Origin of the sequence: Tardiphaga sp. (assembly GCF_028290785.1) — a bacterium.
Classification (GTDB): domain Bacteria; phylum Pseudomonadota; class Alphaproteobacteria; order Rhizobiales; family Xanthobacteraceae; genus Tardiphaga.
Genome location: NZ_JAQGJD010000333.1, coordinates 1 through 57,671, shown reverse-complemented (window position 1 = coordinate 57,671; position 57,671 = coordinate 1). Strand labels below are relative to the sequence as shown.

Annotated in this window: 50 protein-coding genes and 1 riboswitch (1 of these 51 running past the window's edge); of the genes, 23 read left to right on the top strand and 27 right to left on the bottom strand. The window is 64.0% G+C overall.

The window, feature by feature from the left end; genetic code table 11:
• From dxs to JWR89_RS21630, 6 genes are all read left to right on the top strand, one after another.
• Positions 1–1,492, top strand: the 3' portion of a protein-coding gene (gene dxs, locus JWR89_RS21655) for a 1-deoxy-D-xylulose-5-phosphate synthase (protein WP_299720036.1). Its footprint begins 434 nt before the window's first position; only the last 1,492 of its 1,926 coding nucleotides appear in the window; its start codon lies beyond the left edge, outside the window; its stop codon occupies positions 1,490–1,492.
• Positions 1,493–1,620: 128 nt separating this feature from the next.
• Positions 1,621–2,163: a nucleoside 2-deoxyribosyltransferase gene (locus JWR89_RS21650; RefSeq protein ID WP_299720034.1), complete on the top strand. Its 543-nt coding sequence runs from the start codon at positions 1,621–1,623 to the stop codon at positions 2,161–2,163.
• Positions 2,164–2,165: 2 nt separating this feature from the next.
• The gene (locus JWR89_RS21645) at positions 2,166–2,921 is read left to right on the top strand and encodes a TlyA family RNA methyltransferase (RefSeq protein ID WP_299720032.1); all 756 of its coding nucleotides are present in this window, start codon (positions 2,166–2,168) and stop codon (positions 2,919–2,921) included.
• On the top strand, positions 2,914–4,152 hold the full coding sequence (locus JWR89_RS21640; RefSeq protein WP_299720030.1) for a methyltransferase: 1,239 nt from the start codon (positions 2,914–2,916) through the stop codon (positions 4,150–4,152). The genes JWR89_RS21645 and JWR89_RS21640 overlap by 8 nt, the downstream gene beginning before the upstream one ends.
• Before the next feature lie 124 nt (positions 4,153–4,276).
• Complete coding sequence (locus tag JWR89_RS21635; RefSeq protein WP_299720053.1) at positions 4,277–5,422, top strand: alpha/beta hydrolase; 1,146 nt, start codon at positions 4,277–4,279, stop codon at positions 5,420–5,422.
• Between the two features lie 63 nt (positions 5,423–5,485).
• A complete protein-coding gene (locus tag JWR89_RS21630; RefSeq protein ID WP_299720028.1) occupies positions 5,486–6,952 on the top strand; it encodes an amidase in 1,467 nt (488 codons plus the stop codon).
• Between the two features lie 89 nt (positions 6,953–7,041).
• On the opposite strand, the gene JWR89_RS21625 is transcribed toward JWR89_RS21630, so the two are convergent.
• Complete coding sequence (locus JWR89_RS21625) at positions 7,042–8,811, bottom strand: acyl-CoA dehydrogenase family protein (RefSeq protein ID WP_299720026.1); 1,770 nt, start codon at positions 8,809–8,811, stop codon at positions 7,042–7,044.
• A gap of 91 nt (positions 8,812–8,902) precedes the next feature.
• Here JWR89_RS21625 and JWR89_RS21620 point away from each other — a divergent pair, with 91 nt between their 5' ends.
• Positions 8,903–9,604, top strand: a complete 702-nt coding sequence (locus tag JWR89_RS21620) for an SDR family NAD(P)-dependent oxidoreductase (RefSeq protein ID WP_299720024.1) — start codon at positions 8,903–8,905, stop codon at positions 9,602–9,604.
• A gap of 23 nt (positions 9,605–9,627) precedes the next feature.
• On the opposite strand, the gene JWR89_RS21615 is transcribed toward JWR89_RS21620, so the two are convergent.
• Both JWR89_RS21615 and JWR89_RS21610 read right to left on the bottom strand, forming a co-directional pair.
• A complete protein-coding gene (locus tag JWR89_RS21615) occupies positions 9,628–10,245 on the bottom strand; it encodes a GNAT family N-acetyltransferase (protein WP_299720022.1) in 618 nt (205 codons plus the stop codon).
• Positions 10,246–10,265: 20 nt separating this feature from the next.
• Entirely contained in the window at positions 10,266–10,469 is a 204-nt protein-coding gene (locus tag JWR89_RS21610; protein ID WP_299720020.1) for a DUF1127 domain-containing protein, read from the bottom strand.
• 119 nt (positions 10,470–10,588) lie between these two features.
• Between JWR89_RS21610 and JWR89_RS21605 the strand changes: the two genes are divergently transcribed.
• The 4 genes from JWR89_RS21605 (at position 10,589) to JWR89_RS21590 (ending at position 14,464) form a co-directional block, all read left to right on the top strand.
• The gene (locus JWR89_RS21605; protein WP_299720018.1) at positions 10,589–11,488 is read left to right on the top strand and encodes a transcriptional regulator GcvA; all 900 of its coding nucleotides are present in this window, start codon (positions 10,589–10,591) and stop codon (positions 11,486–11,488) included.
• A gap of 128 nt (positions 11,489–11,616) precedes the next feature.
• A complete protein-coding gene (locus JWR89_RS21600) occupies positions 11,617–12,930 on the top strand; it encodes an MFS transporter (protein WP_299720016.1) in 1,314 nt (437 codons plus the stop codon).
• A 116-nt stretch (positions 12,931–13,046) separates the two neighbouring features.
• On the top strand, positions 13,047–13,985 hold the full coding sequence (locus JWR89_RS21595) for an MBL fold metallo-hydrolase (RefSeq protein ID WP_299720014.1): 939 nt from the start codon (positions 13,047–13,049) through the stop codon (positions 13,983–13,985).
• A complete protein-coding gene (locus tag JWR89_RS21590; RefSeq protein ID WP_299720012.1) occupies positions 13,982–14,464 on the top strand; it encodes a CinA family protein in 483 nt (160 codons plus the stop codon). Before JWR89_RS21595 ends, JWR89_RS21590 begins: the two co-directional genes overlap by 4 nt.
• A 136-nt stretch (positions 14,465–14,600) precedes the next feature.
• Here the strand turns inward: JWR89_RS21590 and JWR89_RS21585 are convergent, their stop codons facing one another.
• The 7 genes from JWR89_RS21585 to JWR89_RS21555 all read right to left on the bottom strand — a co-directional run bounded on the left by JWR89_RS21585 (position 14,601) and on the right by JWR89_RS21555 (position 21,984).
• Positions 14,601–15,578: an ABC transporter ATP-binding protein gene (locus JWR89_RS21585; protein WP_299720010.1), complete on the bottom strand. Its 978-nt coding sequence runs from the start codon at positions 15,576–15,578 to the stop codon at positions 14,601–14,603.
• On the bottom strand, positions 15,575–16,990 hold the full coding sequence (locus JWR89_RS21580; RefSeq protein ID WP_299720008.1) for an amidase: 1,416 nt from the start codon (positions 16,988–16,990) through the stop codon (positions 15,575–15,577). The genes JWR89_RS21585 and JWR89_RS21580 overlap by 4 nt, the downstream gene beginning before the upstream one ends.
• Positions 16,987–17,184: a hypothetical protein gene (locus JWR89_RS21575; protein WP_299720006.1), complete on the bottom strand. Its 198-nt coding sequence runs from the start codon at positions 17,182–17,184 to the stop codon at positions 16,987–16,989. Before JWR89_RS21575 ends, JWR89_RS21580 begins: the two co-directional genes overlap by 4 nt.
• A complete protein-coding gene (locus JWR89_RS21570; protein ID WP_299720004.1) occupies positions 17,181–18,248 on the bottom strand; it encodes an oligopeptide/dipeptide ABC transporter ATP-binding protein in 1,068 nt (355 codons plus the stop codon). Before JWR89_RS21570 ends, JWR89_RS21575 begins: the two co-directional genes overlap by 4 nt.
• 4 nt (positions 18,249–18,252) lie before the next feature.
• Complete coding sequence (locus JWR89_RS21565) at positions 18,253–19,140, bottom strand: ABC transporter permease (protein ID WP_299720002.1); 888 nt, start codon at positions 19,138–19,140, stop codon at positions 18,253–18,255.
• Positions 19,141–19,159: 19 nt separating this feature from the next.
• Entirely contained in the window at positions 19,160–20,113 is a 954-nt protein-coding gene (locus tag JWR89_RS21560) for an ABC transporter permease (RefSeq protein ID WP_299720000.1), read from the bottom strand.
• 248 nt (positions 20,114–20,361) lie between these two features.
• The gene (locus tag JWR89_RS21555; RefSeq protein ID WP_299720051.1) at positions 20,362–21,984 is read right to left on the bottom strand and encodes an ABC transporter substrate-binding protein; all 1,623 of its coding nucleotides are present in this window, start codon (positions 21,982–21,984) and stop codon (positions 20,362–20,364) included.
• A gap of 252 nt (positions 21,985–22,236) precedes the next feature.
• Between JWR89_RS21555 and JWR89_RS21550 the strand changes: the two genes are divergently transcribed.
• On the top strand, positions 22,237–23,835 hold the full coding sequence (locus JWR89_RS21550) for an ABC transporter substrate-binding protein (RefSeq protein ID WP_299719998.1): 1,599 nt from the start codon (positions 22,237–22,239) through the stop codon (positions 23,833–23,835).
• A 312-nt stretch (positions 23,836–24,147) separates the two neighbouring features.
• Complete coding sequence (locus tag JWR89_RS21545) at positions 24,148–25,839, top strand: alpha-amylase family protein (protein WP_299719996.1); 1,692 nt, start codon at positions 24,148–24,150, stop codon at positions 25,837–25,839.
• Between the two features lie 103 nt (positions 25,840–25,942).
• Here JWR89_RS21545 and JWR89_RS21540 read toward each other — a convergent pair whose 3' ends face one another.
• The 4 genes from JWR89_RS21540 to rocF all read right to left on the bottom strand — a co-directional run bounded on the left by JWR89_RS21540 (position 25,943) and on the right by rocF (position 30,552).
• Complete coding sequence (locus JWR89_RS21540) at positions 25,943–27,532, bottom strand: alpha-amylase family glycosyl hydrolase (RefSeq protein ID WP_299719994.1); 1,590 nt, start codon at positions 27,530–27,532, stop codon at positions 25,943–25,945.
• Positions 27,533–27,620: 88 nt separating this feature from the next.
• Positions 27,621–27,884 carry a hypothetical protein gene (locus JWR89_RS21535; protein WP_299719992.1) on the bottom strand — a complete coding sequence of 88 codons (264 nt, stop codon included), beginning with the start codon at positions 27,882–27,884 and terminating at the stop codon, positions 27,621–27,623.
• A gap of 85 nt (positions 27,885–27,969) precedes the next feature.
• Positions 27,970–29,424, bottom strand: a complete 1,455-nt coding sequence (gene hydA / locus JWR89_RS21530; RefSeq protein ID WP_299719990.1) for a dihydropyrimidinase — start codon at positions 29,422–29,424, stop codon at positions 27,970–27,972.
• Positions 29,425–29,580: 156 nt separating this feature from the next.
• Entirely contained in the window at positions 29,581–30,552 is a 972-nt protein-coding gene (gene rocF / locus JWR89_RS21525; protein WP_299719988.1) for an arginase, read from the bottom strand.
• A gap of 130 nt (positions 30,553–30,682) precedes the next feature.
• Between rocF and glgX the strand changes: the two genes are divergently transcribed.
• On the top strand, positions 30,683–32,863 hold the full coding sequence (gene glgX / locus JWR89_RS21520; RefSeq protein WP_299719986.1) for a glycogen debranching protein GlgX: 2,181 nt from the start codon (positions 30,683–30,685) through the stop codon (positions 32,861–32,863).
• A gap of 173 nt (positions 32,864–33,036) precedes the next feature.
• Positions 33,037–33,882 carry a transglutaminase family protein gene (locus JWR89_RS21515; protein WP_299719985.1) on the top strand — a complete coding sequence of 282 codons (846 nt, stop codon included), beginning with the start codon at positions 33,037–33,039 and terminating at the stop codon, positions 33,880–33,882.
• A gap of 251 nt (positions 33,883–34,133) precedes the next feature.
• Here JWR89_RS21515 and JWR89_RS21510 read toward each other — a convergent pair whose 3' ends face one another.
• From JWR89_RS21510 to JWR89_RS21500, 3 genes are all read right to left on the bottom strand, one after another.
• The gene (locus JWR89_RS21510) at positions 34,134–34,970 is read right to left on the bottom strand and encodes a hypothetical protein (RefSeq protein WP_299719983.1); all 837 of its coding nucleotides are present in this window, start codon (positions 34,968–34,970) and stop codon (positions 34,134–34,136) included.
• 156 nt (positions 34,971–35,126) lie between these two features.
• Positions 35,127–36,650 (bottom strand): permease, encoded by a 1,524-nt coding sequence (locus tag JWR89_RS21505; protein WP_299719981.1) that lies wholly within the window; start codon positions 36,648–36,650, stop codon positions 35,127–35,129.
• Positions 36,647–37,402 carry an ABC transporter ATP-binding protein gene (locus JWR89_RS21500; RefSeq protein WP_299719979.1) on the bottom strand — a complete coding sequence of 252 codons (756 nt, stop codon included), beginning with the start codon at positions 37,400–37,402 and terminating at the stop codon, positions 36,647–36,649. Before JWR89_RS21500 ends, JWR89_RS21505 begins: the two co-directional genes overlap by 4 nt.
• Before the next feature lie 572 nt (positions 37,403–37,974).
• Here JWR89_RS21500 and JWR89_RS21495 point away from each other — a divergent pair.
• The 4 genes from JWR89_RS21495 (at position 37,975) to JWR89_RS21480 (ending at position 43,930) form a co-directional block, all read left to right on the top strand.
• Positions 37,975–38,655 carry a Crp/Fnr family transcriptional regulator gene (locus JWR89_RS21495; RefSeq protein WP_299719977.1) on the top strand — a complete coding sequence of 227 codons (681 nt, stop codon included), beginning with the start codon at positions 37,975–37,977 and terminating at the stop codon, positions 38,653–38,655.
• Positions 38,656–39,089: 434 nt separating this feature from the next.
• Positions 39,090–39,470, top strand: a complete 381-nt coding sequence (locus JWR89_RS21490) for a response regulator (protein ID WP_299719975.1) — start codon at positions 39,090–39,092, stop codon at positions 39,468–39,470.
• Positions 39,471–39,678: 208 nt separating this feature from the next.
• Positions 39,679–41,640, top strand: coding sequence for a methyl-accepting chemotaxis protein (locus tag JWR89_RS21485; RefSeq protein WP_299719973.1), 1,962 nt, complete (start codon positions 39,679–39,681; stop codon positions 41,638–41,640).
• A gap of 220 nt (positions 41,641–41,860) precedes the next feature.
• Positions 41,861–43,930, top strand: a complete 2,070-nt coding sequence (locus tag JWR89_RS21480) for an ATP-dependent helicase (RefSeq protein ID WP_299719970.1) — start codon at positions 41,861–41,863, stop codon at positions 43,928–43,930.
• Between the two features lie 161 nt (positions 43,931–44,091).
• Here the strand turns inward: JWR89_RS21480 and JWR89_RS21475 are convergent, their stop codons facing one another.
• Complete coding sequence (locus JWR89_RS21475) at positions 44,092–44,994, bottom strand: LysR family transcriptional regulator (RefSeq protein ID WP_299719969.1); 903 nt, start codon at positions 44,992–44,994, stop codon at positions 44,092–44,094.
• 118 nt (positions 44,995–45,112) lie between these two features.
• On the opposite strand from JWR89_RS21475, the gene JWR89_RS21470 reads away from it, so the two are divergent.
• Positions 45,113–46,048 (top strand): ring-cleaving dioxygenase, encoded by a 936-nt coding sequence (locus JWR89_RS21470; protein WP_299719968.1) that lies wholly within the window; start codon positions 45,113–45,115, stop codon positions 46,046–46,048.
• On the top strand, positions 46,048–46,686 hold the full coding sequence (locus JWR89_RS21465) for an alpha/beta hydrolase (RefSeq protein WP_299719967.1): 639 nt from the start codon (positions 46,048–46,050) through the stop codon (positions 46,684–46,686). The genes JWR89_RS21470 and JWR89_RS21465 overlap by 1 nt, the downstream gene beginning before the upstream one ends.
• A 213-nt stretch (positions 46,687–46,899) precedes the next feature.
• On the opposite strand, the gene JWR89_RS21460 is transcribed toward JWR89_RS21465, so the two are convergent.
• The 5 genes from JWR89_RS21460 to JWR89_RS21440 form a co-directional block, all read right to left on the bottom strand.
• The gene (locus tag JWR89_RS21460; protein WP_299719966.1) at positions 46,900–47,922 is read right to left on the bottom strand and encodes a trypsin-like peptidase domain-containing protein; all 1,023 of its coding nucleotides are present in this window, start codon (positions 47,920–47,922) and stop codon (positions 46,900–46,902) included.
• 218 nt (positions 47,923–48,140) lie between these two features.
• Entirely contained in the window at positions 48,141–49,829 is a 1,689-nt protein-coding gene (locus JWR89_RS21455) for a thiamine pyrophosphate-binding protein (protein WP_299719965.1), read from the bottom strand.
• A 278-nt stretch (positions 49,830–50,107) separates the two neighbouring features.
• Entirely contained in the window at positions 50,108–51,337 is a 1,230-nt protein-coding gene (locus JWR89_RS21450) for a D-amino acid dehydrogenase (protein ID WP_299719963.1), read from the bottom strand.
• 145 nt (positions 51,338–51,482) lie between these two features.
• Positions 51,483–51,583: riboswitch (glycine riboswitch) on the bottom strand.
• Between the two features lie 69 nt (positions 51,584–51,652).
• Positions 51,653–52,843: an MFS transporter gene (locus JWR89_RS21445; RefSeq protein ID WP_299719961.1), complete on the bottom strand. Its 1,191-nt coding sequence runs from the start codon at positions 52,841–52,843 to the stop codon at positions 51,653–51,655.
• A 151-nt stretch (positions 52,844–52,994) separates the two neighbouring features.
• On the bottom strand, positions 52,995–53,198 hold the full coding sequence (locus JWR89_RS21440) for a hypothetical protein (RefSeq protein WP_299719959.1): 204 nt from the start codon (positions 53,196–53,198) through the stop codon (positions 52,995–52,997).
• A 26-nt stretch (positions 53,199–53,224) separates the two neighbouring features.
• Between JWR89_RS21440 and JWR89_RS21435 the strand changes: the two genes are divergently transcribed.
• On the top strand, positions 53,225–53,389 hold the full coding sequence (locus tag JWR89_RS21435) for a TetR family transcriptional regulator C-terminal domain-containing protein (RefSeq protein WP_299719957.1): 165 nt from the start codon (positions 53,225–53,227) through the stop codon (positions 53,387–53,389).
• 113 nt (positions 53,390–53,502) lie between these two features.
• A complete protein-coding gene (locus JWR89_RS21430; protein ID WP_299719955.1) occupies positions 53,503–54,321 on the top strand; it encodes an alpha/beta hydrolase in 819 nt (272 codons plus the stop codon).
• Between the two features lie 488 nt (positions 54,322–54,809).
• Here the strand turns inward: JWR89_RS21430 and JWR89_RS21425 are convergent, their stop codons facing one another.
• The 4 genes from JWR89_RS21425 to JWR89_RS21410 form a co-directional block, all read right to left on the bottom strand.
• On the bottom strand, positions 54,810–55,136 hold the full coding sequence (locus JWR89_RS21425; protein ID WP_299719953.1) for a hypothetical protein: 327 nt from the start codon (positions 55,134–55,136) through the stop codon (positions 54,810–54,812).
• A gap of 85 nt (positions 55,137–55,221) precedes the next feature.
• Positions 55,222–56,139 carry a CbbX protein gene (cbbX, locus tag JWR89_RS21420; RefSeq protein ID WP_299719951.1) on the bottom strand — a complete coding sequence of 306 codons (918 nt, stop codon included), beginning with the start codon at positions 56,137–56,139 and terminating at the stop codon, positions 55,222–55,224.
• The gene (locus JWR89_RS21415; protein ID WP_299719949.1) at positions 56,136–56,561 is read right to left on the bottom strand and encodes a ribulose bisphosphate carboxylase small subunit; all 426 of its coding nucleotides are present in this window, start codon (positions 56,559–56,561) and stop codon (positions 56,136–56,138) included. The genes cbbX and JWR89_RS21415 overlap by 4 nt, the downstream gene beginning before the upstream one ends.
• An 11-nt stretch (positions 56,562–56,572) precedes the next feature.
• Positions 56,573–57,671: ribulose-bisphosphate carboxylase large subunit (locus JWR89_RS21410; RefSeq protein ID WP_299719946.1), on the bottom strand; the 1,099-nt coding region annotated here is incomplete at its 5' end.

Below are 57,671 nucleotides of genomic sequence, written 5' to 3'. Positions count from 1 at the left end.
TATCGCCGTGATTGGTGACGGCGCGATGTCAGCCGGCATGGCCTACGAGGCCATGAACAACGCCGGCGCGATGAATTCCCGCCTGATCGTCATCCTCAACGACAACGACATGTCGATCGCGCCGCCGGTCGGCGCCATGTCGGCCTATCTGTCGCGGATGTATTCGGGCAAGACCTACCGCTCGCTGCGCGACGCCGCCAAGCAGCTTGGCAAACATCTGCCGAAGGTGATCGCCGATCGCGCCGGTCGCGTCGAGGAATACTCCCGCGCCTTCATGGCCGGTGGCGGAACGCTGTTCGAGGAGCTCGGCTTCTATTACGTCGGCCCGATCGACGGTCACAATCTCGACCATCTGCTGCCGGTGTTGCAGAACGTCCGCGACATGGAGACCGGCCCCATCCTGGTCCATGTCGTGACCCAGAAGGGCAAGGGCTACGGCCCGGCGGAAGCCGCGGCCGACAAGTATCACGCGGTGGTCAAGTTCGACATCGCCACCGGCGCACAGTCCAAATCCAAGCCCAACGCGCCGTCCTACCAGAACGTGTTTGGCGCCTCGCTGGTCAAGGAAGCCGCCAAGGACGACAAGATCGTCGCCATCACCGCGGCAATGCCGTCGGGCACCGGCGTCGACATCTTCAACAAGGCCTATCCCGACCGCACCTTCGACGTCGGCATCGCCGAACAGCACGCAGTGACTTTCGCCGCGGGTCTGGCCACCGAGGGCTACAAGCCGTTCTGTGCGATCTATTCGACATTCCTGCAGCGCGGCTATGACCAGATCGTCCACGACGTCGCGATCCAAGGCCTGCCGGTGCGTTTTGCCATCGACCGTGCCGGCCTGGTCGGCGCCGACGGCGCTACCCATGCGGGCTCGTTCGACAACGCCTATCTCGGCTGCCTGCCGAACTTCGTCATCATGGCGGCGTCCGACGAGGCCGAACTGGTCCACATGGTCGCCACTCAGGTCGCCATCGACGACCGGCCGAGCGCGCTGCGTTATCCGCGCGGCGAAGGCCGTGGTGTCGAGATGCCGGAAGTCGGCATCCCCCTGGAAATCGGCAAGGGCCGGATTGTCCGCGAGGGCACCAAGATCGCGCTGTTGTCGTTCGGCACCCGTCTCGCCGAGTGCGAGAAGGCAGCCGACGAACTCGCCACGCTTGGCCTGTCCACCACCATCGCCGACGCGCGCTTCATGAAGCCGCTCGACGAGGACATGATCCTGAAGCTGGCGCGCGACCACGAGATCCTGCTGACCATCGAGGAAGGCTCGATCGGCGGTTTCGGCAGCCACGTCATGCAGTTCCTGTCCGACAACGGCATGCTCGACGGCGGGTTGCGGATGCGCTCGCTGGTGCTGCCCGACGTCTTTCAGGACCACGATTCGCCGGCCGCGATGTACGGCCGCGCCGGACTCGACGCCAAGGGCATCGTGAAAAAGGTGTTCGAGACCCTCGGCAAGGACTTTACCGCCGAGACAGTGAAGCTGGCTTAAGCCGGGCCTGACACGACAGCGCTGCGTTCGTCATTGCGAGCGCAGCGAAGCAATCCAGAGAGCCACAACGCACATTCTGGATTGCTTCGTCGCAAGTGCTCCTCGCAATGACGATGGATGCATCCGGCATGAAAATCTACCTCGCAGGCCCCGATGTCTTCCTGCCGGACGCCGTCGCCATCGGGCGACGCAAGGTCGATATCTGCGCCCGGCGCGGCCTGATCGGGCTTTACCCGCTCGACAACATCATCGATCTTGCGGCTGATAGCGCCTCGCTACAAATTTTTCGCGGCAACGAGACCATGATGAACGAGGCCGACGCGATCATCGCCAATCTGACGCCGTTTCGCGGCCCCGGCGCCGACGCCGGGACGGTGTATGAACTCGGTTACATGGCGGGGCGCGGGAAGCCCTGCTTCGGCTACAGCAACGACCCCACGCTGTACGTCGATCGGGTGCGCGAACGCTCGCAGGTTACCTCGCAGGATGGCCATCTGGTCGATGGCGACGGACTGACTGTGGAGAATTTCGGGCACACCGACAATCTGATGATGATCCACGGGCTTGAACTGCACGGCGCGCCGCTCGTCGTGCCGCACCGGGCGCCCGATGACCTCTGGCATGACCTGACCAGCTTCGAGGCCTGCGTCCGCCTCGCGGCAGCGCTCTGATCATGGCCAAGCGCCCCGTCAACGCGCCTACCGCACGCAAGCGCGCCGACCTGCTGCTGGTCGAGCGCGGATTGTTCGAAAGTCGCGCGAGGGCGCAGGCGGCGATCGAGGCCGGCCTGGTGATCGCCGACGACAAGCGGGTCGCCAAGGCGTCGGAAAGCATTCCGGAAGACGCCGTGATCCAGGCAGAGCCCGCGCATCCCTTCGTCTCGCGCGGCGGCGTCAAGCTGTCCGGCGCGCTGGAGCGCTACCCGATAGAGATCGAGGACCACGTCTGCCTCGACGTCGGCGCCTCGACCGGTGGCTTCACCGAAGTGCTGCTGGCCAATGGCGCCAGCATGGTGTTCGCCATCGATGTCGGCCGCGGCCAGTTGCACCCCTCGCTGCAGGGACATCCCAAAATCGTCTCGATGGAAGAGACCGACATCCGCGCTTACGAGAACAAGCGGCTGCCGGCGCGGCCCGATGTCGTCGTGATCGACGTCAGTTTCATCTCGCTGAAGGCCGTACTTCCGGTGGCTTTGTCGCTGGCGGCAGCGCCGATGCATCTGCTGGCGCTGATCAAGCCGCAATTCGAGGCGCCGCGCCAACATTCCAAGCGGGGCATCATCAAGGACGCTGCCGTCCACCAGGCGGTGTGCGATGACATCGCCGCATTCGCTGCGACACAAGGCTGTACTGACATTGACATCTTCCCCTCCCCCATCGCCGGCGGCGACGGCAATCTCGAATTCTTCCTCGGCGCGCGCCGTGGTTGAACGACTCACCATCGACCATGTCGGACAGCGCGGCGACGGCGTCGGCTATGCGGCGGGCGAAGCGCTGTTCGTGCCCTATACGCTGGCCGGCGAGATCATCGAGGCCGAGCCCGTCGCCGGCCACGCTGAGCGCCGGCATCTCATCCACGTCGAGACCCCCAGCACCGAACGCATCGATCCCTTTTGCACCTATTTCGGCCGCTGCGGTGGCTGCGCCATCCAGCACTGGCAACCCGATCCGTATCAGGCCTGGAAGCGGCAGACCGTGGTCGATACGCTTGCCCACGCCAGGATCGAATGCCCGGTCGATCCGATCATCGATGCCCATGGCGCCGGCCGTCGCCGCATCACCGTGCATGCGCGGCGCGGCGGCGACGGCAACCTGCGCGTCGGCTTTGCCGCCGCTGCCAGCCACGCCATCATCGCCATCGACGATTGCCCGATCCTCGATCCCGGCCTGAAAGGCGCACTCGATGCGGCGCGCGCGCTCGCGGAGCTGCTGAAACCCACCAACAAGCCGCTCGACATCCAGGTCACCGCGGCCAGCAACGGCCTCGACATCGACGTGCGCGGCACTGGCCCGCTGCCGGCGCCGCTGATCGCCGCGCTGTCGCGGCTTGCCGAAACCCACAAGCTCGCAAGGCTGACGCGCCATGGCGAACTGGTCCTGATGCGCAACCCGCCGATGATCCAGGTCGGCGCTGCGCAAGTGGTCCTGCCGCCAGGCTCGTTCCTGCAGGCCACGGCCGCCGGCGAGGAAGCCCTCGCCGCGCTCGTGGTAAAGTACTGCAAGGGCTCGAAGGTGGTCGCCGACCTGTTCTGCGGCGTCGGCCCGTTCGCGTTGCGGCTCGCCGCGAAATCGCGGATTGTGGCGTTCGACAGCGACGCCGGCGCCATCCTGTCGCTGCAACAGGCGGCAAAAGACACATCGGGTTTGAAGCCGATCCAGGCCGCGGTGCGAGACCTGTTTCACCGCCCGATGGTGGCGCAGGAGTTGCGCGACATCGACGCCGTGGTGTTCGATCCGCCGCGGCAGGGCGCGCAGGCGCAAGCCGAAAAGCTGGCGGCCAGCAAGATCCCGACCGTGGTCGCGGTGTCCTGCAACGTGCAGAGCTTCGTGCGCGATGCCAGGATCCTGATCGATGGCGGCTACAAGATCGACAGCGTCACGCCGGTGGACCAGTTCCGCCATACACCGCATGTCGAACTGGTGGCACGGTTTCGAAGATAGTATTTCGCGCCACGCGCGTGCTCCTTCGCCCCGCTCTTGCAGGAAGAAGTTAAGACAACGCCCGTGCTAGGATTGATTTAAAATCAAGAATCAAAATCCAGCGGGAGCGAACGCCTTGGACCCTATCTCCTCCGATATTCTGCCATCCGGAATTCGCTCGCGCTTCGTGGATGATATCAAGGGCCTGCGCATGCACGTGCTGGAAGCCGGCTTCGAGAGCCAGGGCCGGCCCTGCCTGCTGCTGCTGCACGGCTTTCCGGAGCTCGCCTTTAGCTGGCGCAAGGTGATGCCGGCGCTCGCCGCCGCCGGCTACCACGTCATCGCACCGGACCAGCGCGGCTATGGCCGCACCACCGGCTGGGATGCGGACTATGACGGCGACCTCGCACCGTTCCGGCTGCTCAACCTGGTGCGCGACGCGCTGGGGCTGGTTTCGGCGTTCGGTTGTCGTCATGTCGATGCCGTGGTGGGACACGATTCCGGCTCGTCGGTGGCGGCGTGGTGCGCGCTGGTGCGGCCGGATGTGTTTCGATCCCTCGCCTTGATGAGCGCGCCGTTTGCCGGGCCGCCGCCGCTGCCGTTCGACACCGCCAACAAGCTGGCTGCGCCAAAGCAAGAAGATCCGGTTCATCGCGACCTCGCCGCTCTGCCGCGACCGCGCGAGCACTACCAATGGTATTATTCCCGGCGTGACGCCAATGCCCACATGCAGCACGCGCCGCAGGGCGTGCATGATTTCCTGCGCGCCTACTATCACCACAAGAGCGCGGACTGGCCCGGCAACACGCCGTATCCGTTGCAAGGCTGGACGGCGAACGAACTGGCGAAACTGCCGACCTATTATGTGATGGACCTCGGCAAGACCATGGCCGAGACCGTCGCCGAAGAGATGCCTTCGCCTGTCCAGATCGCATCCAACACCTGGCTCCCGGATCGCGAACTCGCTTTCTACGCTGCCGAATATGCCCGCACCGGGTTTCAGGGCGGGCTGCAATGGTATCGCTGCGGCACCTCGGGCATCTTCACTGCCGAATATGAAACCTGGTCCGGCCGCACCATCGACGTGCCGTCCTGCTTCATCTCGGGAAAACAGGACTGGGGCATCTACCAGCGCCCCGGCGTCATCGAGGCGATGCAGAACACCGCCTGCACCGACCTGCGCGGGGTGTATCTGATTGACGGCGCCGGGCACTGGGTGCAGCAGGAACAACCGCACGAAGTGAGCCGGCTGCTGCTGCAGTTTTTGCGCGAGCCCCATGCGCCGCGCTAGGCTTGCACGCCCCGTCTGAACTGCGCACTCTGCTGTCCGATCATCCGTCAGCAGGAGCCTGTCTTGACCGCATCAGTTTCCGTTTTCGCGACCGCCACCGAAATGTCGGCCGCGCTGAAGGCCAGAAGTGTATCTGCCGTCGAACTGGCACAGGACGCCATCGCGCAGATCGAAAAGCACGACGGCGACGTCAACGCGGTCTGCGTCCGCGACTTCGAACGCGGCCTTGATGGTGCCCGGGCAGCCGACGCGGCGCTGGCCCGCGGCGAGACCAGGCCTTTGCTCGGCATTCCCATGACGGTGAAGGAATCCTTCAACCTCGCCGGCACGCCGACCACTTGGGGCTTTGTCGCGCAGAAGGATTTCATCGCTTCCGAAGACGCGCTGGCGATCACGCGGGTCAAGGACGCCGGCGGTGTGATCCTGGGCAAGACCAACGTGCCGCTCGGGCTTGGCGACTGGCAGAGCTACAACGACATCTACGGCACCACCAACAACCCGTTCGACCTCGGCCGCACTCCCGGCGGTTCGTCCGGCGGCTCCTCGGCGGCGCTGGCTGCCGGCTATGGCGCGCTGTCACTCGGCTCCGACATCGGCGGCTCACTGCGGGTGCCCGGCCACTATTGCGGCATCTATGCGCACAAGCCTACTTTCGGGCTAGCGGCGACCCGCGGCCACCTGCCACCGCCCTTTCCGCCGCTGCCATCCGGCCGCGAACTCTCGGTGATCGGGCCGATGGCCCGCTGTGCCGCCGATCTCGGCCTGCTGCTCGACGTCATCGCCGGCCCGGATCCTTGGCAGGAAGGCGTCGGCTACAAGCTCGCGCTGCCGTCCGCACGACATACGGCGCTGCAGGATTTTCGCGTGCTGATGCTCGATGTGCATCCGCTGATTCCAAGCGGCCGCAGCGTGCGCAGCGCGGTTGAAATGCTCGCCGCGAATTTGACCAGGGCCGGGGTTCACATTGTCAGAGAAAGCCCGCTGCTGCCCGACCTCGCAGCCAGTGCGCGGCTTTATATGCGGATGCTGGTGGGACTGCTCGCCGCGGGCGCACCACCGGACGCGTATGCCACGGGCGTCGCCGCCGCGACGAAACTCGATCCCAACGACAGCAGCCTCAAAGCCGAACGCCTGCGCGGCGCCGCGCTGAGCCACCGCGACTGGCTGATGGCCGATGGCAGCCGAACCCGCTTGCGCGCACAATGGCGCGAACTGTTCAAGAGTTTCGACGCCGTGATCTGTCCGGTGATGCCGACGCCCGCCTATCCGCATGATCATGAGCCGGATCAGGACAAGCGTCATATCGACATCGATGGCATCAATCATCCATATGTCGATCAGCTGATCTGGCCCGGCCTCGCGACTTTGCCCGGCCTGCCCGCCACCGCGATCCCGGTGGCGATATCGAATGAGGGATTGCCGATCGGCCTGCAGATTATCGGCCCCTGGCTGGAAGATCATACCACGCTGAAACTCGCGGAACTGATCGAGCGCGAGTTCGGCGGGTTTGTCGCGCCGGAGGGCTTTTGACGTAGCCCGGATGAGCGAAGCGACATCCGGGACCAGCCGTTGCGTTGAAGATCTGTCCCCGCATGTCGCTCCGCTCATGCGGGCTACAACTACGTCACTACCAGCGCGCCCGCCTCCGCCATCCCTACATCGCGCTCGCTCAACAGGTGCTCGACAATCGCCCGTTGCGTGTCGCTCTCGATCGCCGCGAAGGGGTCCGGCGCCATCAGGCGGTGATCGATCACCAGTCGCGACAGCAGCAGCCGGCGCGCATCACCCCGCATGGCGTGGATACGATGGCTCTCCCATGCCAGCGTCACCGCACTGGCCACATGATACAGCGAACTCGTCGCGCGCCGCGCGTCGGCTTCATTGTCGGCGTGAGCAGCAACTTCCCGTGCAAAGCCGATGGCGTGATCGACAAGGCCATGCAGCCGGTCGCGCCAGATCTGCGGCACACTGGCGGAATCGTCGAGCCGCGCATGCAGATCGGCGGCCAGCGCGGCCTCCGCGCCATGACGACCAACGGCGCGCTTCAGGGCATCCAGCGCCACGATGTTGCCCGTGCCTTCCCAGATCGAGCCAAGATGGGCATCGCGTAGCAGGCGCGCCGTGGCGAATTCCTCGATGTAGCCGATGCCGCCACGCATCTCCATGGCGTCGCCGCAGACTTTTCGCGCATCACGGGTGGCGCGAAATTTCAGCGTTGGCGTGAGAATGCGCAGCAGCGCCGCGGCGTCCTGGCTACCGGCTTCGGCGCGGTCCAGCGCATCAGCGGTGAGAAAACTCATCGACAGCGCCTGTTCGGTCGGCAGCATGATCTTCATCAACTGCCGACGCGCCAGCGGCATGTCGATGATCCGGCTTCCGAACACCACCCGGCCGCGCGCCACCGCCATCGCGTCGTGATAGGCGCGGCGCATCAGCGATGTTGACTTCACGCCGTTCGACAACCGACTCGAATTCACCATCTCGGCCATCTGCACGAAGCCGCGGTCGAGCTTGCCGACCGCGTAGGCCACCGCGCCTTCCAGCTTGATCTCGCCGGAAGCCATCGAGCGTGTGCCGAGCTTGTCCTTCAGCCGGACAATCCGGTAGTGGTTCGGCGAGCCGTCGTCGAGGCGCCGCGGCATCAGGAACAGACCGACCCCGCGGGTGCCATCCTCTGCGCCCGCGGGCCGCGCCAGCAGCATCACGATCTCGGCGTCGGCATTCGAGCAGAACCATTTTTCGCCGGTGAGGCGCCAGTGATCGCCTTCCTGCACCGCCGTGGTGGTCAGCTTGCCGACGTCGGAGCCGCCTTCCTTTTCGGTCATGAACTGGCCGCCTTGCGTCAGCCGGCTGATGTCGGTTTGCGTCAGCCCGTCGAGGTATTTCGCTTTCAGCGCAGCGTCGCCGAACTTCGACAGCAGCTTGGCGGCGCCGTCGGTGACGTTGATCGGGCAGCCCATGCCGAATTCGGCCTGGTTGAAAAGGAAGGTGAAGGCGTGCTTCGCCGCCACCGGATAGGTGCTCGGCCAACCCAGGATGCCCGCGCGATGCGACATCGCGTGAATGCCGAATTCGCCGAACGCCGCGTGCTCCAGTTCGCGATAGGCGGGATGATACTCGATGCGCTGCGCATCGCGGCCGAACCGGTCGCGCTGGTGCAACACCGGAACATGCTTGTCGGCCATCCTCCCGGCTTCATCGAGCGGCCCGCCGACCAGCGCACCGAGGCGGTCAAGATGCGGCTCGATGTGCGCGAACAGCGCCTGCGGCAGATGAATGCGCAGCAGATCCGCCAAGGCCGGATCGGCGCGATAGAAATTCATGCCCGACGTATCCGGCGCGATCATGTTGTCGATGTTTCCAGCAACGATTTTACCCTGGGCGTTCATGACGACCTCTTGTTTGTTCGAACGGCGTTTCCATCTCCATCATGCGCCTCGAGCGCGGCTGAATAAAGTGCCCCCCGGAGAATGATCGCCCATGGATATTCCGCATTATGAAACCGCTTTGATCGTCGGCGCCGGCGAAGGCATCAGCGCATCGCTGGCGCGTTTGCTGGCGAAGCAAGGGCTGCGGGTGGCGCTGGCCGCGCGCAACGCCGCGAAGCTGGATGCGCTGTGTCAGGAAACCGGCGCCAAAGCCTTCGCCTGCGATGCCACCAGTGCCGATGACGTCGCCAAACTGTTCGTCGAGGTGGAGCAGCAGATCGGCAAGCTCGATGTGGTCGTCTACAACGCCAGCCAGCGCGCCCGCGGGCCGTTCGTCGAACTCAAGCCTGAGGATGTCGCGCAATCGATCGCCGTCAGCGCGTTCGGCGGGTTTCTGGTGGCGCAACAGGCGCTGCAAAGGATGCTGCCGAACCGGCACGGCGCGATCCTGTTCACCGGCGCCTCCGCCAGCATCAAGGGCTTTGCGCAGTCGGCGCCGTTTGCGATGGGCAAGTTCGCACTGCGCGGCATGGCGCAGTCGCTGGCCCGCGAATTCGCGCCGCAGGGCATCCACATCGCTCACTTCGTCATCGATGGCGGCATCCGCAGCTCGGTCCGCGCCGAGCCCGCGGACCGGCCGGACTCGATGCTCGATCCCGACGCCATCGCCGTCAACTACTGGAACGTGCTGCAACAGCCGCGCAGCGCGTGGAGTTCAGAGCTGGAAGTCCGGCCGTGGGTGGAGAAGTTTTGAGCGAGGCGAGAGCTTACGAAAAATCAGTGAACCAAGGGCGCATAAGCACCTAGCTCGGCCCTCACTCGCCAGCTCGCGCACTGAATATCTTGCGGCACGATCGTGATGCGTTTCTCGAACCGCACCTGTTTCCAGTCTCCGGGCGTTGATACGAAGCTGAAGCCTGCCTTGCGCGCCAGCGCCTGCATCGCGTCGTTGGAGCGCAGCGTATCCCCGAACAGGGTTTCAGCGCCAAGCGCGGCGGCGCGGCATGCGAGGTTGGACAGCAACGCCAAGCCCAGGCCCTTGCGCTGCAGCCCATCGTCGATCGACAGCCCGAACTCGAAGCGCGCGGTATCTTCATCGAGGGCGTAGCGAGCTTCGCCAACGATGCGATCAACGCCATCGGCTTTCATGGTCGCCACCACCGAGAAGCTGCCGCCGTCCCCGACGTGGATGAATTTCTCCAGCTGCCCTACTGGCAACTCGCTGGCCGCGCCCATCAACCGGTTGTAACGCGAGCGCACCGACAGATTGCGGAAATAGGTCTGCAGCGCGGCGGCGTCCGTGACCTCAACGAAACGCAACGTTACGATCTCACCGCCGCGCGTCAGCAGTACATCAGAATACTGGCGGAGATCGCCTGGTTCGATGGTTTTCATGGCGCGCGCTCCTTTGGCGTTTACGCGCGCCAGAACGGCTTGCTGGCTTCGTACCTCACATCGCCCCACGACAGGCCGGCATCGCGGACGTCGCGTTCGCTCCACTCGATAAGTTCGCGGCGCTGGCGAATCCGTTCAATCCAGATGTGAAGCACGTGGCCGGCCTCGGCGAACACGCTCGGCGCATGATGATTTGTCATCGATTCATGAGTATACGTAGACATTTTTCTCTCCTCGGGCTAAATTTCTGCCTTAAATATCGTCGCATTTGGCGCGTCCGACAAACGACATTGTGCACCGCGTCACATGAGATAAACTCATGGACGGAGCGAAGGGAGACCATATGAGTGCCCGGCTGCCGTCGCTCAATGGGCTGCGCGCCTTTGAATCTGCGGCGCGCCATCTCAGCTTCACCAACGCCGCCGCCGAACTGAACGTCACGCAGACGGCGATCAGCCATCAGATCAAGCGGCTCGAGGAAGAGCTCGGCATCCCGCTGTTCATCCGGCAGAATCGTGCGCTAGCGCTGACGCCACAAGCGCGGGATTATCTGCCCGGCGTCCGCGCCGCCTTTAACGACCTGCGGCTGGCCACCGACCGGCTGCTGCGCAAGGACAACGACCATGTGCTCACCGTGAGCACGCTGGCCTCGCTCGCCGCCAAATGGCTGCTACCCAAACTGTCGGCGTTCCAGGCGGCGCATCCGAACATCGACGTCCGTATCACCACCTCCACCGGCATGGTGGATTTCAAGAGCGGCGATGTCGACGCCGCGATCCGCTACGGCCGCGGCCACTGGCCTGGGCTGCGCGCCGACTGGCTCACCGCCGACCAGCTGTTTCCGGTCTGCAGCCCGGCGCTGCTGCAGGGCGACTGGCCGCTACGGACGCCGCAGGATCTGGCGCACCACACGCTGCTGCATTCCAGCGGCGGCTATGACGACGACTGGCGGCTGTGGCTAACCGCCGCCGGTCTCCCGACGGATATCTCGAAGCAGCCGGGGCTGAGCTTCGACATGATCTTCATGACCCTGCAGGCGGCGATCGACGGCCTTGGGGTCGCGGTGGGCCGCACCACCTATGTGGAGGGCGACCTTGCGAATGGCCGGCTCGTGGTGCCGTTCCAGATCAGCCTGCCGGCGGATGCCGGCTTCTATCTGGTATCGCCCGAGACCGCGTCCCACGCGCCGAAGCTGGTGGCGTTCCGGGAATGGCTGCTGGCTGCCGTTCAACCCAAGGCGTGACGATCGCCACACGCTCCTGCATCGGCTTTTGGGGATTGGCCCGGCTCCGCCCCCGTGGCAGAATGCCGCATCAAGCAGTCGAGCTGCAACGGACGCGCGTTTGCGCGCCGTAATCTCCGGGGGAAACCATGACGTCGCCAACCACCCATTCGCCGCCTGCGGAAATCAAATCCCGGCTCGGCGCCATTTTGCGCTCAACCTCCGGCAATTTCCTCGAACAGTTCGATTTTTTCCTGTTCGGCTTCTACGCCACCGCGATCTCCAAGGCGTTTTTCCCTCCTGGCAATGACACCAACGCGCTGCTGCTGACCTTCACGACGTTTTGGCTCGGCGCCCTGATGCGCCCGGTCGGCGCGATTTTTCTGGGCGCCTATATCGACCGCATTGGCCGCCGCAAGGGCCTGATCGTCACGCTGGCGATCATGGCGATGGGCACGATCTTCATCGCAGTGTGCCCGACCTATGCTTCGATCGGCATCGCCGCGCCGATCATCGTGCTGATCGGCCGGCTGCTGCAGGGGTTTTCCGCCGGCGTCGAACTGGGCGGCGTCTCGGTCTACCTGTTCGAGATCGCCACCCCCGGCAAGAAAGGCTTCTACACCTCGTTCCAGTCGGCGAGTCAGCAGGTCGCAATTTTCGTCGCCGCCGTCATCGGCTTCGTGCTCAGCGAAATTTTGCCCGCCGACGCCATCACTGCCTGGGGCTGGCGGATTCCGTTCTTCATCGGCTGCATCATCGTGCCCTTCATCTTCGTGCTGCGCCGCACGCTGGAGGAAACCCCGGCCTTCCTGGCCATGAAGAAACATCCGTCCCCGTCCGAAACCTTCGCCGCGGCAGCGCTGAACTGGCGCATCATTTTCTGGGGCATGATGATGGTGGCAATGACCACCGTCACGTTCTACTTCGTCACCGTGTACACGCCGACCTTCGGCAAGAACGTGCTCAAGCTCAGCAATAGCGACGCCCTGATCGTCACCGTGTTCGTGGCCATCAGCAATTTCATCTGGTTGCCGATCGGCGGCGCGTTAAGCGACCGCATCGGCCGTAAACCGGTGTTGCTGGCCAGCGCGGGACTGTCGCTTCTGACCGCCTACCCGCTGTTATCGTGGCTGGTGAGTGCCCCCTCCTTCAGCAAGATGATGATCGTCGAACTGTTGCTGTCGTTCTTTTACGGCATCTACAACGGCGCGATGGTGGTCGCCCTCACCGAGATCGTGCCCGCGCACGTACGCACCACCTGCTTCTCGCTGGCCTATGCGCTGGCCGCGGCGCTGTTCGGCACCTTCACGCCGTTGGCTGCGACCTGGCTGATTGACCGCACCGGTGACAAGGCCTCGCCCGGCTTCTGGCTGATGTTCGCCGCGGCCAGCGGTCTGGTGGCCACGCTGACGATCTATCGCGGCGGCAAGGCGATGGCGACACGAGAGGCCGTTCCCGCATAGCGGGCGCTCTAAACCTCGAACTCGCGCAGCCGACCCGCTGCGCGCGTTCACGCGTTCGGCAACGGACGGGCGTGCGAACCATGCTACAAGGCGGCCTGTCTCGTACGGAGTTCGTCATGCATCGGAATATACTGGCCGCGTTCGTCACCCTGGCAACGCTTGCCGCTCCCGCCTTCGCCCAACAGCAACCACCCGCGCCGCCGGCTCCGGATTTTTCCAAGGTTGAAATCAAGACCACCGACCTCGGCGACGGCACCTATATGCTCGAAGGCCAAGGCGGCAACATGACGCTGGCCACCGCCAAGAACGGCGTCATTCTGGTCGATGGCGAATTCGCCCCGCTGCATGACAAGATCAAGGCGGCTATCGCGGCGGTGTCGCCGCAGCCGGTCAAGTATCTCGTCAACACGCATTTCCACGGCGACCACACCGGCGGCAATGCGCCGTTCGCCAAGGAAGGCACGACGGTCGTCGCCAACATCAAGGTCAAGACCCGGCTTGCGACAGGTACCCAGAATTTCCTGACCGGCGTCGACAATCCGCCAGCACCCAAGGAAGCGCTGCCTGCCACCACCTATACCCACCAGCTCAAGCTCAGTCTGAGGGGCCGCATCGCCGAACTCCGGCACATCGAACACGCCCACACCGACGGCGACACCTACGTCTACTTCAAGAGTGCCAACGTGCTGGCCACTGGTGACACCTTCACCAATCGCCGCTATCCCAACATCGACTTCCTCAACGGCGGCAACATCAAGGGCATGATCGCCGCCACCGACGCCTATCTCAAGCTGGCTAACGACAAGACCAAGATTGTGCCGGGTCACGGCCCGCTCGCCGACAAGACTGCGCTGATCGAGTACCGCGCCATGCTGGTCACCGCGCGCGACCGGATGGCGAAACTGGTGAAGGAGGGCAAGAGCGAGGACGACGTCCTGGCGGCGAAACCGTTCGCCGATCTCGACGCCACGTGGGCGTTGAGCGAACAGGCCGGCAAGAACTTCATTCGCGTCGTCTATCATTCGCTCGCCGACAAACCGGGCAAGAAATCATGAGAGAGCTTGTCGCGCTGGCGGAAAGGATTGCGGTCGAATTGATCGCGCGCAAGCAAAAGATCGCCGTGTCGGAATCCTCGACGGGCGGCCTGATTTCAGCGGCCCTGCTCGCGGTGCCCGGCGCATCGGCGTATTTTCTCGGTGGCGCCGTCATCTACACCCGCGACGCGCGCCGAATCCTGGCCGACATCGACAATGATGCGATGAAAGGCCTGCGCTCCGCGTCCGAGCCCTATGCCGAATTGCTTGCGAAGCGGATCCGGGAACGCTTTGCCTGCGACTGGGGACTGTCCGAGACCGGCGCCACCGGTCCGACCGGCAACAGCTACGGCGACGCGGCCGGCCACAGCTGCATCGCGGTGGCCGGACCGCATCACGATGTGATGACGCTGGAAACCGGCAGCAGCGATCGGCTGGGCAACATGCATGCGTTCGCGCATACGGCGTTGACGTTCTTGCTGAAGAATTTATCGGCGTGATTTCGGACCAACGAACGACCTCTCGTCGAGTGACCGTCCTCTCCACGTCATGCCCGGCGCTATGCCGGGCATCCACGTTCTCGCGGAACATCGTGAATGGCCGGGACAAGCCCGGCCATGACCACGTACAGACTAACTAGACCACCACCGCTGCCGGCTCCGCCAGAATGCATCGCGCCATGCGGTTGCCTTCCATGTGGACGTTCGGCGGCGGCGCCTCGACGCAGCGCGGCTGGGCGAAGCTGCAACGCGGCGCGAAGGAGCAGTTCACCGGCGCCTTGTCGAGCGAGGGCGGTGTGCCGGGGATGGTTTCCAGCCGGGCGCCGCGCTTGGCGCCATGCACGGTGGAAGCCAGCAATCCGCGTGGATAGGGATGCACTGCCGAGCGCACGATCTGGCTCAGCGTGCCCTGCTCGACGATCTGGCCGGCATACATCACCGCGACGCGGTCGCAAATTTCGATCGCGACGCCGATATCGTGTGTGACGAAAATAATCGACATGCCGAATTCGCGCTGCAGCTCGCGCAGCAACAACAAAATCTGGATCTGGACGGTGGCGTCGAGCGCCGTTGTCGGCTCGTCGGCGAGCAGGATTTTCGGCTTGCAGGCCAGCGCCAGCGCGATCATCGCGCGCTGCCGCATGCCGCCGGACATTTCGTGCGGATAGGCGTCCAGCCGGCGTTTCGCCGAGGGGATACGCACCACCTCGAGCATTTCCAGCGCGCGCTTCATACCGTCGGCCTGGCTCTTGCCCTCGTGGCGCATCACGCTTTCGGCGATCTGCTGACCGATGGTGTAGACCGGATCCAGCGCCAGCGCCGGTTCCTGAAAGATCATCGACACGGTCTGACCGCGAAACGCCGACAGCTCCTCGTCATCGAGCGCCAGCACATCCCTGCCCAGCACATTGACGGTGCCGGTGATCTGCGTGCGCTTCTTCGGCAGCAGCCGCATCAGTGCACGCAGTGTGACACTCTTGCCCGAGCCGGACTCGCCGAGCAGGCCGAGCACCTCGCCCTCGCCCAGTGTCAGGCTGAGATCGTTCACCGCATGGACGGTGCGCTCGCCCGAGAACTTGATGTTGAGATTGCGGACCTCGACCAGATTGCTCATGCCAGCTCCGGACACCTTGTGTGGAAGTCGGTAGCCCGCTGGAACGCGGCGCCGAGGGTCAGCAGCGTCGCTTCGTCGAACGGACGGCCGATCAGCTGCATGCCGACCGGCAACTGGCTGGCGGTGAATCCAGTCGGGATCGAAAGCGCCGGCACGCCGAGATAGTTGATCGGCCGGGTGAAGCGCGTCAGCCGCTGGATCAACGCTTCGGCGCCCATGCTGTTGCCGACGTCGGTCTCGGCGATGGTCGGCGCTGGCGCCGGCGACACCGGGGCCAGCACCGCATCCGTGCCGGTGACCGCCGCCAGGTAAGCCGCGAGCGCCGGCCCGCGCCAGCGCAGCGCTTCCAGATAGGACACGCCGGGAATCGCAAAGCCGTTCTGCAGCCGCATCAAAACCTGCGCGCCATAATCCTGCGGCCGCTCGATCATCCATCGCTTGTGCAGGGCGGCGGCTTCCGTCGCCAGCACCAGCTGACAGGCCGCGGTGAGCTGGCGCTGGTCGGGCAGATCGACCTCGACGATATTGACGCCTTCGCGCTTCAGCGTGGCGATGGTGTCGTCAAGAATTCTCGCGGTCTCGGCGTCGAGATCGTCCACATAGAACGCCTTGGGAATACCGACGGTCATGCCCTTGGCGGACGCACGAGTCGCCGCCAAGTAGTCCGGCACCACGCGGGTGCTGGTGGTGGGATCGAGCGGATCGGCTCCGGCCATCAGGCCGGTGAGCAGCGCGCAGTCTTCGGCGGTGCGCGCCAGCGGCCCGACGGTGTCGAGCGATTGCGACAGTGGCATCGCGCCGGCGCGACTGACGAGGCCCACGGTCGTCTTCAAGCCGGAGACGCCGCAGAAATGCGCCGGCATCCGGATCGAACCGCCGGTGTCGGAACCGAGCGCCGCAAAGGTCAGTCGCGCGCCCACCGCTGAGCCGGAGCCCGACGACGAACCGCCGGTGACGTGATCGACATGCCAGGGATTATGCACCGCGCCGTAATGCGAATTGTGGCCGGTCGGGCCGTAGGCGAACTCCACCATCTGCAGCGAACCAAGCCGCACCGTGCCGGCATCCTTCAGCCGCTGCAGGGCGGTGGACGTGGTGGTGGCGACCCAGTCGTGGCGGATCTGCGAGCCGCAGGTCACCACATGACCCTTATCGTAATACATGTCCTTGTGCGCCAGCGGCACGCCGTGCAGCGCGCCCTGGCTGTGGCCTTTGGCGAGCGCCGCATCGGCGGCATCGGCGGCCGTGAGCGCAGCCTCGGACTCGATCGACATATAGGCGTTATGGCTGGGCTGCCATTTCGCAGCGCGGTCGAGGCAAGACTGCGTGGCTTCGCGCGACGAGATTTTCTTCTGCGCAATGGCCCTGGCGACGTCGGTGAGCGACAGCAATGCGGGTTCGGTAGCGCTCATTTCGCAGCTTTCGAGTTCTGCACGACGAGATAGGTCGCGGGCTCCAGATCGAACGGCAAGGTGCCGGCAATGGCGACGAAACCTTCGAAGGCAGGCCCGATCGAATTGGCGATGCGCGTGGCGACGTCATCGGCAACCGGCAGACCGGCAACGTCGGTGACGGCCTTGATCTGTTTGGCGGTGGGCGGGGTCATGGGGCAACGGCTCCTGTCGGTGGCGCTTTGCTGTGGCCGGAGCCCGGGATGAACATGTAGCAGGCAACCTGATGGCCGGCCGCGTCGATATCAGACAATTTTGGGCTTTCGCCCGAACAGACCGCTTCGACGAACGGGCAGCGGGTGTGGAAGCGGCAGCCCGACGGCGGGTCGATCGGGTTCGGCGGATCGCCGGTGATCGGCGGCACCTGCGTGCGATTGTCGGGATCCGACGACGGCATCGCCGCCAGCAGCGCCCGCGTATAAGGATGCGCAGGTTTGTCCCAGACATCATCGACCGGGCCGAGTTCGACGACCTCGCCGAGATACATCACCAGCACGCGGTCGGAGATGTAACGGACCACGTTGAGGTCGTGGCTGATGAATAGATAGGTCAGGCCGAATTCACGCTTGAGATCGACCAGCAGGTTGAGCACCTGCGCCTCGACCGACTTGTCGAGCGCCGACACGGCTTCGTCGAGAATGACGAGACGCGGCGACAGCGCGAGCGCGCGAGCGATATTGACGCGCTGGCGCTGGCCGCCGGAGATCTCGTGCGGATAGCGGTTGGCAAAATTTTCCGGCCGCAGCCCGACCTTGCCGAGCAACTCGCGCGCCAGAGCCCGCGAGGCATTCTCGGCCATGCCGTGGACCTTCGGCCCGAACGCGATCGACTCCTCGATGGTCAGGCGCGGATTGAGCGAGGCGTAGCTGTCCTGAAACACCATCTGCATGCCGCGCCGCAACTCGCGCAAAGACAGCTCGCGGCCCACCGTGCGGCCATCATAGATGATGTCGCCGGAATTGCGCTCCATCAGGTGCATCAATAGCCGTGCCGTAGTGGACTTGCCGCAGCCGGACTCGCCGACGATGCCGACGGTCTCGCCCTTGGCGATGGCGAACGACACGTTGTCGACGGCGCGTACCGTCTTGCTCTTCGCGAACAACCCGCCGCGCACCGGGAAATGCTTGGTCAGGCCGTCCACCTGCAGCAGTGGCTGGGCGACGCCGCCGATATCCGGCAGCGGCTCGAGCTTGTCGATAGGTTCGATGATTTCAGTCATGACATCAGTTCCGGATGTCCATGGCGCTGCGCATGCCATCGCTCAACAGGTTGAAACAGATCGACACCGCGAAGATCATCGCGCCGGGCAGCGCGGCGACCCAGGGGTTGACGTAGATTGCGGTGCGCAGCGTGTTCAGCATGAGGCCCCATTCCGGCTCCGGCGGCTTGGTGCCGAGACCGAGGAACGAGAGGCCGGCAGCCAGAATCATCGACACCGAGATCAGACCGGTGGCATAGACGAAGATGGTACCGAGCACGTTGCCGAGCATATGCACGCGCATGATGGTGAAGGCGTCGGCGCCGGAGGCGCGCGCGGCCTCGACGAAGTCGGCGTTGCGCACGCCGGTGGTGACGCTCTCGGCGACGCGGGTGATTTGCGGCACGAACACGATGGTCAGCGACACGATCGAATTGACGATGCCCGCGCCGAGCGCGCCGGAGATGGCGATCGCCAACAGCACCGAGGGGAAGGCGTAGAAGATATCGACGGTGCGCATGATGCCGGTGTTGATCTTGCCGCCGACATAGCCGGCGACGAGGCCGAGCGAGGTGCCGATCACGAAAGCCAGGATTACCGGCAGAATGCCGATCAGCAGCGACAGCCGGCCGCCATAGATCAGTCGCGCCAGCATGTCGCGGCCGAGTTCGTCGGTGCCGAGCGGATAGTTCGGCGTGCCGATATGGCGCAGCCGGCGGATCATCGAGCCCTGATAGGGATCGGCCAACCCGATCCAGGGCGCGAACAGCGCGCCGAGCAGGATCAGCAGCAGGATCAACGCGCAGGCCATGCTGACCTTGTCGCGGACGATACGTCGGCCGACGGTGGCCCAGTAGCCACGCGCGGCGTGCGCAGGGGCGGCCTGCAGGGCGGTGTCTGTCATCGCGGTCATGAGGTGAAGTCCGGCATGGTCAGCTCCGCTTGATGCGCGGATCGATCGCGGCCTGCGCGATATCGACCAGGAGATTGAGGAACACGAAGAACAGCGCCAGCACCAGGATCGTGCCCTGCAGCAGCGGCAGATCGCGCTGGAAGATCGCAGAGTTCAACAGCAGGCCGGAGCCCGGCCAGGAGAACACCGTCTCGATCAGGATCGAGCCGCCCAGCATGTAGCCGAGCTGCAGGCCCATGACAGCCAATGCGGTCGGCGCGGCGTTCTTGATGACGTGACGAAACACCTTGGTTTCGCGCAGGCCCTTGGCGCGCAGCGCCTCGACAAAATCCTGCGAAAGAATGTCGCCGGTCAGCGCGCGCACCGTGCGGGTGATGATGCCCATCGGAATGACCGACGTGGTGATCGCCGGCAGCACCAGATATTTGATGTGCTCCCAGTCCCAGCCCCACGAGCCGGAGCCGCCGGGACCGGCGCCCACCGCAGGCAGCCAGTTGAGCTGCACCGAGAAGATGATGACCAGCACCATGCCGAGCCAGTAGTGCGGCACCGAGACGCCGGCGATGGCAATCGAGGTGGCGACCTTATCGACCCAGGTGTCGCGGAAATAGCCGGCGATCAGCCCGAAGAACAGGCCGAGGGTGAAGCCGATCGAAGCCGCGGCGATGGCCAGGGTCACGGTGTTACCGACCGCGCGCAGCACTTCGGCGAGCACCGGGCGGCCGGTGGCAATGGAATTGCCGAGATCGCCGTGCAGCGCGCGCCACAACCAAAGCCCGAACTGCACTGGCAGCGGCCGGTCGAAGCCGTAGGCGATCCGCAGTTGCGCCGCGAGCTCCTGCGACGCGTCAGCAGGGAGAATGGCGACGAGCGGATCGCCGGGGGTGATGTGCACCAGCAGGAAGCACACCAGCGCCACGCTGACGACGATCGGGATCACATAGACGATACGCCGCGCAATATAGACGAACAAAGGTCACCTTCGATTCAGTGGCAAAGCCGTGGGCTTCTTATCCCTCCCCCGCGTCTTCGCGTGGGGAGGGTGGCCGGCCGTCAGGCCGGTCGGGTGGGGGTGGTGCTGCATCGTCTACAGCGAATGTAGCGCCCCCACCCGTCACGTTTGTTCGCTTCGCTCTCAAACGCGCCACCCTCCCCTCCGTGCGAAGCTTCGCTTCGCGGGGGGAGGGAAAAGAAAGCGCGTTCTGCTTCGGCGTTATCCGACTACGGCGTCATCGATACCGGCGAGAAGTCGACGAACCAGCTCTTCGGCTGCACGAAGCCCTTGATCTTCGGGCTCAGCGCGCGCGGTCCGACGTCGTGCGCGACGTAGAGGAACGCGGCGTCGTCGATCGAGGCGGCGTTCAACTCGGCCAGGGCCTCGTCACGCGCCGCGGGATCGAAGGTGGTGCGGGCCTTGGTCACCAGCTCGTCGAACTTGGGGTTGTTGATGAAGCCCCAGTTGTTGGACACCGGCGGCGCCATCGACGACTGCAGGAAGCGCACCAGCGCGAAGAACGGATCCATCGCCGCATAGGTGACGTTGGTGGCGTTGGAGCCGTTCGCCGAGGGATCCTTGACGCCGCGGCGCCAGTTGGTGAACAGCGTGTTCCACTCGATGACGTCGAGCTTGACGTCGAAGTAGCACTCCGCCAGCGCCTGCTGCAGATATTCGTTCATCGGCAGCGGCAGCATCTGGCCGGAGCCGGACGCCGAGGTCTGGGTCTTTACTTCCAGCTTCTTGGTCGGGCCGAAGCCGGCTTCCTTCATCAGCGCCTGCGCCGCTTTCAGATCGTATTTGATCTCGAAAGTCGGCTTGCCGCGCCAGGGATGGCCGGGCTCGAAAGTGCCGGAGGCCGGCACCATCAGGCCGGCCAGCAGGCCATCGCGCAGGCCTTCACGGTCGATGCACAGATTGGCGGCCTTGCGGACGCGGATGTCATTCCACGGCGAGCCTTCGACGCGGGAGAACTGCCACGGCCACACATGCGGCTGCTCGTTCTTTTCGATCTTGAAACCGCGGGCGGTGATTTCCTTGACGGCGTCGGGCGCGGGCGCCTCGATCCAGTCGACCTGTCCGGACAGCAGCGCCGCGGTGCGGGCGTTGGCTTCCGGCATCGGCAGCAGCAGCAACTTGTCGACCTTGGGAATGCGGTCCTTGTTCCAGTAGCTGTCGTTCTTCGCCAGTTCGAGACGCTCGCGCGGCGTGAACTTCGACATCTTCCACGGGCCGGTGCCGGCGGGTTCACGGGCGAACGCCGCCCATGCCGCCTGCGACTTCGCCTTGGCGTCGGCGCCTTCGGCTTTGTCGAAGAACGCCTGCCACTTGGTCGGGCTGACCATAAAGAGGTTGGTGAGGTTGATCGGCAGGAATGAGTCCGGCTCCTTGGTCATCAGTTCGACGGTCATGTCGTCGATCTTCTTCGCCGAGACCAGCGTCGGCATGCGCGAGGCGGTGACGCCGACCTGACTGGCATCGAACTGCACGGCATCCTGCTTCAGCACTTTCTCGACGTTCCAGACCACGGCGTCCGCATTGAATGGCGAGCCGTCGTGGAAGGTGACGCCGGGACGCAGCTTGAACGTCCACTTCTTCTTGTCGGCATCGTCCACCTTCCATTCGGTGGCGAGTGCAGGGATCACGACGCTCGCTTTGGTGGCAGACGACAGGTCCCAGCCGGTCAGGCCGTCGAACATGGTGTTGCCGGTGAAGCGATTGCCCTCGAAACCTTGGTCGGGCTGGCCGAGCGTGCGCGGAATGTCGGCAGCGGTCATGCCGATGCGCAGGACGGTCTCTGCATGCACGACCCCGGGCAGCGTAATCGCCGTCGCCATGGTCAGCATCATGATCACCGTCTTCAGGCGGCTCTGTGTCGGCTTCTCGGTACGCATCGGTGTCAGTCCCTATGGATTGAAATGGCTCGGCTCAACTGGCTAATTCTTATGCAACGCTTGTGCCACCGGTTGCAATATGCGCGCCCATGACCGGGCCTGCGGCACAGCGTCCGCATGGCACACATTGCGCCGCAAACTGCCTAATGTGGCATCAAGCTTGCAGGTATTTGGCGACTCTCGACCCTCTCACTGGAGCCCTGTTTCATGCGCGTTCGGAATTCATTTTTGGTCGCGGCCATCGCCGCCGTGCTGGGTGCCGCGGCACCGGCGCATGCCGAGTCGGTCGTGCGCTACGGCATCTCGATGGCGGACATTCCGCTGACCACCGGTCAGCCCGATCGCGGCGCCGGCGCCTACCAGTTCACCGGCTATACCATTTACGATCCGCTCGTCGCATGGGAGATGGACGTGTCCGATCGCCCGGGCAAGCTGATCCCGGGCCTTGCCACCGAATGGAAGGTCGATCCCGCCGACAAGACCAAGTGGCGTTTCACTTTGCGCCAGGGCGTCAAGTTCCATGACGGCAGCGACTTCAACGCCGACGCCGTGGTGTGGAACCTCGACAAGGTGCTGAACGAAAAGGCACCGCAGTTCGACAAGCGCCAGAGCGCCCAGGTCAAGACCCGCCTGCCCTCGGTCGCCAGCTACGCCAAGATCGACGACTCCACCGTCGAGATCACCACCAAGGCCGTCGATTCGTTCTTCCCCTACCAGATGCTCTGGTTCCTGGTCTCCAGCCCGGCGCAGTATGAAAAAGTCGGCAAGGACTGGGATAAATTTGCTGCCACGCCTTCCGGCACGGGACCGTTCAAGCTGACCAAACTGGTGCCGCGCGAACTCGCCGAACTCTCGAAGAACCCCGACTATTGGGACAAGAAGCGTATCGCCAAGGTCGACAAGCTGGTTCTGGTGCCGATGCCGGAAGCGCTGACCCGCACCAACGCGCTGCTGGCCGGACAGGTCGATCTGATCGAGACCCCCGCACCGGACGCCGTGCCGCAACTCAAGGGCGCAGGCATGAAGATCGTCGATAACGTGACGCCGCACGTCTGGAATTATCATCTCAGCGTGCTGCCGGGTTCGCCCTGGACCGACGTCCGCTTGCGCAAGGCCCTCAACCTCGCCATCGACCGCGATGCCGTCGTCGGCCTGATGAACGGCCTCGCCAAGCCCGCCATCGGCCAGGTCGATCCGTCCTCCCCGTGGTTCGGCAAGCCGGAGTTCAAGATCAAGTACGATCTCGCCGAAGCCAAGAGACTGGTGAAGGAAGCCGGCTACGGCCCGGACAAGCCGCTGAAGGCGACGTTCATCATCGCCAATGGCGGCACCGGCCAGATGCTGTCCCTGCCGATGAACGAATTCCTGCAGCAGAGCTTCAAGGAAATCGGCGTCGATGTCGAATTCAAGGTCGTCGAACTCGAAGTGCTGTACACCGCGTGGCGCAAGGGCGCGGCCGACGACAGCATGAAGGGCATCACCGCCAACAACATCGCTTACGTCACCTCCGATCCGCTGTATGCCATCGTCCGCTTCTTCGACTCCCGCCAGGTCGCGCCGGTCGGAGTCAACTGGGGCGGCTATAAGAACCCTAAGGTCGATGCGCTGATCGACGAGGCCAAGAACAACTTCGACCCCGCCAAGCAGGATGAATTGCTGGCGCAGGCGCATTCGCTGATCGTCGATGACGCCGTGTTGGTGTGGGTGGTGCATGACACCAACCCGCACGCCCTGTCGCCAAAGGTGAAGAAGTTCGTGCAGGCGCAGCACTGGTTTCAGGATCTGACGACTATCAGCGTGGACTGAGCAGTTTGCTGCTGAGATAGCTGCATCATCAGTCGCCGCTGAGCAATCGGCGGCGACTTTTTGTAGACATATCCTCCATGTCGTCCCGGCAAGAGAGCTTGCGAGCGCAAGCCGGGACCCATACACGCTGTCGATATTTGATACTCTGTAGCCAATGCCTGCCTTTGGCGGCGGACCGGAGGGTATGGGTCCCGGATCTGCGTTCGCTACGCTCACTTGTCCGGGACGACGTCGGGAGTGATCCTCACGTTTTGGAACCCCTGCCCGCCCTGCGACTTGATCCGCACCGTTCTCCCAACCCGGTGCCTGCGCATGATCGACGACCTCTGGTACAAGAACGCCGTCTTCTATTGCCTCTCCGTGGGCAGTTTCATGGATGCCGATGGCGACGGCGTCGGCGATTTCAAGGGGCTGACGCGGCGGCTCGATTACCTCGACGGCCTGGGCGTCACCGCGATCTGGCTGATGCCGTTCCAGCCCTCGCCCGGCCGCGACGACGGCTACGATATCTCTGACTACTACGGCGTCGATCCGCGCTACGGCACGCTCGGCGACTTCGTCGAATTCACCCACGGCTGCCACCAGCGCGGCATCCGCGTCATCATCGACCTGGTCGTCAATCACACCTCCGACCAGCACGCCTGGTTCAAGGACGCGAAGAGCTCACCGGATTCGAAGCATCGCGACTGGTACGTCTGGTCCGACAAGAAGCCCGCCAATGCCAACAAGGGCATGGTGTTTCCCGGCGTGCAGAAATCGACCTGGACCCACGACAAGGACGCCAAGGCGTGGTTCTTCCATCGTTTCTATGATTTCCAGCCCGACCTCAACACCTCGAACCCGCATGTGCAGGCCGAGATTCTCAAGATCATGGGCTTCTGGCTGCAGCTCGGCGTCTCCGGCTTCCGTATGGACGCCGTCCCGTTTGTAATCGCCACCAAGGGTCCCAAGGTCAACAAGCCCGTCGAGCAATACGACATGCTGCGCGCGTTCCGCGAATTCCTGCAGTGGCGCAAGGGCGACGCCATCATCCTTGCCGAAGCCAATGTCGAGCCCGAGACCGACATGGAGTACTTCGGCGACGACGGCGACCGCATGCAGATGATGTTCAACTTCCACGTCAACCAGAACCTGTTCTACGCGCTGGCCTCCGGCGACGCGCGCACCCTGGCCGCAGCACTGAAGGTGACCAAGCCGCGACCGGCGACCGCGCAATGGGGGTTGTTCCTGCGCAACCACGACGAACTCGACCTTGGCCGCCTCACCGAAGAGCAACGCCAAACGGTGTTCGAGAAATTCGGCCCGGACAAATCCATGCAGCTATACGACCGCGGCATCCGCCGCAGGCTAGCACCGATGTTGGGCGGCGACCGGCGCCGGTTGGAGCTGGCCTACAGCCTTATGTATACGCTACCGGGCACGCCGGTGCTGCGCTATGGCGACGAGATCGCCATGGGCGATGATCTCGCTCTGCCCGAGCGCAACTGCGCGCGCACGCCGATGCAATGGTCAACCGAGCCGAATGCAGGCTTCACCAAGCACGACAAGCCAAAAAATCCGGTGATCGACAAGGGCCCCTTCGGCTACGACCACGTCAACGTGGCGAAACAACGCCGCGATCCGAACTCGATGCTGAACTGGACCGAGCGCATGATCCGGATGCGCAAGGAAGTGCCGGAGATCGGCTGGGGCGATTTTGCGATCATCGCCACGCGTAATCCGGCCGTGCTGGTGATGCGTTACGACTGGCGCAACAATTCGGTGCTGTTCGTGCACAATCTGGATGAAAAGCCATGCGAGGTGTCGTTCGCGGTCGGTCTCAAGACCGACCAAGACAAGCACCTGATCAACCTGCTGACGGAAGATCACAGCCATGCCGACGACAACGGCAAGCACCATTTGATGCTGGAAGCCTATGCGCACCGGTGGTACCGCGTCGGCGGTCTCGACTATCTGCTGCGCCGAAGCGACATCGATGGTGCGGAGGATGCGCATCCGGGATAGTTCGCAGGGTGGGCGAAGCACCGGCGTGAAACGCGTCGGCGCGAGCCCACCGTTCTTCCTCGCGAAAGATAGTGGGAACGGCGCGAGAGCGCCTTGGCCCACCCTACGCGCGCAGCCTTACAATCACGCCTTCGTTAGCACGCAGCTCGAGCACGCCCGACACGTTCTCGCTTTTGCGATCGAGTTCTGTGGACAACAAGACCTCGCCACCTTCGACATGCAGCGACGCCGACCCAGCACCGAAGTTGAGTACGACAAGCAACGTCTCGCCATCATACGATCGTCGATAGGCCAGCATGTCGCGGGATGTCTCTACGGGGCGATAATCGCCGAACACCAGTTCCGGGGCCCGCTTGCGCAGATCGATCAGCTTGACATAGAGGCTGAGGATTGAATGCGGATCGGCGGCCAACGCCGCGGCATTGTCGGTCACGAAATCATCCGCCAGCGGCAGCCATGGCTCGCCCGAGGTGAAGCCTGCATTTTCCGTGGCGCCCCACTGCATCGGCGTGCGACAGCCGTCGCGGCCGACTCCGATGCCGGGCACGTTCTTCTCGAACGGGTCCTGCACCTTGTCAGGCGCAATCGGCAGCTGCTTCATGCCGATCTCGTCGCCGTAATACAGCGTCGGCGTGCCCCTAAGCGTCAGCAGCAGCATCGCCGCGACGCGGGCTTGCGCCGCGCCGACCCGGCTGGCGACACGCGGCCGGTCGTGGTTGCCGAGCACCCAGTTCGGCCAGGCGCCGAACGGCAGGGCCGCTTCATAGCGCCCGATCAGCTCGCCTATCTCTCGGGCACTCCACGGCGCCGATAGCAGCGCAAAATTGAACGGCAGATGCGCGCCGCCGAGATCCTTGCCGTAATAGGCGACCAGCCGCTCGACCGGCAGATAGACCTCGCCGATCAGCACGCGATCCTCGAACTCGTCAATCACACGCCGCATCTCCGTGACGACGTCGAGCGTCTCGGGGCGATCGGTCGAATACAGCGGAAGAACCGATTCGTGCGGCGGACGGGTGAGGCTGTAACTCGGATTGGCGGGGTTGTCGCGAAACTGGTCGTCCTTGATCAGGTGCCAGATCACATCGACGCGAAAGCCATCGACGCCCCGGCGCAGCCAGAACCGCATCACCTCGTAGATCGCATGACGCACCGCGGGATTGCGCCAGTTCAGGTCCGGCTGCTTGTCGAGGAATGCGTGGTAGTAATATTGCTGCGTGGCCTCGTCCCAAGCCCAGGCGCTGCCGCCGAATTCCGACATCCAGTTGGTGGGTGCGCTGCCATCGGGCTTCGGGTCGCGCCAGATGTACCAGTCGCGCTTCGGATTGTCCCGCGAGCTGCGGCTTTCGACGAACCAGTCATGCTGATCCGACGTATGGTTCGGCACCAGATCGAGAATGAGCTTGAGGCCGTGGCTATGCGCAGCCGCGATCAACGCGTCGAAATCGGCCGGCGTGCCAAAGATCGGGTCGATGCCGATGTAGTCGGAGATATCGTAGCCGAAGTCGGCCATCGGCGAGGGAAAGATCGGCGACAGCCAGATCGCATCGACACCGAGCTGTCGCAGATAGGGCAGCCGGCCGATGATGCCGGCCAGATCGCCGATGCCGTCGCCGTTGGAATCTTGAAACGAGCGCGGATAGATCTGATAGATAACGCCGGCTTGCCACCAGACTGTCGCTGCAGAGTTCATGCTCAATATTAAACCGGCAAATAAGAAGACAAAAAGGCACGAAAAAGCGGCCCTCCCGCAGGAAGGCCGCTAGCCCGCTGGATAGTGATTAATCGCGCTCGATGACGACCGGACGACGGTCCCGGTCATAATCGCGATCACGGTCGCGGTCGCGACGGATGATCACCGTCTCGTTGCGGTCGCGGCGATCACGATGATAGTCGCGGTCCGGTTCGCGGTAACGGTCGCGGCCGACCGCACCGACGCTCACGCCGTTCGGACCGACCCCAACGCCGATTTCCTGGGCGCCGGCCGGAATGGTGCTGCTGATGGTCGCTGCAGCAACGGCGATGATAGCGATTTGCCTGATCATGTGCGTGCTCCCTGTGATGAAACGCTGATGAAGCAATCCCCTATGGCACTGATGGTTCCTTAAAGGGCGTCGGCCCATCGCCGAATTATGGCGTGATTCCGCCCCGGGCGATGCCTCGTGGCGCGACTTGCTGCTTCCAACTGCTGTTGGCGACGTGGACCGGCGAGAAGGCCGGGCGCTCGACATAGCGTCCGTCGCCCTTCTCCGCGCGCAGATCGCCGTCGATCCAGGCGAGTTGGCCACGCGATAGAGTCGCCACCGGTGCGCCGGTACAGCGGAAGCCTTCGAATACGTTGTAGTCGATCCGGCTGAATTGCGACTGTGCGGTGATGGTCTTGCTGGCCAAGGGATCCCAAACCACCAGATCGGCGTCCGAGCCGACCGCGATTGCGCCCTTGCGGGGATAGATGTTGAGGATGCGGGCGATGTTCGCCGAGGTCACCGCAACGAACTCCTCTTTGGTCAGCCGGCCGGTATTGACGCCGGCGGTCCACAGCACCGGCATGCGGTCCTCGAGTCCGCCGGTACCATTCGGAATCTTGCGGAAGTCGCCGATGCCAAGCCGCTTTTGCTGCGTGGTGAAGGCGCAGTGGTCGGTGGCCACCACCTGCAGCGAACCGGACTGCAGCCCAGCCCACAGGCTGTCCTGATGCGCCTTGGCCCGGAACGGCGGCGACATCACCCGCCGCGCGGCATGGTCCCAGTCGCGATGGGCGTATTCGCTATCATCGAGCATGAGATGCTGGATCAGCGGCTCGCCATAGACCCGTTTGCCGCTGGCGCGGGCACGCGCGATCGCCTCGTGGGATTCGCGGCAGCTGGTATGCACCACATAAAGCGGCGCCCCGGTCATGTCCGCGATCATAATCGCGCGGTTGGTGGCCTCACCTTCGACTTCGGGCGGCCGCGAAAAAGCATGGCCTTCTGGCCCGTCGATGCCGCGCTCCAGCAGCGCCTCCTGCATCCGCGCCACCACGTCACCGTTCTCGGCGTGAACCAGCGGCAACGCACCGAGCTGGGCGCAACGGGCGAAGGAGTCGTACAGCTCGTCGTCATTCACCATCAGCGCGCCTTTGTAGGCGAGGAAATGCTTGAAGGTGTTGATGCCGTAGGTCTTCACCACGGTCTCCATCTCGTCGAACACCTGCTTCGACCACGACGTCACCGCCATGTGGAAGCCGTAGTCCGACGCCGCCTTCTCCGAACGGTGACGCCAGTCCTGATAGGCGGCCAGCATCGACTGGCCGGGATCCGGAATGCAGAAATCCACCACCATGGTGGTGCCGCCGGACAGGGCCGCCTTGGTGCCCCATTCGAAATCATCGGCCGAAACGCTGCCCATGAACGGCAGTTCGAGGTGGGTATGCGGATCGATGCCACCCGGCATCACATAGCAACCGCCGGCATCGACCACCTCGGCGCCGGCAGGCGCATCGAGCCCGGCGCCTACCGCAGCGATAAGGCCGTCCTCGATGAGTACGTCGGCGCGACGGGAGTGATCGTGGTTCACGACGGTCCCGCCGCTGATCAGAATGGCCATGATGTCTCCCTGCATTACTGGCGCTTCTGTTAGTCTAGCTCGCATTCCATGTCCCGGGCGGAATACATGACTCCAGTTCGTCATGACCGGGCCTGTCCCGGCCATCCACGATGTCATGCACAGCCGGGCATGACGAACTCCGGACCCGCGACGACGTCACTCCCCCGTCGGAAAAATCGCATTGCTGGGCGTCCGCCGATCCGTAATCTGCTGGCCGAACAGGCTGCCGACCAGCTCGACCATGACGCGGGCGGTGCGGCCGCGCTCGTCGAGGAAAGGGTTGAGCTCGACCACATCGAGCGAGCACATCAGCCCGGAATCGTGCAGCAGCTCCATGATCAGATGCGCCTCGCGATAGGTCGCCCCGCCGGGCACCATCGTTCCGACTCCGGGTGCGGCGGCGGGATCGAGGAAATCCACATCGAACGAGACATGCAGCACGCCGTTGCGCGCCCTGACGCGGTCGATGACGCGGCGGATCAGCACGCTGACGCCAAATTCGTCGATCTGTCGCATGTCCGCGACCGCGATCCGGCGTTGCCGCACCAGCTCCTTTTCGAGCCTGTCGATCGAGCGGATGCCGAACAAATCGAGATGAGCCGGCGTAATCGATGCCCGCGGCTCGGCGCCGAGCAGACCGTCGAGCCCAGGTTCGCCGCACAGGAACGCCGCCGACATGCCGTGCATATTGCCCGTGATGGTGGTGGCCGGCGTGTTGTAATCGGCATGCGCGTCAAGCCACAGCACGAACAGCTCGCGGCCCTGTTCGTGCCAGTGCCGCGCCACGCCGTTGACCGAGCCCATCGACAGGCTGTGGTCGCCGCCGATGAAGATCGGCAGCGCCCCGGACTGCGCCAGCACGTAGGCACGCGCGCTCAACGCTTGAATCCATTTCTGGATGTCGCGGTAGTGCTTGGCATTTTCCGGTGGCGTATCGATCACCGGATGGCCATCGAGCGGCGCCAGGTCGCCATGGTCCTCGACCGTAAAGCCCAGTTCTTCCAGCAGTGCGCCGAGGCCGGCCGTGCGCATCGCGGCCGGACCCATCAAGGTGCCGCGCTGTGAGGCGCCGACCTCGACCGGCGCGCCGAGCAGCGCGATGCGCCGGTGGTGGGACAGATCGGTCATCGACGGGCTCCGGAGTATGGCGTCCATTTCGCACAGACGAAGATAAATCGGCAAACCGGCGGACTGCACTGCAACGTATTGGAACTCCGGCCGTTATCCCGCGCAATTATCATCAGCTTATGGGGCAATCGTGACGAACAGAACGGTCGAAGAAGGCTTACCCTATCCCTTGGGCGCACATTGGGACGGGAGCGGCACTAATTTCGCGCTGTTCTCCGCCAACGCCACCAAAGTCGAAATCTGCCTGTTCGATGGCGATAAAGAAACCCGCATTGAACTGCCGGAATATACCGACGAAGTTTTCCACGGCTATATCTCCGGCGTCGCGCCGGGCACCTTCTACGGCTACCGTGTGCATGGCCCCTACGAACCGGAAAACGGCCACCGCTTCAATCCGAACAAGCTGCTGCTCGATCCCTATGCGAGGGCGCATGCCGGGACGCTGGAGTGGAATCCAGCCGTGTTCGGCTATCAGATGGAAACCGGCGACGACACGACGTTCGACGAGCGCGACTCGGCGCCGTTCATGCCGCGCTGCGTCGTAGTCGATAAGGACTTCGACTGGACCGGCGAGGCCGGCCGGCAGAACGTGCCGTGGGACCAGACCATCATCTATGAAACCCATGTGAAGGGTTTTACGATGCAGCATCCGGACGTGCCGGAAAAGCTGCGCGGCACCTATCCCGGCTTCGGCAGCAAGCCGGTGGTGGATTATCTGACCGGGCTCGGCGTCACATCGGTCGAGTTGCTGCCCATCCACACTTTTATCAACGACGATTATCTGCTCGACAAGAACCTCACCAACTACTGGGGTTACAACTCGATCGGCTTTTTCGCGCCGGATCCGCGCTACGCCTCGGACGTGCCGAACAGCTTGCGCGAGTTCAAGGAGATGGTGGCGAAGCTGCACGCCGGCGGTCTCGAGGTGATCCTCGACGTGGTCTACAACCATACTGCGGAAGGCAACGAACTCGGCCCCACCCTGTCGTTCAAGGGCATCGACAACGCCAGCTATTACCGGCTGATGCCGGACAAGAAGCGCTATTACATCAATGACACCGGCACCGGCAATACGGTGAACCTGTCGCATGCGCGCGTCATCCAGATGGTGGCCGACAGCCTGCGCTATTGGGTCAGCGAGATGCACATCGACGGCTTCCGGTTCGATCTCGGCACCATCCTGGCACGCGAAGTATACGGCTTCGACGAGCAGAGCGGCTTCCTCAAGGCCGTCGATCAGGACCCGCTGCTCACCACCGTCAAGCTGATTGCCGAGCCCTGGGACATCGGCCCCGGCGGTTATCAGGTCGGCGGTTTCCCGCCCGGCTGGGCGGAATGGAACGACAAGTTCCGCGACATCACCCGCGACTTCTGGCGCGGCGAGGCGCCTGTCGCGGCGATCGCGCCGCGACTGTCGGCGTCGGGCGACATGTTCAACCACCACGGCCGCCGCTCCTGGGCCAGCGTCAATTTCGTCACGGCCCATGACGGTTTCACCCTGAACGACTGGGCCAGCTACAACGACAAGCACAACGAGGCCAACGGCGAAGACGGCAAGGACGGCTCTTCCAACAACGCCTCGTGGAATTGCGGCGTCGAAGGCCCGACCGACGACAAGGAGGTCCTGGCGCTGCGTAACCGGCAGAAGCGCAACATGCTAGCGACGCTGTTGTTCTCGCAGGGCACGCCGATGCTGCTCGGCGGCGACGAGTTCGGCCGCACTCAGCACGGCAACAACAATGCCTATTGCCAGGACAGCGAAATCTCTTGGTTCAATTGGGAGTTCGATGCCGACGGCAAGGAACTGCTCGACTTCACCAAGCGTGCCATCAAGCTGGTCAAGGACAACTCGGTGCTCCGCCGCACCCGCTTCCTCACCGGGGAATACGATGAGACGCTGGATGTTCGCGACCTGACCTGGATCAACGCCAACGGCGGCCCGATGGCCGACGACCATTGGTCCGACACCAACATGAAGTGCTTCGGCATGCTGTTGGATGGCCGCGCTCAGAAGACCGGCATCCGCAAGCAGGCGGGGGACGAGACCATATTGCTGGTCCTCAACGGCTTCGAGGGTGTAGTCGATTTCACCCTGCCGGAAGCCACCGGCGGCGCGGACTGGGAATTGCTGGTCGATACCAACCTGCCGCAGACCCCGCAAGGCAACATATTTCCGTTCGGCCATGCCTATCAGGTCACCGGACGTTCGCTGCTGATGTTGAAGATGAAGAGGACGGACGCAGCCAAGGCGGCGCCGGCGAAGCCGGTTGCTGACAAGAAGCGCGGCGACAGGCCTTCCAAGAGGGCCTGATCGGCTACACATTCATCCTATAGCTCGCCGCCCCGGCCATCGCCGGGGCGGCGAAGTTGTATTGTCTGCACACAATTTCGGCACATTCCGCTTATTGAACCTCGGAACGAAGTTTGCCGACTACACTTGTTTGGAAACATTATTTTTGATTTCCCAACGAATGGAGACCCGCAGTGCAGATCCGTGCCGGCTACGACATCGCGTTTCAGTGCCTTCAGGAAACGCCCATGATCCTGATGCTGAGCATCCACCCTTCCCGGGCCAAGGATCTGCAGAGTCCGCATCGCATCAGTTTCTCGCAGGACGTTCAGGCCCACGACTATCTTGATATGTTCGGCAACACCTGCACCCGCATCATCGCGCCGCCTGGCGTCATCGAGATCAAGAACGAGTTTCTGATTTCCGACAGCGGACTGCCGGATGCAGTGGCGCCCGATGCGCAGCAGACGCCGATCGCGCAATTGCCGGACGACGTGCTTGTTTACCTGCTGGGCAGCCGCTACTGCGACACCCAGAAGCTATCTGACCTGGCGTGGTCGATGTTCGGGGGCGTCATCGGTGGCTGGCAGCGCGTCCAGGCAATTGTCGATTACGTCCATCATCGCATAGAGTTCGGCTATCGCCATGCCCGCAACGACCGCACCGCCTTTGAAGGCCACGACGAACGCGTCGGCGTTTGCCGTGACTTCGCTCACCTCGCCGTCACCCTCTGCCGCTGCATGAATATTCCGGCGCGATACTGCACTGGCTATCTCGGCGACATCGGCGTCCCCATCGATCCGGCGCCGATGGATTTCAGCGCCTGGTTCGAAGTCTACCTTGATGGCCACTGGTATACGTTCGATGCGCGCCACAATCATCCGCGCATCGGCCGCATCGTGATGGCACGTGGCCGAGACGCTGCCGACGTGGCGATCTCCACCGCCTTTGGTCCTGCCCCTTTGGCCAAATTCCAGGTGATCACCGACGAGGTTTCTGACGAACCCACCGCGGTTGCGCCGATCTCCATGGTGGCCTGAGCCTTCGGCCACCGGCACAAACACGCACTCTCTTGCTTCTTGATGCCCGGCATCGCGCCGGGCATTCGTTTGCGCCGAAGGCTTGGATGATGATACGAATGCAGCTTGCTGCGCATTGCAAAAAGCCCGCCGATCATCTCGGCGGGCTTTTGTTCGTTATTAGCGAAGCAGCAGGAACAGGATGATCAGGGGAATCGGAATTCCGACGAGCCAGAGAAGAATGGGCATGTGATTTCCTTTCGGTTGACAGGTTAGATATTCGAACGATGGGTTTTTGTTCCCCAAGTACCGTCGCGCAATCCGCCGCCTTCCGTTGCAGCCAGGCTGGCGCAGAAGGCACCGAGCAGCAACGAAGCGGTCAGCCAGAAGGCCAGCGCCGCAGTGGCCTTGCGGGCCGCGTCCAGGTTGGCCTTGGCTTCGGTCACGACCTGATTCACTCGGGCTTCAGCGTCCGCCTGGCTGAGGCCGGTGCGTGCGGAAACAACCTTGGCCACATAGGTCTTGTCGGCGGGCTTCATGTCACCGCCGGCCTTGAAGCTGGAGGTGAACAGACGGCTCAGTTCGCCCCGCGAGTCGGCGGCACTGCTGTTAGCAGCCGGCGTATCTGAGCGCAGCAACGTGTCGAGGTAGCCGTCCATCGGACCGGCGTTGGAAGCCACGCCCTGCGCGGCGCCGGACGCGGCGCTGCCCATGATGCTCGATGCCGGCGTCGCCAGCAGCAACGCACCGAGCACAGAAGCGAACGCCCAAGTAATGAAGCCATGCGCGGTATCGCGGAAATAGACCTCGTCGGTATGAACGCCAACCCAGCGCGTGCGCAGCCGGCCGGCGATGTAACCGCCAATCGACGACGACAGCATAGCGATGACGATGAGGTAGATTCCGGTCGCAACCTTGAAGGTCGTTGCAGAAACACCTGAACCGGACCATGGCGAGACCGAGGTCGCGCCGAGGGCCACGCCGAGCGTCAGCAACACCAGCGTCAAGGCGCATGAGACAACGGCACCCGCAAAGATAGCTGGCCAGGAAACGCTTGAACCGGCGGCTTCGCCTGTATCTGCGGGTTGAATAACTACTGCGTCTATCATGATAGCTCCTGCCCGGCGGGCGTCCTGTTTCGAGTGCGCATTCAATGTGCAGCAGGAACTTTGGTTCCGGGCGTTGCGCTATTGATATCGCTTAGGGGAGCGACCGAGGGACAGCCCGTGCATGTGAAAAATCGCCTGGCTCTCGGGCGACGTTTGTTATGCGCGCGACGGGCTGATCTTCCAGGTCAGCGCAATCACGGCAGCCGTCATCAGCGCCGTAACGGCTGCGACCAGCGGGGCCACCAGCGCCAGCGCTGCGGTGGCGGCCCAGCCGATCGATGCGAAAGCTTCGGCAAAGGTCGCGATCCGCGATGATGTCTGGCGTCGGCGGAACTGGCTGCGCCGCGCCTGCACCCGAAACCAGAGCTGGATCGATGTCGCCGACGCAGCGGCGAGGACAGTCGCCAGCGCCGTAACTACGGCGAGCGCGAGCGAAACCAAAGCCAGTGCCGCAATCAGTGGCGCAAACAGCAAGGCGATGAGGATCAGCACGACCTCGATCTTGGCTCGCGTTACAGACGCTGCCGGCAACGGGGCGGTGGCGACGAGATCGGCGGCGTCTTCCCCGGAAATGGTCAACCAGGCCAGTCCGCCTGCGAGCTGGCCCGCAGCCATCACGATCACCGGCGCCAGCACGATGAAGGCGCCGGCGCCCTCGTCGAAACTCCGCCACAGCATCAGCGCCGGAGGCAGAAGGTACAGCAACTGCATCAGCGTCTGCGACATCAGCCAGGGATCGCGCCACAGCAGTAGCAATTCCTTGCGGCGAAGCGCGCGCTGCGGCGAGCCCTTCCGGAACGGCCGCGGCGCAGCGGGTTTGCGGGATTCGATCTTGGGCGACACGCTGGCGACATAGTCGCTGAAGCGCGGCGAGAATACCGCCATGGTGGCGCCGAGCAGGAGCAGGCTGCCGCCGAGCAGCGGCAGCAGCGCCGCGACATCGCCGAGTATGGCCCGCGCCGGCCACCACAGCAGGCTGCCGCCGCCCGGGGCAAACGACGCCGCCGCGTCCGACGTCAGCACGGCGAAGCGCGACAGCGTGCCGTAAGACAGGATCGCCGCGACCTGCAGCGCGATCACGAACCCGGCTCCGGTCACGGCGGAGATCACCTGCGCCACCGCGCGGGTTTTGGCCGGGCCGCAGATCTTGAACAGAGCGACCGTAACCGCGATGGCGACCGCCGCCGCCGACAGGCCAATCGCCACGACCACCACATAGGTCGAAAGCCAGCGAATGCCGCCCCAGATTACCAGCACGTCGATGAACGGCGTCGCCAGCAACATCGCCATCAGCGTTACCGTCAATGCAATCGCAGCGATCCGCACCGAGAATACATTGGTCAGCGCCACCGGCGATGACATGATGAGATCGAGATCGGCCCGCGCATAGAACACCCGGGTGACGGATTCGATCGCCTGCGACAGCATCAAGGCCCAGGCCAGGAACAGACAAGCCGTGATGACAATCAACGACGATCGATCCAGCGGCATCTGTACGTCGGCGAAACGGCCGACCACGGCATAGGCCGGGAGGTGCAGAAAGATCACAAACGCGACGAGCATGATCGAGGCGCTGCGGGGGCGCCAGCGCCGGCCGGCGGTCAGCATGCCCAGCCATTCGCGCCATGTCAGCCGGATCTCGTGGCCGGCAAACCACATCACTCCGGCAGAGTTCCTCATGCGGCGGCCGGCGCGCTTTCCACCAGCGCCACGAACATGTCTTCGAGGCTGGTATCGCCCTGCCCGTTCTGCTGCCGCAATTCGGCCAGCGTGCCCTCGGCGATCAGCCGCCCCGCGGAAATCACGCCGATCCGATCGGCCATCCGCTCTGCTACCTCTAGAATATGGGTGGTCATGATGACGGTGCAGCCGGCGCGGACGCGCATCTGCAGCAGATGCTTCACGTGGCGCGCGGAAACGGCGTCGAGCCCAGTCAGCGGCTCGTCGAGAATGATCAGGCGGGGGTCGTGGACCAGCGCACCCGCGAGGGCCACCTTCTGCCGCATGCCCTTGGAAAATCCCTCGCAACGCTCATGCAGATGCGGCGCGAGCCCGAGCGACTCCAGCAGTTCGCGCGCGGTACGTTCGGCAGCGGCCGCCTCGCAGCCCCACAGGCCGGCGACGAATTCGAGGTATTCCAGCGGCGTCAGCTTGTCGTAGATCATCGGTTCGTCGGAAACCCAGGCGGTAATCTGCTTGGCCGCGACCGGATCTTTCAACGCGTCGATGCCCAGCACCGAAACCGAGCCGGCATCCGGCCGCAGCAGCCCCGCGACCATGCGCAGCGTGGTGGTCTTGCCGGCGCCGTTGGCTCCGAGCAGCGCATAGAATTCTCCAGCGCGCACCGTGAGGTCGAGGCCATCGACCGCCGGACGGTCAAAACGTTTGGTCAACCCTCGCAACTCGAGGGCGGGCGGTCGCGGCTGGTTCATGGCGTTGAACAATCCCGGCGTTGCACTGCACAGTAAAATGACCGTAAGTTATTTCGGTGCAATGAACGGGCTGGCGTAAACTTTGCGCCGCCGCGCGCCGGCGATCCGCAATAGCGCGCCGCCGGTATGCGCCCTGAAGCGATCGATCCATCGATCTGGATGCAACCATCGATGGATTTTTTCGCTAGCTGGTCAAAATTGCACAGACGGAATGTGCGGTCTGATACAGCCTGTACTTGGTGAATTTACGCGTTGACCGGCATGCGTCCGGGATCCGCCGCTCCCGTTTCGCGCGTCAAACGCCGGGGTCCATGCGCAGCGAATTCATCATTTGTAAGGTCGCGTGAGGAGAATTATTTCTCCATTCGCGCCCTGGCGTCACGGGCAACTACGTCGCCCTACTGGTCTGCCCGTCCGCGTGAGGAGCCCCGTCGCCCCCCGGCGGGGCTCTTTTTTGCCCGACCTACGGTTGCAGCTATTTAAAGAAAAAAGGAATTTTACAACTCAGAAGGGCTTTGTGCTATAACCGACATAGCGCGTTTTTTTTGCTATATGGTACGGGGTGAGCCATTTTGGGTAGACCGGCCAGAGAAGAGTTCAATCCCCAAGCCTTTCTCGCCCGCGTGGGACAGGGCAAGGCGATTGCGGACTACAAAAAGAACCAGAACATTTTCTGCCAGGGCGAGAGGGCGGAGGCAGTTTTCTATATCCAGAAAGGCCGGGTCAAAGTCACTGTTCTTTCCGAGCAGGGCAAGGAGGCGGTCGTCGGGATTCTCGAGGCCGGGCAATTCTTCGGGGAGAGCTGCCTGAACGGCCACCCGCTCCGCATCTCCACGACCACGGCGATGGAAGACTGCGTCATTACCTCTATTACCAAATCGGCGATGCTCGCCACGCTGCACGACGAGCCGACGTTCTCCGAACTATTCATGGCCTACCTACTGACCCGCAACAGCCGCGTCGAGGAAGACCTGATCGACCAGTTGTTCAACTCCAGCGAAAAGCGCCTGGCACGTCTACTGTTGATCCTGGCCAATTTCGGCAAGGAAGGCCGGCCGCAGCCGATTGCCGTCGAACTCAGTCAGGAGACTCTGGCAGAGATGATCGGCACCACGCGCTCGCGCGTCAGTTTCTTCGTGAACAAATTTCGCAAGCTCGGCTTCATCTCCTACAATGGCAAGATCGAAGTTCACAACTCGCTGCTCAACGCGGTGTTGAATGACAAGCCGCAGATTGAGCGTGAGGAGCAGTAGCCTCGCCATCATGCCCGGTTATCGGGCGATCCAACTTACATTGTGCACAATTGGGCAGCGAATCGCCCTCCGCTGCGGCAGTCTGTTTGAATTAAATGAGAAGTGAATGTATTGCGCTGGCATCGCGCGTACGGGAGCCAGCCCTTGTTTTTGGAACGCGGCGATGCCCCATCCGACGCCCTACTCGCGAGAGTTCCACGCCATCCGCCGGGCTTTTCCCGGCATCTTTGATCGCGCCAGCACAGAGCCGTCGCCAGCCCCAGCCTCCGGCACGAACGAGATGGCGGACAGTGAACCGAACAGGTCGATCGCCGATTTCGCTTCACGATCCGACAGTGAAATCGGTACGGAGTAGCGCTGTACCCAAGCCTGTTCCGGCCATGTCGTACAGCGCCCCGAAACTACCAAGGCATCGATCAATCGCGGGGTTTGACATGGCAAGCATCCTGATCGTGGACGACGACAAGGCCGTTTCGCTGATCATGAAGCTGCTGCTTGAACGCGACGGCCATTGCATCACATGCGCCGGCGACGGCCCAACTGCGCTGCAGGTATTTCGCCAAGAAGAATTCAAGCTACTGATCGTCGATATCTTCATGCCCGGTATGGATGGCCTGGAAACCATGAGGCAGGCGCATCAGCTGCGGCCTGGCGTGCCGATTATCGTGATTTCCGGTCATGCGTTTTCATCGCGCTCCACGTCATCACCGGATTTCCTGGGCATGTCGATCAAACTTGGCGCGGTCTGCAGCCCTGCAGAAACCGTTCAAATCCGCTGTCCTGCTCTCGCAGGTCGCGCGATGCCTCGGGCCTGACCACCCGCCACCGGCTCCCACTGCCACTCCAAGCGCGGTGTCATCGCACCACTAATAATGATTGATACTTGAGAGCGGGGCAGAACCTCTACTATAGTACCTATTGCGCAAGCACACGCGCATTTAACAGCTCCTTCACGGGAATTCCCTATCACTCGAACGGGAATACATCGCGGCAAATTGCTGTCGCGGTCGAAGGGGCACGTAAATGCACGCACTCAAATCGATTTCAGCTCGCATGATCGTCGCGATTACGCTGGTCACTGCAGGTTCGTGCGCCGCGTTGGCCGCCTTCAGCATCTGGCAGCAGCAGGGCATCGTCGATACCGCTCTGCAGCGCGAGTTGAAAAACGATTATGCCAACATTACCGCGGCGCTAAGCGCCGAAACCCGGACCAACCTAGCTGTCGCTGACGTATTGGCATCGATGCCGCAGATGGCAGAGGTCATCCGCACAAAGGATCGCGCCGCCGCGTTGGCGCTGGTCAACCTTTCCTATCCCAAGCTGAAGGCCCGCGGACTCGAGCTGGTCACCGTCGCGGTGCCGCCGGGTATCGGCTTCGCCCGCGTCCACAACCCCACCGTATTCGACGACGACATGACGCCGCGCCGCAAGACCTTGGCGCAGGCGATCACGACCAAGAAGCCGCAGGGCGGCGTCGAGGCCGGCCGAGACGTGCTCAACGTCTTCGGATCGTCGCCGGTAATGGCCGGCGATACGCTGCTCGGCGCCGTCGATGTCGGCGCGCCGTTCGGCAAGACCTTCGTCGATACCATGAAGGCACGCTTCAACCTCGACATCGCCATCCACCAGATCGATGGCCAGAACACCAAAACGCTGGCGACGACCCTGGCAACCAGCGCTCCCGACGCGGCCGTTGTTCGTCGCGCGCTGGCCGGCGAGACGGTTATGCAGTACGGCGAGTTGAACGGCCGTGCATCGGCCACCGCTTTCGGCCCCATCAAGAACTTCTCTGGCGACGCGGTCGCGGTCTTCGAAATCGTGCGCGATGCCTCGGCCTACCGCACGCTGACGCAGACGTCGCTTAACTGGCTCATCATTATCTCGGCCTGTGTGCTCGTGGTTGCCGGCGCCATTGCCGTGTGGATGGGCAGCAGCATGGCCCGCCCGATCAAGGCGCTGGAGTCCGCGATGCGCGACATCGCCTCCGGCAATCGCGCCATCGCCGTGCCGGGCGCCGGCCGCAAGGACGAGATCGGCTCGATGGCCGGCGCGGTCGAGATTTTCAAGAACGGCCTGATCGAAACCGATCAGCTGCGCGCGGCCCAGGAGCAGCAGCGCGAACGCTCCCAGCTGGAGCGTCGCGACACCATGAACGCACTGGCCAACCGCTTTGAAAGCGGCGTCGGCAGCGTGGTCGGCGCGGTCGGCTCGGCCGCCACCGAGTTGCGCACCACGGCGCAATCCATGGCAGCCACCGCCGAAGAATCCACCCGGCAGACCGCGGCCGTCGCGGCGGCTTCCGAAGAAGCCACGCAAAGCGCCCAGGCCGTCGCCGCGGCGATCGAGGAGCTCAACGCCTCGATCAGCGAGATTTCCCAGCAGGTCAATGAATCCGCCCGCGTCGCCGGCGACGCTGTCTCGCAGGCGAACGTCACCTATTCCGAAGTGCAGAGTCTGGCCGAAGCCGCGCAAAAGATCGGCGACGTCGTCAAGCTGATCAGCGAGATCGCCGCGCAGACCAACCTGCTCGCGCTGAATGCGACCATCGAGGCCGCGCGCGCCGGCGAAGCGGGCCGCGGCTTTGCCGTGGTCGCCTCGGAAGTGAAGGCGCTGGCCACACAAACCTCGAAGGCCACCGACGAGATTTCGGCACAGGTGGGCGCCATCCAGCACGCCACCAGATCCTCGGTGGATTCGATCCAGGGCATCACCTCCACCATCGGCCGCGTCAGCGAGATCGCCAGCGCCATCGCCGCCGCCGTCGAGGAACAGGGCGCCGCCACGCTGGAGATTGCCCGCAACGTCGCCGATGCCGCCCGCGGCACCGGCGAAGTTTCCGAGAACATCGCAGGGGTCAACGACGCAAGCCGCGAAACCGGGCTCGCCGCCACACGGGTGGTCGAATCTGCCGCCGACCTGTCGCGCAACGGCGAGGACCTCAAGACCCAGGTCGATGCGTTTTTGCGCGAAGTGCGCGCGGCGTAGCGCCACAATCTCCGCGTCGTCCCCGCGAAGGCGGGGACCCATAACCTCCGTCGTCCCGGTTGAAACGGGAGAGAAGCAACAGCCGTGCTTCAATTACTTCTCCAGCGCGTATGGGTCCCCGCGTCCGCGGGGACGACGGCCGAGAGGCTGGAGCGCCCCCGCCGCCATTGCGAACAAAGCGGGAATCAGCGAGCGTGATTCGTCACTTCGGAATCCCACCGTGCTCGCGCAAACCAACTATCTCGATGCCCTGAATCCGGAACAGCGCCGCGCCGTCGAGCACGGCGTGCCGTTACGTGGCACCCCCGCGGGTCCATTGCTGGTCGTTGCGGGCGCCGGTTCCGGCAAGACCAATACACTGGCGCACCGCGTCGCGCATCTGATCGTCAACGGCGCCGATCCGCGCCGCATCCTGCTGATGACCTTTTCACGACGCGCGGCCAGCGAAATGAGCCGCCGCGTCGAGCGCATTTCGCGAAAAGTGATGGGCGACAAGGCCGGCATCATGACCGACGCGCTGGCCTGGGCCGGCACCTTTCACGGCATTGGCGCGCGGCTGTTGCGCGACTATGCCGAACAGATCGGCCTCGATCCGGCCTTCACGATTCATGACCGCGAGGATTCCGCCGACCTGATGAACCTGGTGCGGCACGAGCTGGGCTTTTCGAAAACCGAAAGCCGGTTTCCCACCAAGGGCACCTGCCTCGCGATCTACTCGCGCTGCGTCAACGCCGAGACCGAACTCGATCAGGTGCTCGGCGCGAATTTTCCGTGGTGCGCCGGCTGGGCCGCCGAACTGCGCGAACTGTTCGCGGGCTATGTCGAGGCCAAGCAGAAACAGAACGTGCTCGATTACGACGACCTGCTGTTGTACTGGGCGCAGACCATGGCCGAGCCGCTGCTGGCCGCCGACATCGGCGGACGCTTCGACCACGTGCTGGTCGATGAATACCAGGACACCAACCGGTTGCAGTCGTCGATCCTGCTGGGACTCAAGCCCGGCGGCCACGGCCTCACCGTGGTCGGCGACGACGCGCAGTCGATCTATTCGTTTCGCGCCGCCACCGTGCGCAACATCCTGGATTTCCCAAAGCAGTTCTCGCCGCCCGCCGACATCATCACGCTGGATCGCAACTACCGTTCGACGCAAACCATCTTGGCCGCGGCCAATGGCGTGATCGATCTCGCCCGCGAGCGCTTCACCAAGAATCTCTGGACCGACCGGACGTCGAGCATCAAGCCGCAGCTCGTCACCGTGCGCGACGAGACCGACCAGGCGCGCTGCCTTGTCGAGCGCATCTTGGATAACCGCGAGAGCGGCACGCTGCTGAAGCAGCAGGCGGTGCTGTTCCGCACGTCCTCGCATTCCGGTCCGCTGGAAGTGGAGCTGACCCGGCGCAACATTCCCTTTGTCAAATTCGGCGGCCTGAAATTCCTCGATGCCGCGCATATCAAGGACGTGCTGGCGCTGCTGCGCTTCGTCGAAAACCCGCGTGATCGCGTCGCCGGCTTCCGCCTGATGCAGTTGCTGCCCGGCGTCGGCCCGGCCTCGGCGCAGCGCGCGCTCGATCACATGACCGTCGCCGCCGATCCGATCGGCGCGCTGGTGGACACTCCTGCACCGAAGCGCGCCAGCGACGACTGGCGCGGCTTCGTCGAAGTGGTCACCGAGCTGCGCTCCGGCCGCGCCGGCTGGCCCGCCGAGCTTGAACTGGCGCGGTTGTGGTACGAGCCGCATCTCGACCGCATCCACGAGGATTCCCCCACGCGCCGCGCTGACCTGATCCAGCTCGAGCAGATCGCGTCCGGTTATCCGTCGCGCGAACGCTTCCTCACCGAACTCACGCTCGATCCGCCCGACGCCACCAGCGACCAGGCCGGCGTACCCTTGCTCGACGAAGACTATCTGATCCTCTCCACCATCCATTCCGCCAAGGGGCAGGAGTGGAAATCGGTCTATGTGCTCAATGTCGTCGATGGCTGCATGCCGTCCGATCTCGGCACCGGCACGTCAGCCGAACTGGAGGAAGAACGCCGCCTGCTCTACGTGGCGATGACCCGCGCCAAGGACGAGCTGCATCTGATGGTGCCGCAGCGCTTTTTCACCTATGGCCAGAACCCGCAGGGCGACCGCCACGTCTATGCCTCGCGCACGCGGTTCATCCCGGACCGGCTGCTGCATCTGTTCGAACGCACCAGTTGGCCGCTATCTGTGGCCGCCGCCGCACGCGCCGCCAGCGACGGCGTTCGCGTCGATATCGGCGCAAGGATGCGGGGCATGTGGCGGTAGCACTCTACGCGAGTCGTCCCCGCGAAGGCGGGGACCCATAGCCTCCGTCCTCTCGTTGAGATCAACGGCCAGCGGCTTCTTACAAAACACAACCGATCGTGGTTATGGGTCCCCGCCTTCGCGGGGACGACACGGAGTATGTTGCACCTTCCGCGCAAAACTCACACATCCCACTTCGGCACGCCGGCAAACCGCGCCACCAGGAAGTCGATGAACAGCCGCACCTTGACCGCGAGATGCCGGGTCGGCGGATAGATCGCATAGAGCGTCAGCGGCGGCGCCTTGTAGTCGCCGAGGAAACTGCGCAGCGCACCTTCGCGCAGCGCATCGCCGGCGATGAAGGTCGGCAGCAGCGCCACGCCCCTGCCCTTGATGGCCGCGTCGCGCAGCACTTCCGCATTGTTGACGCACAGGTTCCAGCTTGGCTGGATCCAGTGATCGCCATCCCTCCCGGTCAGCTTCCACTGGTTGCCGGTGAGAAGGAAACCGTAGGTCAGCAGCGCATGCTTGCGCAATTCGGCGGGCGTCGTCGGCACGCCATGTTCCTCAAGATAGCCCGGCGACGCGCAGATCACCCGCTCGATGCCCACGATTTTTCGCGCGATCAGGCTGGAGGATTCCAGATCGGCGATCCGCAGCGTGACGTCGAAGCCGCCCTGGGTGGGATCGACCTGATCGTCGCTGAGAACCAGGTGAATCTGCAGCTCGGGATAATCAGCCATAAAATCCGCAACCGCCGGCCCCAGTTGCAGCGTCCCGAACGACATCGGCGCATTGACCCGCAGCAGCCCGCGCGGCGTCGCCTGCGCCTGCGCCACCGCTTGGTCGGCGGCATCGAGGTCGGCCAGCACGGCCAGCGCGCGTTCGAAATAGGCCTGGCCGTTTTCATTCGGGCTGGCGTGCCGCGTGGTGCGGTTGAGCAACTGCACGCCGAGGCTTTGCTCGAGTTCGCTGACATATTTGGAGATCGCCGAGCGCGACAGCCGCAACTGCCGCCCGGCTTCCGAGAAACTGCCGAGTTCGACCACTTTGACGAAGGCGCGCAGGCTGGTGAGTTTATCCATGATTGTCATCAAATCATAGACAGTAATGCCATGAAAGGCCGGATTGTCTTATTTCAGCGCCGACCCAATTATCCCTGCAACGGGAGGCGGAGCGCCTCCGGAACCCAGGAGACCAACCATGTCAGGCATCCACCATGTCACCGCGATCGCCGGCAACGCCGTGCGAAACTTCGACTTTTATACCCGGGCGCTGGGCCTGCGCTTCGTCAAGAAGACCGTCAACTTCGACGATCCCGGCACCTACCACTTCTACTACGGCGACGAGGCCGGTCATCCCGGCACCATCCTGACCTTCTTCCCGTGGGAGAATGCCGCGCCCGGCCGCGGCGGCGTCGGCCAGACCCAGCAGACCGCCTTTCGCGTCCCCGCTCGCTCGCTCGGCTACTGGACCCATCGCTTCATCGAAAAGGGCATTGCCCATGAAGCGCTGGAAAAGCGTTTTGGCGAGTCCGTGCTGCCGTTCACCGATCCCGACGGCATGAGCCTGGCGCTGGTCGGCATTCCCGGCGCGGAAGACGAGGCCGGCTGGAGCAATGGCGATGTGCCGGCGGAGCACGCGATCCGCGGCTTCCACGGCGTCACGCTGCTGCTGGAGAAGGCCGAGAAGACCAGCGCGATCCTCACCGACGTGTTCGGCTTTGCCGAGACCGGCCGCGAAGGCTCCATCATCCGGCTGAAGGCGGACGCCGTGAATGGCGGCATCGTCGATATCTACGAGGCCGGCGGCTTCCTGCCGGGCCGGCAGGGCGCGGGCTCGGTACATCACGTCGCGTTCCGCGCGCTCGATGACGCCGACCAGGCCGCGATGTCGCGAAAACTGGTGGAGAAGCACGGCCAGCACCCGACCGAGCAGAAGGATCGCAACTACTTCCGTTCGGTGTACTTCCGCGAACCCGGCGGCATCCTGTTCGAGATCGCCACCGACGTTCCCGGCTTTGCCGTGGACGAACCCGTCGAATCCCTCGGCGAGCACCTGAAGCTGCCGGCGTTCCTGGAGAAGCATCGCGCCGAAATCGAGAAGGTGCTGCCGTCGCTGGACAAGGAAACCGCGTGATGACGAACGACCTCTCCCATATTCATCGCTTCGCGCCGGGCAACCGGCGCGAAGCAGCCCCCCTGCTGCTGCTGCACGGCACCGGCGGCGACGAGAACGACCTGCTGCCGCTGGGCGAAGCCATCGCACCGGGCGGTGCGCTGCTCTCGGTGCGCGGCAAAGTGCTGGAGCACGGTATGCCGCGGTTCTTCCGCCGGCTGGCCGAGGGCGTGTTCGACGAGGACGACGTGATCCGGCGCGCCAATGATCTCGCGGACTTCGTGACCGAGGCGCGCCAGCGTTACGACCTCGCGGAACCGATCGCGCTGGGCTATTCAAACGGCGCCAATATCGCCGCGGCGATGTTGCTGCTGCGACCGGAGGCGTTGGCGGGCGCGGTGCTGCTGCGGGCCATGGTGCCGCTGCGCGAGGCGCCGAAGGCGGACCTGTTCGGCAGACCGGTGCTGATCGTATCGGGGCAATCCGATCCGATCATCCCGCCGAGCAATTCGGCGGCGCTGGCTTTGATGCTGACCAAGGCGGGTGCTGCGGTCGAACACCGCACGCTGCCGGTCGGGCATCAGCTGTCGCAAGCCGATCTGACGGTGGCGAAGACATGGCTGGCCAACGTGGAAGCGGGCGCGGTGGCACTTACTTAACCTCTCCCCGCCTTGCGGGGAGAGGTCGGACGATAACGGCGCGAAGCGTCGTTGTCGTCCGGGTGAGGGGCGACGCGCTGCAGTCGTCGCCAAAGATCAGTGTGGAGTCACAAAGCCTTTTGACCTCGCAGCCGCAAAGCAACTTCGTAAGTGCCTCGCCTCTCACCCGCGCGCAAGAGCGCGCGACCTCTCCCCGCGCAGAGCGGGGAGAGGTTAAGTGCGAGCCGCCCTCTTCCGCTCCACCGGATGAATATCGATCCCGCGCAGACGGCCCATCCGCAGCACGTCCATCGCCAGTGTGCGATCGATCCTGTCGCGATCCAGAATCCGGATCAGGTCGTCGACGCCGTTGACGTCCACGCCGTCCAGCCGGATCACCACGTCGCCGGGCAACAGTCCGGCCTTCGCCGCCGGGCTGTCCGGCTCGATCTGCTGCAGCAGCGCGCCCATCTTGTTCTCGACGCCGGCGATCACCGCATGCCTTCGCGGAATCGGCGCGGTCTGGCCGGACACACCGATATGGGCGCGGCGCACATAGCCATGGCGGATGATCTCCGACAGCACGAATTGCGCGGTGTTGCTGGCGACCGCAAAGCAGATGCCCTGCGCGCCCTGGATGATCGCAGTATTGATGCCGATCACCTCGCCCGCCGACGACACCAGCGCGCCGCCGGAATTGCCGGGGTTGAGCGCGGCGTCGGTCTGGATCACGTCCTCGATGTTGCGGCCGCTGACCGAGCGGATCGAACGGCCCAGCGCCGAGACGACGCCGGCGGTGACCGTCGACTCGAAGCCGAGCGGATTGCCTATCGCCACCACCAGTTGGCCGCGGCGCAGGCTCTTGGAATTGCCAAGCGAGGCGTACTGCAGATCGCGCGCGCCATCGGCGCGCAGCAGCGCCAAATCAGTGTCGGGATCGACGCCAAGCACGCGGGCATCGGTGACGATGCCTTCGGTATCGCGCAGCCGGATCTGTTTGGAACTGCCGACCACATGGCTGTTGGTCAGTACCAGCCCGTCCGGCGAGATCACGATGCCCGAGCCCATGCCGCCACGCTCGCGCGTCTTCGCGTCGCGCGAACCGGTCTCGACGCGGACTACCGCAGGGCCAACGCGTTCGGTGACCGAGATCACGGCCTTGGAATAGGCGTCGAGCAACGCGGCGTCGTTGACGGGAGTTTCAGATGAGGATGACGACGGTCTGTCGTCGAAACGTTCGTTTGTAAAATCCAACATGGCGATTGTCCTTCGCGATGTCAGATGGTGGCGGGAATTTGACGATGCAAGAGGGACTCTTCTTCCCTCTCCTCTTGTGGGAGAGGGTGGCCGCACGCAGCGCGGCCGGATGAGGGGTAGCCACAAGCTCCGTCGCCCGGCAATACCCCTTATCCGACGCGGCTACGCCGCGCCACCTTCTCCCACAAGGGGAGAAGGAAGAAAGAAAGCCCGCTCAACTACAAATTCGCCGCACCAAATAGATCGCGGTACCAGTCGGCGACCAGCGCCGGATTGATCCGGCCATCGACGACGAAAACGCCCTGCGCGCCATCATCGACCCAGCGCTGCAGCGGGGCGAGATCGGCCAGCGTGCGCACCACCACGCCGTCGGCGCCGTAGCCGCGGGCGATCGCCGCGAAATCGGTCACCGGGAATTGCGCCATCGCCGCGGAATAGCCTTCCGGGACGAAGTGATGCACCTCGGCGCTGTAGGCGCTGTCATTGTAGATAAAAATGCAGATGCGCTTTTTCAACCGCACCGCGGTTTCCAGCTCGGCGATCGCCATCAGGAAGCCGCCGTCGCCGACGGCGAGCACCGTCAGCCGATCCGGCTGCACCACCGCCGCGCCGATCGCGCCAGCAAGGCCAAGGCCAATCGACTGAAAAGCGATCGGGATGCACCAGCCGCGATAGTCCGGCACAGAGAGATAGCGCGCCACCCAGCCGACAAAATGCCCGCCATCGACAACGATGGTGCGGTGCTTCGGCAGAATGTCGTCCACCGCCTTGCTCAGCGTGCGCGGGTCGATGTGCTCGGCGTCGCTGGTGTCATCATAGGCCAGTTGGCGATTGCTCCTGGTCTTCATGACCTCCGCTACGGCAGGTGTGCGCCAGCCTGCGTCCGCGCCATCCCCGCCCAGCGCCGCCAGCACGGCCGTGGCCACGGCGGCCGCGTCGCCTTCCAGTTCGAGATCGACCGGGCGGTGCACGCCGATGCGGCCTTTCTCGACGTCGATCTGTACGAGCTGAGCAACCTCCGAAATCAGCTTGCCCTTCTTGGTGGTCCACATGTTCAGCGACATGCCGAACGCCAGGATCATGTCGCTCTGCGCGATCAGTTCGGCCGCGGCCGGCGACGAGAAGCCGCCGGCAATGCCGAGATTCCACGGATGGCCGGAGAACATGCCATGGGCCTGCACCGAGGTTGCAACCAGCGCGCCGAGCCGGTCGGCCAGCGCGATCAGCAGCGGTTCGGCATCCGCGACCACGGCGCCGTGACCCGCCAGAATCAGCGGCTTCTTCGACGCTCTGATGGTGGCGACGAGTTCTTCGAGCTTCGCGGCATTGAGCGGGGGGTTTGCTGTGACCGGCGGATGCTTTTTCCCGAACGGCGCAACGACCATCACTTCCTGCACATTGACTGGCAGGCTCAGCACCACGGGCTTGCGCGCACGCAACGCCAACGAGGCGGCCTGCCACGTATCGGCATAGGCGGTTTCGGGATCGGCGATCTGGCGCCAGATGCCGCCGACCGCATGCACCAGTTCGGACTGCTTAAAGGCGAAGGCCGATTGCGTATCGCCGGTCACCACGTCGCCGGCCAGCACCAGCAGCGGCGTGTCGCTCTTGGCGCATTCGCCGATTCCGGTGATGGCGTTGGTGAGGCCCGGCCCCGCGGTGACGCTGACCACCGTGAGATCGCGCGTCAGCCGTGCCGCGACATCGGCCATCGACACCGCGCCGCCTTCGTGGCGCGCGGCGACGAACTCGACGCCAAGCTCGGTGAGGCCGAGCGTCACCTTGAAGTTGGCGCCGCCGACCAGGCCGAAGCAGCGCTTCGCCCCGATGTCGGCAATGGCGCGTGCCACCTCGCGCCACACAGGGGTGGTGGTCGCGGTCTTTTTTAATGGGGACGTCGAGGTCATGAGGTCACTTTGCACCGATCCAGATGGACACGCCATTCAAGGATCGGGCCAAGTTACTTTAGGTTTAAAGGATTTACACCTTTGGAAGGCGCAAAAATCCTGCCACGGTTTCGCCGCAAGACTTGTGCGCCTGCTGCGGGATTTTCGGTCTCGCAGGCGACGCCCAGCACTCCTTCATGGCCGGGTTCTTCCCGGCCATCCACGATGTCACGCGCGGACGTGGATGGCCGGTATCCGCCGGCCATGACGGGGAGACGTTGTCGCCCTGCCGTCGGGTGTTATACGGGCACGGCCACCGACACCTGGTCGGCGACGATCTGCGCCGTGGCCGCCGACAGCGTCCAGCCGAGATGGCCGTGGCCGGTGTTGTAGAACACCCGCGGTTTCCGGCCGGGGCCGACGCGCGGCATCATGTCGGGCATCATCGGCCGCAATCCGCTCCACGGAATCACCCGGCTGGTGTTGATCCCGGGAAACAGTTTTCGCGTCCAGTCGATCAGAGGCTGTACGCGATCGGCACGGATGTCGCGGTTGGCGCCGTTGAATTCAGCGGTGCCGGCGACGCGAAAGCGATTGGCTCCGAGCCGGCTGGTGACGATCTTGGCCTTGTCGTCGAGCAGGCTGACCCACGGCGCCGCCGCGCGGGTATCCTCGTCGTCGAGCTCGACCGTGATCGAATAGCCCTTCACTGGATAGATGTTGACGCGGTCGCCGAGCATCGCCGCCAGACGACGGCTGGCGACACCGGCGCAGATCACGACGCCATCGACATGGGTCTTGTGCAACTGCGTTTCGCCGGCGCGGGACCAGCCGATATCGACGCCGTCGCCGGAGGCGGCCATGTTCGACACATCGGCATCGCCCACGAATTTCACGCCCATGCGTTCGCAATAGGCCATCAGCCCGCGGGTGAACTTGTGGATGTCGCCGGTGAAGTCCGACGGCGTGAAGAAGCCGCCGAAGTAGCTGCCCTGCAGCGCCGGCTCGATGCCGCGGATCTGGTCGGCCGCGACCGCCGTGCGCGTCAGGCCGCCTTCCTGCAGCAGCGCGTTGGCTTTCGCGGCGGTCTCGAAGTCCTTTTCGCTGTGGTAGATGTGCAGGATGCCGCGCTGCTCGACATTGAAATCGATGCCGGCCTTTTCGGCCATCGCCAGCAGGTGTTGCCGCGCCTCGATGGCGAGGCGCGTGGTGGCGATGGTGTTGGCGCGGTAGTTCGGGATGTTGCCGACGAATTCAGCCAGCCAGGAATACTTGTGCCAGCTCGGCGCGAGGTTCAGCGACAGCGGCGCGTCGCGGCGGAACAGCCAGCCAAGGCCCTTGATCACCGTCGACCAGTGATTCCAGACTTCGGCATTGCTGGCGGAGAGCTGGCCGCCATTGGCATAGGAGGTTTCCATCGCGGCGTAGCGGTGGCGATCAAACACGGTGACGGTGTGGCCCTTTTCGATCAGGGCATAGGCGGTCGTCACGCCGGTGATACCGGCGCCGATCACGGCAATATGGGACACAGTGGTTCTCTTTCGTGCAGCAGGGCGACATGACCCGGACATGGTCCAGGTCGGCTATCCCCATCTGTCACGGTACCTGAGAGCTTGATCTGCGAGCGGCAGACTTCCCCTTCGGTGGACGCGCGAAGCGTCTCTCTCCAGATTGTCCAACGGTGCGGTCCCTGGTGCCTGAGAGTTTCCCGGGGGGTTGCTCCTTCGGCGCCGACGCTGGCCTTAAGCCGCGGCGGTCTCTCCCACATCGTCTGTCGGACAGGCTCTATGTAACCGATGCCGCACCGCACGCAAGGCGCGAATCTATGCGACGTGCCGATTGATTCAGCGCCGGCCGGCGACCGTGCCTATCAACAGCAACAGCGCCGAGATACCGATCACACCACCGCCGAGCCAGCAGACGCCGGTCCAGCCCGCGGCCGTCCAGGCCAAGCCACCCGCCAGCGCGCCAAGCGCGCCGCCAACGAAGGAAGCGGTCATGTAAAGCGTGTTGAGCCGGCCGCGGATTTCCGCGCCGAGGCCGAAGATCCGGGTCTGGTTGGCGACCTGGCCGCTCTGGATGCCGAAATCGAGCAGGTTCACCGCGACCACGAGACCGGCCACCGAACCGGCGCCCCAGGTACCCGCGACCAGGAAGCTGACAGCCGCCACACTGAGCGCCAGCACATTGACCGGCGCAGAACCCCAGCGATCCGACAGCCGCCCGGCCATCGGCGCCAGCAGCGCGCCGGGCGCGCCCCACAGGCCGAACAGGCCGGCGGCGGCCGGGCCAAGGCCGAACGGCGGCGTTCCCAGATGGAACGCCAACGTCGACCAGAACGCCGAGAAGGCGCCGAAGGCGAAGAAATTCATCCCCATCGAGAGCAGTAACGGCCGGTGCCGAAGCAGCGCCGGCAACGACGCCAGCAGGTCGCGGTAGCGTGTCGTCAGGAGGTCGCGGCGCCGTGCCGGCATGAAGCGCGGCAGGATGAAGAACAGCGCCACGGTCAGCGCCGCGGCGAGCGCATAGGAGGCACGCCACGAGCCGGCGGACTGCGCCACGATGCCGGAGATGGTCCGCGACAGCAGGATGCCCAGCACCAGGCCGGTGGACAGCGCGCCGATGATCCGCCCGCGGTTCTCCGGCAGCGCCAGCGAAGTCGCCAGCGGGATCAGCACCTGCGCTACCACCGTCACCGGTGCAAAGCACAGGGACGCCACCAGCAGCAGCGGAATGTTCGGCGCCAGCGCCGCCGCCGCGAGGCCGAGCGCGGTCAGCCCCAGCAGCCAGCGCACCAACCGCGCCGGCTGCGCCATGTCGGCCAGCGGCACCACCAGCAGAATGCCGAACGCGTAGCCAATCTGGGTGGCGACCGCCACCAGCGACGAGGTTCGTTCCGGAACGCCAAAACTCTCGGCGATCTGCGCCAGCAGCGGCTGACACACATAGATGTTGCCGACCATGACGGAGCACGCCGCCGCCATGACCGGGATCGTGCCGCGGCGGACGCCGGGCAGCATGATGGAAGACGTCATGAAACTCACTCGGGCGGGCGACCGTCGCAGAACCGCGCGCTACGCGCGGCTGGCCTGCGCGGCCCATGACGAGCTTATGAACGGTTACAGCATCGAAATCGAGCGCTTCACGGCGGCAAACCCGCAACGCCGGGTCGTTCGCCGCGCAGGGCTAAGCCCTTCCGGCGACTGCCATCGTCCCCAGATCGTCGGCGCGCTTCAGCGCCGCCGCGTCTTCCAGCGGCGCGTGCAGCGTCTCGATATCAATCGCCGGCAGCGGGCACCAGCCGCACGGGCATTGCCCGTCCTGGTGCGCGACGGCGACCTCGCGATAGGTAGTGCCCAGCGGGCTCGCCAGCAGGCGCATCACCACCACGGGCGGCAACCGATCCGGCGCCCCAGGTGCCGGCGAGCAAAGGGGAATTGTCGGCCGGAAAGGATTCCGGGCAGCTCGCCGTCGCGCTAATCGACACGTTCGAAGGGGCGGTCATGCGGGCCAAGGTCGAACGTAGCCGGGCGCCCTTCGACAGCTTCGAGCGCTTTGTTTTACCCTCTTTGCTGATCTAAACATTTTGGCCAATTAATAGGCGACTGGTCATTTTGATTTACCGGATCATCGCTGGAACGCCGCGCCAGCGAGCGATGACTCTCATCCGCGGCTAATTGAAAGGAGCTGAACAATGCCTGCCATCACTACTACAGACGGCGTGAGCATCTTCTACAAGGATTGGGGATCAGGTCAGCCGATCGTTTTCAGCCACGGCTGGCCGCTGTCGGCGGACGACTGGGACGCCCAAATGACCTTCTTCCTTCGCCACGGCTACCGGGTCATCGCCCACGACCGGCGCGGCCACGGCCGGTCCGACCAGCCCAGCACCGGCAACGACATGGACCACTGGGTTGCCGACCTCGCGGCCTTGACTGAACACCTCGACCTGCGCGACGCGATCCATATCGGGCACTCGACAGGTGGCGGTGAGGTGGCTCGCTATGTCGCGCGCCACCAGGAGCGCGTGGCGAAGGCGGTGCTGGTCGCTTCATTGACGCCGAACATGTATCGGAGCGAGGACAACCCGTCCGGTCAACCGCCGGAGTGGTTCGAAGCGATCCGGGCAGGCGTGCTGGGCAACCGGGCGGAGTTCTTCCGTTTCGTTCCTGAGAATCCGTTCTACGGCTACAACCTAGACGGGGCCAAGCCTTCGGAGGCAGTCATCGCGAACTGGTGGCGCCAGGGCATGGCCGGCGGTGCCCTCGCTCACTACGCGACTGTCGATTCTTGGCTCGAAGATTATACCGAAGACCTCAAGAAGATCACCGTGCCGGTGCGGGTGATGCATGGCGAGGCTGATCAAGTCGTCCCGTTCGCAAGTTCCGTGCCGCGTGCGGTCGACCTGCTTAAGCAGGGGTCGCTGAAGACTTATCCCGGCTACCCCCATGGCATGCTAACCACACATGCGGATGTCCTCAACCCCGACCTGCTCTCTTTCATCAGGTCTTGACGACATCTCTGATCCATCATCGTCTATAATAGCATGTCGGTTTATAAATTGAGGAGGGTTCGGGTTTCGTCGTAGTGACGAAGGAACGAAAAGGAAGCTCGAACCCTCCTCGAAAATTCGTCGACCAAGGCCCCTATCGAAGCGGCGGCCTTGGCAGCGTTGCTCGGCCTTGACGGAGGGCCACTCCACCGTCGGCTTCGCGCCTCGCTCCCTGCCCGCCCCGGGGGCGCTTGAAGGGCAACCGTGGCATGTGGGATTTGTCCACGCCGCCTAGAGCATTTTCTCTTTGAGACGACTCGAGTCAGCCGCAGGCGTCATTGAGAGGTCAAGGAAAGCTGGCTCGCCTGCTGTCCTCTTAGCCCTTGCGACGAAGCAATCCAGCCTTCGCTTGTGGCTTTCTGGATTGCTTCGCCCAGCGAAAGTCGCCTTCGGCGATTTTCGCTGGCTCGCAATGACGGGGGTGTGGGTCCGTTCAATCGGAAGATTCTCTAAGCCCTTCCGGCGACTGCCATCGTCCCCAGATCGTCGGCGCGCTTCAGCGCCGCCGCATCTTCCAGCGACGCGCGCAGCGTCTCGATATCGATTGCCGGCAGCGGGCACCAGCCGCACGGGCATTGCCCGTCCTGGTGCGCGACGGCGACCTCGCGATAGGTAGTGCCCAGCGCGCTCGCCAGCAGGCGCATCACCACCACCGGCGGCAACCGCGACGTATCGAGCACGCGGCAGAAGGTCGTCATCACCATCTGATCGAGATAGGTCTGTGCGGAGCTTTCGTCGGTGATATCCGAGACCTTGATCTGCTGCGGCATCGTCATTCGCGTGTCCTTTGCGACCCCGCGAATTTCTAGGAGGTGCGCGGGACTCGCTCAACCGATTTCGGGACAGCTGCCTTAGAAGCCCTCAAGCCTGCCTATTTTGAACTACTCCAAACACCCGGCTGGCCAGCACATCCGATGGCTCGATCGACATGATGTCGTCTGATGTCAGCACGCGATCGAGATCGGCGACCAGGCGGTTGGCCTGGCGCAGCCGGATGCGGTCCAGCGCGTTGCGGATCGAGCGGGCATTGGAGAACAGCGGCTGCGTCTTGCGCAGCGCGATGTAGCGCACGAAGGCCTCGCGGGACTGCGGCGTAAAGCGATAGTTCATCTCGTGCAGCATCCGATCGGCGATGGCGAACAATTCGTCGTCGGAATAGTCCGGAAAATCGATGTGATGCGCGATCCGCGAGCGGAAGCCGGGATTGCTGGCGAAGAACTTGTCCATGCGGTCGCCATAGCCGGCGAGGATCACGACGAGATCCTCGCGCTGCGACTCCATCACCTGCAGCAGGATCTCGATGGCCTCTTGGCCGTAGTCGCGCTCGTTGTCCGGCCGGTGCAGATAGTAGGCTTCGTCGATGAACAGCACCCCGCCCATCGCCTTCTTGAGTATCTCCTTCGTCTTCGGCGCGGTGTGGCCGATATATTGCCCGACCAGTTCGTCGCGGGTCACCGACACCACCTGCCCGCGCCGGACAAAGCCGAGCCGGTGCAAAATGCTGGCGATGCGCAGCGCCACCGTGGTCTTGCCGGTGCCGGGATTGCCGGTGAACGACATGTGCAGCGTCGGCACTTCCGACGTCAGGTTCATGCGCTTGCGGATTCGCTCGATCAGCAGCAGCGACGCGATCTCGCGGATTCGCGTCTTGACCGGCTTCAGCCCGATCAATTCGCGGTCGAGCCCTTCCAGCACCTCGCCGATGCCGACCTCGTTGAATTCGCGGCGCAGGTCGATCTGCTCCGGCGGCGCGCTGTCCGCTTCAGCGAGCGCGCTCATGATCCACCGTAGCGTTGGCCTTCGGGAAGATCGACCGCGTAGGATTTGGTGGTGTAGCGGATATTGCGGCCGGCCACTTCATGGCGTTCGAGCCGGAAGCCGGGCTCGACCTTCGGCCGGTTGACGATGAAGGACAGCCGCACCGATTCCCAGCCATGGCTGCTATCGAAGGCCGACAGCCGGATATAGCGGTCGCCATAGACCTTGCGACATTCGGTGAGTTCCATCAGCACGCCGGCGGCGTCGCGCAGATCGAACATCGGCAGCCCCCACATTTCCCAGAAATTATTGCGGGGGTGCGGGTCGTCGGTGAATTCAATATTCACCGCCCAGCCATTCGCCAAGCAGTATTGCACCTGCCTGGTGATCTGCTCGTCGGTGAGATCGGGCAAAAAAGAAAAGCATCCTTGGGTGACGCGCATCACAGTGCTCCTTACATGGCCACGCTGGCGGTGGGGACGTAGTCCGGCGTATCGGTGGACTCGTAGTTGAAGGTGACATTCTTCCAGACTTCCAGCGCCGATTTCAGCGGCGTGCAGGTCTGCGCGGCCTTGGCCAGAATCTCCGGGCCTTCGTGCAGATAGTCGCGGCCCTCGTTGCGGGCGAAGATCATCGCCTCAAGCGCCACGCGGTTGGCGGTCGCGCCGGCCTGGATGCCCATCGGATGGCCGATGGTGCCGCCGCCGAACTGCAAGATCACGTCCTCGCCGAGGTGATCGAGCAGTTGATGCATCTGGCCGGCATGAATGCCGCCGGAGGCCACCGGCATCAGCTTGTTGAGGCTGGCCCAGTCCTGCTCGAAGAACACGCCATGTTCGAGCCGCATCGGATTGTGGTCTTCGCGGCAGATGTCGTAGTAGCCGCGCGTCGTCGCCGGATCGCCTTCCAGTTTGCCGACCACGGTGCCGGCATGGATGTGATCGACGCCGGCCAGCCGCATCCATTTGGCGATGACGCGGAACGAGACACCGTGGCTGCGCTGCCGCGTATAGGTCGAGTGCCCGGCGCGGTGCAGATGCAGGATCATGTCGTTCCGGCGCGCCCATTTCGCCATCGACTGGATCGCGGTATAGCCGATCACCAGGTCGATCATGATGATGACGGAGCCGAGCTCCTTGGCGAACTCGGCGCGCTCGTACATGTCCTCCATCGTGGCCGCCGTCACGTTCATGTAGTGACCCTTGATCTCCCCGCTGGAGGCCGACGCGCGGCTGACGCCCTCCATCGAGTACAGGAAGCGGTCACGCCAGCGCATGAACGGCTGCGAGTTGATGTTCTCGTCGTCCTTGGTGAAGTCCAGGCCGCCCCTCAGCGCCTCGTAGACGACGCGGCCGTAGTTCTTGGCCGACAGCCCGAGCTTCGGCTTGACCGTCGCGCCGAGCAGCGGGCGGCCGAACTTGTCGAGGTACTCGCGCTCCATCACGATCCCGTGCGGCGGGCCCGGGAAGGTCTTGAGGTAGTGCAGCGGGATCCGCATGTCCTCGAGCCGCAGCGCCTTGAGCGCCTTGAACCCGAAGACGTTGCCGATGATC

Excerpts from the sequence above, each read along its gene's own strand:
- JWR89_RS21650 (WP_299720034.1), top strand. The coding sequence starts at position 1,621 with ATGAAAATCTACCTCGCAGGCCCCGATGTCTTCCTGCCGGACGCCGTC.
- JWR89_RS21645 (WP_299720032.1), top strand. The coding sequence starts at position 2,166 with ATGGCCAAGCGCCCCGTCAACGCGCCTACCGCACGCAAGCGCGCCGAC.
- JWR89_RS21625 (WP_299720026.1), bottom strand. The coding sequence starts at position 8,811 with ATGAACGCCCAGGGTAAAATCGTTGCTGGAAACATCGACAACATGATC.
- JWR89_RS21620 (WP_299720024.1), top strand. The coding sequence starts at position 8,903 with ATGGATATTCCGCATTATGAAACCGCTTTGATCGTCGGCGCCGGCGAA.
- JWR89_RS21615 (WP_299720022.1), bottom strand. The coding sequence starts at position 10,245 with ATGAAAACCATCGAACCAGGCGATCTCCGCCAGTATTCTGATGTACTG.
- JWR89_RS21610 (WP_299720020.1), bottom strand. The coding sequence starts at position 10,469 with ATGTCTACGTATACTCATGAATCGATGACAAATCATCATGCGCCGAGC.
- JWR89_RS21605 (WP_299720018.1), top strand. The coding sequence starts at position 10,589 with ATGAGTGCCCGGCTGCCGTCGCTCAATGGGCTGCGCGCCTTTGAATCT.
- JWR89_RS21600 (WP_299720016.1), top strand. The coding sequence starts at position 11,617 with ATGACGTCGCCAACCACCCATTCGCCGCCTGCGGAAATCAAATCCCGG.
- JWR89_RS21595 (WP_299720014.1), top strand. The coding sequence starts at position 13,047 with ATGCATCGGAATATACTGGCCGCGTTCGTCACCCTGGCAACGCTTGCC.
- JWR89_RS21590 (WP_299720012.1), top strand. The coding sequence starts at position 13,982 with ATGAGAGAGCTTGTCGCGCTGGCGGAAAGGATTGCGGTCGAATTGATC.
- JWR89_RS21585 (WP_299720010.1), bottom strand. The coding sequence starts at position 15,578 with ATGAGCAATCTGGTCGAGGTCCGCAATCTCAACATCAAGTTCTCGGGC.
- JWR89_RS21580 (WP_299720008.1), bottom strand. The coding sequence starts at position 16,990 with ATGAGCGCTACCGAACCCGCATTGCTGTCGCTCACCGACGTCGCCAGG.
- JWR89_RS21575 (WP_299720006.1), bottom strand. The coding sequence starts at position 17,184 with ATGACCCCGCCCACCGCCAAACAGATCAAGGCCGTCACCGACGTTGCC.
- JWR89_RS21570 (WP_299720004.1), bottom strand. The coding sequence starts at position 18,248 with ATGACTGAAATCATCGAACCTATCGACAAGCTCGAGCCGCTGCCGGAT.
- JWR89_RS21565 (WP_299720002.1), bottom strand. The coding sequence starts at position 19,140 with ATGACCGCGATGACAGACACCGCCCTGCAGGCCGCCCCTGCGCACGCC.
- JWR89_RS21555 (WP_299720051.1), bottom strand. The coding sequence starts at position 21,984 with ATGATGCTGACCATGGCGACGGCGATTACGCTGCCCGGGGTCGTGCAT.
- JWR89_RS21550 (WP_299719998.1), top strand. The coding sequence starts at position 22,237 with ATGCGCGTTCGGAATTCATTTTTGGTCGCGGCCATCGCCGCCGTGCTG.
- JWR89_RS21545 (WP_299719996.1), top strand. The coding sequence starts at position 24,148 with ATGATCGACGACCTCTGGTACAAGAACGCCGTCTTCTATTGCCTCTCC.
- JWR89_RS21540 (WP_299719994.1), bottom strand. The coding sequence starts at position 27,532 with ATGAACTCTGCAGCGACAGTCTGGTGGCAAGCCGGCGTTATCTATCAG.
- JWR89_RS21535 (WP_299719992.1), bottom strand. The coding sequence starts at position 27,884 with ATGATCAGGCAAATCGCTATCATCGCCGTTGCTGCAGCGACCATCAGC.
- hydA (WP_299719990.1), bottom strand. The coding sequence starts at position 29,424 with ATGGCCATTCTGATCAGCGGCGGGACCGTCGTGAACCACGATCACTCC.
- rocF (WP_299719988.1), bottom strand. The coding sequence starts at position 30,552 with ATGACCGATCTGTCCCACCACCGGCGCATCGCGCTGCTCGGCGCGCCG.
- JWR89_RS21510 (WP_299719983.1), bottom strand. The coding sequence starts at position 34,970 with ATGATAGACGCAGTAGTTATTCAACCCGCAGATACAGGCGAAGCCGCC.
- JWR89_RS21505 (WP_299719981.1), bottom strand. The coding sequence starts at position 36,650 with ATGAGGAACTCTGCCGGAGTGATGTGGTTTGCCGGCCACGAGATCCGG.
- JWR89_RS21500 (WP_299719979.1), bottom strand. The coding sequence starts at position 37,402 with ATGAACCAGCCGCGACCGCCCGCCCTCGAGTTGCGAGGGTTGACCAAA.
- JWR89_RS21490 (WP_299719975.1), top strand. The coding sequence starts at position 39,090 with ATGGCAAGCATCCTGATCGTGGACGACGACAAGGCCGTTTCGCTGATC.
- JWR89_RS21485 (WP_299719973.1), top strand. The coding sequence starts at position 39,679 with ATGCACGCACTCAAATCGATTTCAGCTCGCATGATCGTCGCGATTACG.
- JWR89_RS21475 (WP_299719969.1), bottom strand. The coding sequence starts at position 44,994 with ATGGATAAACTCACCAGCCTGCGCGCCTTCGTCAAAGTGGTCGAACTC.
- JWR89_RS21470 (WP_299719968.1), top strand. The coding sequence starts at position 45,113 with ATGTCAGGCATCCACCATGTCACCGCGATCGCCGGCAACGCCGTGCGA.
- JWR89_RS21465 (WP_299719967.1), top strand. The coding sequence starts at position 46,048 with ATGACGAACGACCTCTCCCATATTCATCGCTTCGCGCCGGGCAACCGG.
- JWR89_RS21460 (WP_299719966.1), bottom strand. The coding sequence starts at position 47,922 with ATGTTGGATTTTACAAACGAACGTTTCGACGACAGACCGTCGTCATCC.
- JWR89_RS21455 (WP_299719965.1), bottom strand. The coding sequence starts at position 49,829 with ATGACCTCGACGTCCCCATTAAAAAAGACCGCGACCACCACCCCTGTG.
- JWR89_RS21445 (WP_299719961.1), bottom strand. The coding sequence starts at position 52,843 with ATGACGTCTTCCATCATGCTGCCCGGCGTCCGCCGCGGCACGATCCCG.
- JWR89_RS21430 (WP_299719955.1), top strand. The coding sequence starts at position 53,503 with ATGCCTGCCATCACTACTACAGACGGCGTGAGCATCTTCTACAAGGAT.
- JWR89_RS21425 (WP_299719953.1), bottom strand. The coding sequence starts at position 55,136 with ATGACGATGCCGCAGCAGATCAAGGTCTCGGATATCACCGACGAAAGC.
- cbbX (WP_299719951.1), bottom strand. The coding sequence starts at position 56,139 with ATGAGCGCGCTCGCTGAAGCGGACAGCGCGCCGCCGGAGCAGATCGAC.
- JWR89_RS21415 (WP_299719949.1), bottom strand. The coding sequence starts at position 56,561 with ATGCGCGTCACCCAAGGATGCTTTTCTTTTTTGCCCGATCTCACCGAC.